The sequence below is a fragment of the Lysinibacillus sp. AR18-8 genome (assembly GCF_001705465.1).
GTDB lineage: Bacteria > Bacillota > Bacilli > Bacillales_A > Planococcaceae > Lysinibacillus > Lysinibacillus capsici.
Genome location: NZ_MDGU01000015.1, coordinates 115,343 through 173,013 on the forward strand (window position 1 = coordinate 115,343; position 57,671 = coordinate 173,013).

Below are 57,671 nucleotides of genomic sequence, written 5' to 3' on the forward strand. Positions count from 1 at the left end.
AATGGTCCTGTATTAATGATAAAGCCAGCTACTTTTTTCGTGTATGCCTGTTTGACAAGATGTTCCAAGGAGTCTTGCTGCGCATCTAAATTAATACCTGTTGTGACGACTAATTCATTGGGTCTACAAAACATGATTAAATCACTGCTTTCCACAACATTAATACCAGTAACTCTGCGATACGTACCACTATGTCCAGCGACTAATGTGAGCATTGGGAAATGAACTCCCTCTACAATTTTACGAATCGTCCCCATACGTTCCCCCCTTAATTATGAACATAACTTACCATATATGATGTGCAGTTGCACATATTTTTTTAGTTTACTATCCATATCTCACAAATTTTATCTATTTTAGAATGTTTATTAACTACTGTGAAAGAGAGGACTTGCATATGTATAAATGTAATAGTAGACGATTGCAAGAGTTAATTGAACAATTTAGTCAATTTGGGGCCACCGAAAATGGTGGCGTCACACGTTTGTCTCTTTCGAATGAGGATGTATTAGCAAGAAACTATTTTTGTGAGTGTTGCAAAGCGTTAGGAATGGATATTCAGGTGGACGATATGGGCAACATTTACGCCACTCTTCCTGGTAAAAAGAATGTGCCACCCATTGTCATGGGTTCCCATCTAGATTCAGTAGAAAAAGGTGGAAGATTTGATGGTGTGTTAGGTGTACTAACAGCGATCGAGGCCATTCGAACAATAAAGGAAAATGATATCGAAGTGGACATTCCTCTTACGATTATCAATTTCACGAATGAAGAAGGGGCACGTTTTGATCCAGCCATGATGAGTTCAGGCGTCATCACCTCAAAATTTGACAAAGAAAAAATGCTCCAATCTACGGATAAAAACGGCATTCGTTTTCAACAAGCTTTACAAGCAAGTGGCTATGAGGGAGAGCAAGCCAATCGTCTGAAGGAGGCACTTGCTTATATCGAATTGCATATTGAACAAGGGCCAGTATTAGAAGCAAAACAGCAGGAAATTGGTGTGGTTGAAGGTGTGCTAGGCATGGTCTGCTATGAAATTACAATTAGTGGGCAATCAAACCATGCAGGTACAACCCCAATGTCAATGCGTAAAGACCCAATGATTGTGGCATCAACCATCATTAAAGAGCTATATGAACAATTAGGAAAAATTGACGAACAACTTGTTTTTACTTTTGGTCGTATGAATGTTTCCCCGAATATTCATACCGTTATCCCAAATAAGGTGACATTTACAATTGATTCACGTCATCAAAAGCCAGAGGTCATGCAACAGGTTGAGGATATTCTCAACGCGCTTCCTGAGACAGCGGGCGGATGCCATATTCAGCCTGTCAAGTTATGGGGCAGAGATACCGTGTATTTTGATAGTGCGATTTGCAATGAAGTAGAAAGAGCTTGTCAAAGCTTTGGCTATTCATCTCATCGTATGTTTAGTGGCGCTGGACATGATGCACAGTATATGGCAAGTATGGTTCCTTCCGCGATGATTTTTGTTCCAAGCATTCAAGGCAAGAGTCATTGTGAAGAAGAGGAAACAGCCTTTGAAGATTGTGCAAAGGGCGCAGATATTTTATTGGAAACGGTGTTAACGCTACAAACGAAGTTTAGTATGGGCGAAACATATACACTGCATTAACTATCAAGCATTCTCTAATTTTGTGATGAAGGGTGAGAGGCATAGTGAAAAAAATTATTAAAGGTGGACGAGTAGCAACTGCTGCTGATGTATTTGAGGCAGATATTTTAATTGAGAACGGTAAAATTGTTCAAATTGGACAAAATTTAACGGATGCTGGCGCTGAAATAATTGATGCTACAGGCAAGTACGTATTGCCTGGTGGCATTGATCCCCATACGCATTTAGACATGCCATTCAATAACACGGTGACGGATGATGACTGGAAATCAGGCACCATTGCAGCGGCTTTTGGTGGGACAACTACTATTTTAGATTTCTGTTTAACAGCAGGAGAAGAAAAATTATCGACAGCCGTAGAGAAATGGCACGACAAGGCAAAAGGAAAGTCTGCTATTGACTATGGCTTCCACTTGATGATTGGTGATCTAACACCTGAAACCGAAGCTGAATTACCACAATTATTAGAGCAAGAGGGCATTACTTCTGTCAAGGTCTTCATGGCTTATGCAAAAGAATTCCAAGCGACAGATCGTACATTATTTAAAGCCTTTAAAATCGCTAAGGATCTTGGTGCGATAGTGATGGTCCATTGTGAAAATGGCTCTGTTATAGATGAGCTAGTAGAGGAGGCAAGACGTGCTGGACATAAGGAACCGATCTATCATGCACTAACTCGTCCAGCGGAATTGGAAGGAGAGGCAACAAAGCGTGCTATCGAATTAGCGCATATAGCTGGTGCGAAGCTCTATGTGGTGCATGTGACATGTAAAGAAGCGGTAGATGAAATTATTGCCGCTCGTGAAAAGGGCTATGATGTTTTTGGTGAAACTTGTCCACCATATTTAACACTTGATCAATCCGCATTAGCGCAACCAGGCTTTGAAGGAGCCAAATATGTTTGGTCACCGCCACTTCGTCCTAAATATCATCAAGAACATTTATGGAATGCCTTAAAGGCAAAACAGCTACAAACGATTGGCTCAGACCAATGCTCCTTTAGCTTTAAAGGTAAAAAGCAATTAGGCTTAAATGATTTCTCGAAAATTCCAAATGGCGGACCATTCATTGAAGACCGCTTCAGTATTTTATACTCTGAGGGCGTGGCAAAAGGCAGAATTTCCATCAATGAATTTGTTGATATGATCTCTACTAGTGCCGCAAAAATATTTGGCTTATTCCCGCAAAAAGGAACGATTGCAATTGGTTCAGATGCGGATATCGTCATTTTTGACCCAGAGGCACAGCGTCAAATTTCAGCTAAAACACATCATATGAATGTGGACTATAACCCATATGAAGGCTGGGAGGTAACAGGTGAGCCTGTTAGTGTACTCGTACGTGGGGAATATGTCATTAAAAATAAAGAATTTGTAGGTGTACTTGGCAGTGGACGATACATTAAACGTCCATTAAAAACAGTAACTGCGGAAGCTCTAAACATTTAGCTTCCTACAGGATAGGACCGATTGTTTTGACTGGAGAGCAAAACAATCGGTTTCGTAATTAGGGTACGGAAAAAATGAACACATGAGGGGGATGTGGAAATGGTTCCGATTCAAGAAAATGCAATGACCGTGCAGCTTAGACGTAATTTTGTGGAATTAAAAGGTAAGATGACAAAGAATGAGGCTATTGAGGAAGCCAATCGTTGTTTGTATTGCTATGACGCACCATGTATTAAAGCATGTCCAACAAGTATTCAAATACCAAATTTCATAAAAAAAATTGCATCTGGTAATATGAAGGGTTCTGCTACGACTATATTAGAAGCAAACCCAATTGGTGCAAGCTGTGCAAGAGTTTGTCCAACGGAAGAACTGTGTGAAGGGGCGTGTGTCTTAAATTCTTCAACAAAGCCAATTAAAATTGGTGAGTTACAACGTTATGCAACGGATTGGGCAATGGAAACCAATGCTCAGCTATTTAAGGCAGGTCCACATAATGGACAGAAAATAGCCATTGTAGGGGCAGGTCCTGCTGGTTTGTCGGCAGCTCGTGAGCTCAGTCGTTTAGGCTATCAAGTAACTATTTATGAGGCTGAAGCGAAGGCAGGGGGCTTAGGAAGCTATGGGATTGTAGCATTCCGATTACCAAATGATGTCGTAGATTGGGAAGTAGAGCAGATTGAACAGCTCGGTGTGGACATTCAAACGAATACAGCTGTAGGTGAGGATATTTCTGCTGATGAAATTTTGGCTCAGTATGACAGTGTGATTTTAGCTGTCGGTATGGGTGCTGTCCCAAATTTGGGCATTGATGGGGAAGAATTAGAAGGGGTACATGATGCCATTGAGTTTATTCGAAAAACAAAAATGGGACCGCTTACAAATGATATTGTAGGGAAACGAGTAGCCGTAATCGGTGCTGGAAACACGGCGATAGACGGTGCTACAAGTGCGGTGCGTTTAGGCGCAGATAATGTACAAATTCTCTATCGTAGAACAGAAAAAGAAATGACAGCATACAAATTTGAATATGAATTTGCCAAGCAGGATGGTGTGGAATTTAAATGGCTAACTGCACCTAAAAAAATTATTGGCAATAAAGCAGGAAAGGTGACAGGCATTGAATGTGTGAAAATGAAGCTTGGTGAGGCAGGTCCTGATGGTCGACAACGCCCTGAAGAAGTAAAGGGCTCCAATTTTATCATTGAAGTGGATGCTGTTATTAAAGCCATCGGGCAAACTCGTTTTGTATCGTTAATTGAAGCCTTTGGTTTAGCTCATACAAATGGTGTCGTAGACATTGATGAGACAACAATGCAAACGTCCAATGACAAAGTATTTGCATGTGGAGATGTTGTCTTTGGTAATGGACAGGGTGAAGCGATGGTAGTGACCGCTGTACAGCAAGGAAAAGATGCAGCATATAAGATTCATGAACGTTTAAGAAAACCAAGTGAGATTGCATAAAGTGAACCTTCAATCAGGGAGGCTCTTCCTCCACTGATTGTTAGATTCACCAATCGGGTTTATACAGGCTGTTAATCCCCCATCTGAATATTACATTAGCCTATGTTTTGAAATGGTGGTCATACAGCCTGTATCTGGCACTATGCTTTCAGTTGACAAAAGATTGTTAGTACGGATAGAGGGGGAACTTATATGGCAGACTTACGCATTAATTTAGCGGGCATCAAATCGCCGAATCCATTTTGGCTAGCATCTGCTCCACCAACGAATTCAGGCTATCAAGTCCAACGTGCATTTGAAGCGGGCTGGGGTGGCGCAGTTTGGAAAACATTAGGAGAACCGATTTTAAATGTGTCTTCCCGTTTTGCAGCAGTTAGCTATAATGGCCAACGTGTGGCAGGCTTTAACAATATTGAATTAATTACGGATCGACCATTAGAAGTGAATTTACAAGAAATTTATGAGACGAAAAAGAAATTTCCTAATCACGCAATTATTGCCTCGTTAATGGTGGAACCAAAGCAAGAAAAATGGCATGAAATTGTGAAACGAGTAGAAGATGTGGGGGTTGATGGTCTTGAGCTTAACTTTGGTTGTCCACATGGGATGGCAGAACGAGGCATGGGTTCTGCCTCTGGTCAAGTCCCTGAATTGGTGGAAAAACAAACGTACTGGGTAAAGGAAGCGGCGCGTACACCTGTTATTGTTAAACTAACGCCCAACATTACGGATATTACCGTGACGGCGGAAGCGGCAACACGAGGTGGAGCAGATGCTGTGAGTATGATTAATACGATTAACAGTTTAGCTGGTGTTGATTTAGATTCTTGGAATACAGTACCACATGTGGCTGGAAAAGGAGCTCATGGGGGCTATTGTGGTCCAGCAGTTAAACCAATTGCACTGAACATGGTTGCAGAATGTGCTCGTAATCCATTAGTCAATGTACCGATTTCGGGCATCGGGGGGATCTCCAATTGGCAAGATGCAGCGGAATTTATATTAATGGGTGCGACAGGCGTACAGGTATGTACAGCAGCAATGCATCATGGCTTTAGTATTGTGGAGGATATGATTGATGGGCTGAATAACTACTTAGATGATAAAGGTCTAGCTTCAGTCATGGATTTAGTTGGTCGCTCTGTACAAAGGTATTCAAACTGGGGTGATTTAGATTTAAATTATAAAATTGTCGCAGAAATTAATAATGATGTTTGTATTAATTGCAATAAGTGTCATATTGCTTGCGAGGATACATCCCATCAATGTATTGACCTTTATACGGAGGATGGTCGCCCAATGCTAAAGGTTCGTGAGGAAGACTGCGTAGGCTGTAATTTATGCTCAATTGTTTGTCCTGTCGATGGAGCCATTTCAATGGTTGAACGCCCATCTACAATTCCGCCAATGACATGGAATGAACGCCAATCACTTCTTAGCAGTCTATCAAAATAAAGGACCGTTGTTCATTTTTGAATAAAGATTAAAATCGAAATTCCACCTTCCTTCAGCATTTTGGGTGAAGGAAGGCACTTCAAGTAGGTTGTCACGGAAATTAGAAAAAAAGGAGAGAAACATTATGGAACGTGAAGGGAATTATTTAAAATCCCCAGATTTACTTCCAGTGACACATCAACAAAGAAATATTGGAACATTTGGTTTTGCGGTGATTTGGATAGGAATGGCAATTGTATTAGCGGCTTTTGCCATTGGTGGTTCGGCTATCATGAATTTATCCTTACCAATGGTGATTGTGGCAACATTGGTAGGTTCTTGTTTAATTGGCGTCTTTATGACGTTAATTGGTGACATAGGAATAGAGCATGGATTATCTTTCCCTGTTTATATGCGTGCACCATTTGGCACATTCGGTACTCATATACCTTCCCTTGTACGTGGTGTTACAGCTGCCTGTTGGTTTGGTTTGAATACGTATTTTGGTGCATTAGCGATAAACGGAATTTTAAATTTATTGTTTGGCTTTGATAATTGGTTTATCTGCTTCCTTGTGTTTGCAGCGCTTCAACTCTTTAATACATCTCTTGGTATTAAATCCATTGAACGTTTTGCTGATTTAGCAGCCCCTGTCATTATTTTAATTTCTTGTTGGATGTATTACACATTGGCAGATAATGCAACATCTCAGGGAAAAAATATTTGGACGTGGGTGGAAACCCCAACAACAGGCTTCGCTGCTTTTACCGCCTTTATGGTAGTGGTGATGGCAAATATGGGCTTTTGGGCAACCTTAGCAGCAGATATGCCATCCTTGTCCCGTTTCTTTAAAGCACCCAAAAATGAGCGTAATTGGTTCAAGCGTAATAAAACACAGCTTGTAGGCTCTTTAATTGTCATGCCCATTACAAACACATTCATTGTTACGATTGGTGCAGTTTGCTATATGGCAGTTGCCTCGGCAGACCCAATTAATGCCTTACAGCAAAGTGCAAGCGGCTTTATTCTTGGAATTCTATTGCTGATGATTGTATTAGCACAATGGTCGACAAATACCTCTGCCAACGTTGTACCAGCAGCTACTATTTTCTCTAATATCGGTGGACCGAAAGTGCCATTCTGGGTAGGGGTAGTTATTGCAGGAATTATTGGTATTCTTGCACAGCCCTGGAGTCTATTTGATGTCATGGTCAATGTCCTATTAATCATTGGCGGTATTTTAACAGCGATTGTAGGTATTTTATTTGCTGATTACTACCTGATTCGTAAACGGCGCGTACATGTAAAAGAGCTTTATGAATTAGATGGGCAATTTAAATATTATAAGGGCTTTAATATGGCTGGGTTAATCGCCTGGGTAATCGGTGGTGCAGTTGCCAATATATTTTCAACTTACTCTTCTTTAGTAGGGTTTGCTGTAGGCGCGATTGTATATTATGTATTAGCGAAGTATTGGTGGTTTAAAAAGTATCCACAAGCTGAGCTAGATGATCCAAGTGATGCCAAATATTTAGGTATTACAGTCGGACATAATTTAGACGAAATATTTGGCCAGTCAACAGCTCCAGCGGCGGTCCCAGATGAAGATGAACTGGTGGAGCAACCAGATCCTCTGTTAGAGATGAAGGGTGCCGAGTAAGTGAGACAACATCAAGACATTTTCAAAAGAAGGTGAGGTGATGGCATGTCTGAATTCCAACAAAGCACAGAGGAAATTCAAAAAGTAGATCATTATTTAGATAGTGGCTTTAAAATCAAATATGTCTACGAAAATTTAAGTGGGATGTTTGTAGAATTTGCTCGTCAAGAAGAAGTGACATTGCTACAAATTCTAACAGCAGATGCACGTAAATACTTCTCTGCAAAATTACAGGAACAAACTTTATTACAATAACGAAGTAAACTCTATTCCTTTCGACTTGAACGGAATAGAGTTTTTTGAATTTTCTGATTTAAATTATGTTGAAGTAACATCATATTTCGTACAAACATCAATTAAATCGTCGTTATTACCTATTTTTGTTATTCTATTAAAATAGCAATATTTTTTGTTTTTCCTAAAAATACATTTGTCTTTTTTAGAAAAATTGATTATTATTTTAAAGTAAAAACATCGTAGAAAGAACAACAGGAAAAGAGGCGTTATGGAGTGGCCAATAAGGAATTGAAAAGAGGATTAGAAGCACGTCATATTCAAATGATTGCACTTGGCGGTACGATTGGTGTTGGGCTATTTATGGGCTCAGCAAGTGCTATTCAATGGACAGGACCTTCTGTACTCCTTGCCTATGGTATTGCAGGTATTTTTATTTTTTTCATTATGAGGGCAATGGGTGAGATGCTTTATATGGAGCCAAGTACAGGCTCTTTTGCCACATTTGGCTATAAATATATTCATCCTTTAGCAGGGTATTTAACAGCGTGGAGTAACTGGTTCCAATGGGTTATTGTTGGGATGTCTGAAATTATAGCAGTAGGAACGTATATGCAATATTGGTATCCAGAATTACCAGCTTGGATACCTGGTCTAATTGCAATGGTGATTTTGGGTGTGGCGAACTTCATTTCTGTCAAATCGTTTGGAGAATTTGAATTCTGGTTTGCGATGATTAAAATTGTTACGATTATTTTAATGATTATTGCAGGGGTCGGACTCATCTTCTTTGGCTTTGGCAATGATGGAATAGCAATCGGATTATCTAATCTTTGGAGTAACGGTGGCTTCTTTACAGGTGGCTGGACAGGATTTTTCTTTGCCTTATCTTTAGTCGTTGCTGCCTATCAAGGGGTGGAGCTCATTGGGATTACAGCAGGAGAAGCAAAAAATCCTCAACAAACGATTACGAATGCCATCCAAAGCATTATTTGGCGTATTTTAATTTTCTATATCGGTGCAATCTTTGTCATTGTTACAGTGTATCCTTGGGATGAGCTTGGCACAATTGGTAGTCCTTTCGTTGCGACATTTGCTAAGGTAGGTATCACAGCTGCTGCAGGTATTATTAATTTCGTCGTCATCACAGCTGCAATGTCAGGGTGTAACAGTGGAATCTATAGTGCCGGACGTATGTTATATACACTTGCTATGAATGGACAAGCACCAAAATTTTTCGCAAAGCTTTCTAGTAATGGTGTGCCTTTATTTGGAACAGCGGGCGTATTAGTTGGCTTAGTCGTTGGTGTTATTTTAAGTTATATTGCCCCTGAAAACTTATTTGTTTATGTGTATAGTGCAAGTGTTTTACCAGGGATGATTCCATGGTTTATCATTTTAATAAGTCAAATTCGTTTTAGAAAAGTAAAGGGAGCGCAGCTAGCAAAGCATCCTTTTAAAATGCCGTTCGCACCGATTACAAACTATGTAACAATCATCTTTTTAATCATGGTACTAGTCGGCATGTGGTTCAATGATGATACACGCGTGTCATTAATAGTAGGCATTATTTTCTTGATTCTCGTAACCATTAGCTACTACGTATTTGGTATTGGTAAAAACCGATACAGCAAAGATTCTATAGAATAACCTTTAAGGATGTATCTCTAATTGGGATGCATCCTTTTTGTATGGCTATTTTTGCTAGCACAATTTTTACATAATTAAATGAAAAAAAGACAAACTACTAAAAAATGAATGATATGGACTGGTATTTATCGGAACAAAAGGGGTGGAGCAAAAATGAACGAGATACCCGAGCAGATTGTCGCTAAATTAAAGCAGGAGATTAACGAAGTCGATGACGTAAAACTGAAAATGATCGCTACAGAAGAAGGGGATGTGACGGTCATTTATTTCTCCTCACTCATCGAAAAAATGACCTTACAAACCATGGTGACGATTCCACTAGCTAATAATTTGAAACAAATTCATCAAATGGCTCAATATGTGGACCCGAAAGATGTGAAAGGTGTCGTTAAAAAATTGAATGCTGGGCAAACCCTTCTTTTTTTTCACGAAACCAACGCCCTATTAAGTGTCGATACGTATAGTGCGCCTACAAGGGCCATTACGGATACGGAAACAGAGTCGACTGTAATTGGTCCACAAGATGCATTTACAGAATCACTGGAAACGAATATATCGTTAGTGAGAAGACGGATTCAAAGCTCCATGCTAAAAAATGAAAACCGAATTGTTGGGTCAGAAGCCAATATTAAAATATCGATTATGTATATGGATAATATCGTGAGCCATGAAAATTTAGATGATTTAAGAAACCGTATTGACCAGGTAGATTATCCGTTATTTACGGATATATCCGTGTTGAAGCAATTAATTGAGGATAATCCATTATCGCCCTTTCCTCAATATTACATGACAGTCCGTCCAGATAGTATTTGCCGTTATCTTCTGGATGGTAGAATCGTCGTTTTTATGGATAATAGTCAACTAGCCATTGTCTGTCCCACTTCTTTTTTTGAAATGTTCGTGTCGATTGAGGATTACTACAACCGTTGGACAACAGCATCTTTATTAAGGATGCTGCGCTTTTTTGGTTTTTTCTTAACGATCATGATTACACCCATGTATATATCAGCCTTAACCTTTCATCCAGAAATTTTGCCATACGAATTATTACTAAATCTTCAAGAATCAAGAAGTAAGGTACCATTTCCACCACTGATTGAGGTATTATTTATCGAGCTTATTATTGAAGTGTTGCGAGAAGCGGGCTCTCGAATGCCTGCCAAAGTCGGACAAACAATTGGTATCGTAGGAGGTATTGTAATTGGTACAGCGGCCGTAGAAGCTGGATTACTCAGTAATATACTCATTGTATTAGTCGCTACCTCAGCACTACTTTCCTTCTTACCGCCCATTTTCTTAATGAGTAATACTAGCCGATTTATCCGTTATATTTTTATCTTATCAGCAGGTTTATTTGGCTTGTTTGGACAGATGCTCGCCTTTGCGTGGTTAATCCACCATTTATTAAGTCTCAAATCTTTAGGAACGCATTATATGACACCTGCTATTCCAAGAAAGCCAAGCGATTTATTGGATAGTGTCATCCGATTTCCAACTAAATATATAAGAAGTAAGACTGGTATTTCAAAAGTACAGAAAAAATAGTGTCAGAATGAGAATGAGGTGGTTAACTTTGAATACAACAAAAGGAAAGGTGTTAAATCGTTATCATGTCATCTTCTTAGCGCAAAGTATTATGATTGGTACCGGTATCCTTTCGCTCCCTCAGAAATTAAGTCCTATGGGCTACACACAATCATTTATGCCTCTTCTCTTTGGTGTGATTGCTAGCCTGACACTATTTGCGATGGTATGGCTTTGTTCGAAGTTTCCCAATGATGATTTATTTCGAATGAATGAAATATTATTGGGAAAATGGCTCGGAAAATTTATAAATCTACTCGTCATTATTCAATTTATTGTTTTTAGTGCAGGGATTATTAGTAATTATATGCACTTAATTCAAAGTACTGCATTGCAGGAACAAACCATCACCATGCCTGTTCTTTGCTTTTTACTGCTACTTATTTATATTGTAAGTGGGGGTATTAAATCTATTGCACGATTTTGTATAATGACATTTTTTATTACCATTGGATTATTCTATTTTACGCGCTGGGCCATTGAAAAAGGTGATCCAAGTCATTTTTTGCCTCTCTTTAATTTTACGCCTAAGGAATTTTATGAAGCGTTAAAGCAAGGATATTTTTCTATCCTTGGTTACGAATTAATTCTATTTTATTTTCCATATATCATCGATCAAAAAAAGGCATTTCGTCATTCCTTAATCGGTATTTGGATTAGTATATTTTTATGCTTTATCACAACAGCTATTAGCGTCATGTATTATTCAGAGTGGCAATTAAAAAATGTAGAGTTTTCAGTATTAAACCTATTTAAGGCAGGAGAATTTACCTTTATTGAGCGAATCGATATCATTGGCATTACGCTTTGGGTTTTTCTAATCTTATCCTCGATTACAGCCTATGTATGGTGTGCAAAAAGGGGTATGGATACCTTCCTTAAAAAGAAAAAGCAAAGTTATCAGTTGTATATCATCGCCTTGATTATTTTCTTTATTGTAAAAATGCCCTTTTCGCGTGAATTCCAAGAAAAATTATTTATGGCAAGTAACTATGTAGGCTATGTACTGGTAAGCTGGCCAGTGTTTTTAATCCTGATATATGTTATTCGAAAAAAGCAGGTGCAGGTATGAAAAATAAACATCTATGCATCATTTCTTTTTTGATTTTCGTTTTACTTACAGGCTGTTCTAAAAAAGAATTAAAAGTTCCTCTAGAAGATGTTGGGATGGTAGACTCGATGGCTTTTGACTATATCGATGAGAACCAGATGAGACTCACAGTAGCGATCCCCCAATATTCTCCAGACGCAGAAAAAGACACACAAACTTTTTCTATCACAACAGATTTAGTATCAAGCGGCATCGTGGAAATAGAAAAGCAATCCGATAAGAAAATAGTCTTCAATCAATTGCGAGTTGTCTTAGTAAATGAAGATTTTGCGCGGAAAGGGAATGTTCGAAAAATTGTTCAGCACTTATATCGCAATGCGGAAGTAGGTAATAAAGTATTAATAGCTGTTGTGAAGGATAATGCGGAAGCGATTTTAAAAGGGGATTATCCTGATAAGCCAAGTATTAATTTTTATTTGAACAATCTATTAGAGCCGAGTATCAATACTGCTTTTAATCCCAATACCAATATTCATGATTTTATGTACTCGATTACAAATCCTGTAGTGGATACAGTATTACCTTATGTTGAAAAACGAGGGGAGAAATTAGAGATTAAAGGCGTTGCCATATTTAAAGGGAATCAGATGCATGAATTAATTAAACCTGAGGAAGCACTAGTTATTCAAGCTTTAAGTGGACAGAAAAATCTTGCTCCTTTGCACCTTGATTTAAATGCGGGACATGGAGAAGAAAAGGTAATGATTGATTTAATCGAGAGCAGTGTGAAAAAAGAGAGTAATAAAAATATGGAATCACCCAAATTAACGATTTTCTTAAAAATAAAGGGTACTTTAAGCGAATATAAAGGAGAAAGAGAATCACATTTATTTACAGTTGAAAGTATTAGTGATTTGGAAAAAGATGTGAATAAACAGCTGGAACAGGATATTAGTGAATTTTTAGCGCGATTAAATAAAACAGAGGTAGACCCAGCTGGCTTAAGCGAAGAATTTAGAATGTATCATCATGGAAAATGGACATCGAAAAAAACAAGAGAGCTTATTAGAAAATTAGACGTGAAGGTCCATGTAGAAACGTCCATTATTAGTACAGGTACTTTAAAATAACAGCAAAGACCCATTCGATAAGAAGGGTCTTTGCTGTTATTGTGTTTTTCGCATAATAAAGCTTAAATGTCTTCCAGCTTGTTTATCTTGACGATAAGAAAAGCCATCGGGACTAAGGAATGTACAGGTTTCATCAATTTGTATTTGATTCACTGGAATACCCGCAAGCTCACATTGCTTTTTGACTGTCTGCTGATTATCAATGTGGTATTTTTTCGTTTCTGCATTGTAATACATAAATTCTTCGGCATAACCAAGACTGTGAAATTTTTCATATACATCTGCGTCTACCTCAAATTTCTGCTGACTCAGTGCCATACCGATTTGAACATGAAAGTCCTCAGGTCGACACTGTTCTTCATTCATAAGATGCTGAAACAGTTTGGGTGTTATTTCTTTGACTGTTCCTTGCCATCCCGAATGAATCACACCGACGAGTCCATTCACAGCATTATAAAAAATAACAGGCACGCAATCTGCTGTAAAACTACATAATAGTAAGTTAGGCTCAAGTGTATAAAGCGCGTCTATATTCTTCACCGCTGTATCCATTTGCGCAGCTCCTCGTCCTTGATCGGCTAATGTGACTTTATGAAAGTTCGCACTATGTGTTTGCTCTGTACAAATAAAATTTTGTAAATCACAGTTCAATGTCGCAGCTAAATGCTGACGATTGTTAATGATAGCTTGAACATCATGGCAACTATGCAAAGCCATATTATTGTGTTCAATCTCCATCTCATCTTTTAAGGTCGTTCCTGCGATAAATTGCTCATTATCTATATACATTTTTATTTTCATTTAATCACCTCGTTTTACTATATAGGATCGCTTGTGGAATGTATAGGTTGCCGTTTTTTACTATTTAGCACTCCTTTACCCGTCTATCAAACTTTTAGACATAAAGAATCGATTTCCTCATATAGTAGAAGGAATGCTAGAGAGGGGGAGAGCGTGAATGTTGAGTGAAAAAGACATATTATTAATTTGCCAAGTAGGAATGGGTCTTTTTTGGATTTTTACATATATACTTGTTATTTACAAAGGATGGCAAGATAAAACCTATGGCATGCCTATGGTCGCTATTTGTGCCAATATTTCATGGGAATTTATCTTTGCCTTTTTCTACCCACAAAATGACCTGCAACGCTATATTACGCTGATTTGGTTTGTATTGGATGTCTTTATTTTGATGCAATTTTTACGTTATGCTCCAAATGAATATCGAAAGATGCTATCAAAAAAGCTATTGTATTTCTCCTTTTTGATCACGTTAATCTTTAGCATGCTGATCATTTTAGGTATAGTCTATGAATTTCAAGATTTCGAAGGAAAGTACGTAGCATTCTTTCAAAATCTTATGATGTCAGGTCTATTTATTGCTTTACTCTTGCAAAGAGGGAATTTAGCTGGTCAATCCATGGGGATTGCAGTTTGTAAGATGGTGGGTACATTATTTGCAGCGGTTGGCTTTTATCTATACTTCCGCACACCTTTAATTACCATTATTTCTGTAGCAACGCTCTTTTATGATTGGCTCTATATTCTCTTAATTTATCGATTACAGCGTAAGCAATTAGCAAAATAGGATATTTTGTGCAGCAATTGATCACTGAATCTATTAGTAATGTATGCCAATTACAAACATATTGCAACTTGATGACAATTCCAATGGGAAAGAATAGCGAGAGAAAGGGCTTTAACCAAACATATGGCGAGCTTGTCATACAATTGTAAAAATCCTTCCAAATATTTTGTGATGATTATGGCTCAGAAACTATTTACGATAATGGTAGAGCAATTAGGAAGGGTGATTAACATGATTAAAAAAATAAAAAAAGCAGCACTAGCTTCAGTAGTAGCAACTTCATTATTAGTGCCAGTTGCGGCAATGGCCGCCGAATCCTATACAGTGACATCTGGCGATACGCTATGGAAAATAGCATTAAAAACAGAAACGGGTGTACAGGAATTAATTGATGCCAACCCACAACTCGCTAACCCAAATCAAATTTCTCCAGGTCAAAAAATTAACGTCCCTGTAAAAGAACAGGCAACAGTTGAACAAGAGGTTGTGAAACTTGTCAATGCAGAACGGGCAAAAGCAGGTCTTCCAGCATTGCAAGAAGATTGGGAGCTATCAAGGGTTGCTAAATATAAGTCGCAAGATATGCAGGATAGAAATTACTTTGACCACACAAGTCCAACATATGGTACACCTTTTACCATGATGAAAAACTTCGGTATTACGTATAAATCTGCTGGTGAAAATATCGCGAAGGGCCAACGCTCCGCACAGGAAGTTGTAACGGCCTGGATGAACAGTGAAGGACACCGTGCCAATATCCTTAATAAAAGCTACACACATATTGGTGTAGGCTATGTACAGGAAGGTAATTACTGGACACAAATGTTTATTCAAAAATAAAAAAAGAAAGAGTATCTATTGGCTTTTGTGATAGCTAGTAGATGCTCTTTTTCGCGTTAAATTCTAAAGTATACCGTATTGGAAGCGTATATTACTTCTTCTAGAATTAATCCCCCTAAATCATTAAAAGGTTAATTAAGTACAAGAATACACATCAAACTATCTTTAGATATGTCAGGCTAAGGATAATGTAGCGTGTTTTTGCTATCTTGACAAATAAAAATAACCAAAAAACAACACACTATGAGCAATAGACGAATAAGATGTCTCTGTAGTATGAAGATAGAGGTGGTGTTTATGGTTGAAAAAGAAGTGGTTAGCTACATGTTGCGTTATCTGTATGACGGGTCTCGTAGGTTGTGAAAAAACAGCAGTCTCTGATAACAAGCTAGAACAAGAAATTCAACAACGTGAGGAAATAAAGCAACCTGTTACATATGAACAAGAACAAATGATTGATCCTATTGTAGAGGTTGTTGATCCAACTACGAGTAAGGTACTTAAAACAATATCTCCAAAGGAATTTGGCTTCGATACGGACCCACAAGCCTATCAAAAGCATATCGAACAATTAGCAAGGGAATGGGCAAGAGGAACGGACACATCAAATGGCTATGATCAGCGTATGATGCTTGATCGATTGGATGAAAACGGGCAAGTGATCAAGGGGAAGCCGCAAATCATTTTAAAGGAAAGTGAGCTAGTGGAGCGTATTATCGAAGCTTCTGCGACTGGCGGTCAGGTAGAAATGCCGCTCTATATAACAGAAAGTGGCTATTATTTTGAGGATCTTCCTTTATTAGAGGAAGTGGTTGTTGCATCTTATACAACTTATTTCAATCGTGCTGATTTAGGAAGAAATAAAAATATTGAGCTCTCTGCTAGAGCCATTCATAATGTGATTGTAGGCAGTGGCGATTATTTTTCTTTTAATACAATTGTAGGTCCAAGAGATGAGGCAAATGGCTATCAACCCGCACCTGAAATTATTAATAAGAAGGTAGTCATGGGAATTGGTGGTGGAATCTGTCAAACTTCTTCAACCTTGTTTAATGCAGTAGACCAAATTCCCGTCAAATATGTTGAGCGTCATCATCATTCGTTAGATGTAGGATATGTCCCAAAAGGAAGAGATGCTACGGTTTCTTATGATACGTTAGATTTTAGGTTTCAAAACTCAAATGATGTACCATTTTTAATTAAGGCAAGTTATGGAGAGAATTCTCTAACAATTGAAATTCGAACGGCAGAAAAATATGTAGAATTATTGAAAAAATCATAATGTTGTAAGGAGACACCACTGGACGTTGGTGTCTTTTTTCGGATCGCATGCTATAGTTAAATTGATACAGTTCAGAAAATTTTAGGGGGAAAAAGACAATGCATCCTAAACTACAAGCAACGATTGATTCGATTGATTTATACCAAGCAACTTACCCAGAGGATGCTTGTGTCATCGTGGCAGATACGGAAAAAGTGCTTGCCTACAAACCAGGAAAAAAGGTTGACTTAAAAGTTGGGGTTGGTGACCCAGTACATAAATATCGAGGTACAGCAACAGAAATAGCGTTAAGTTCAGGGAAATTTGTGAAAGAGGAGCGTAGCGCAGAAGGTTTTGGTATGGCCTATATCGCCTCTGCCCAGCCTATTTTTGAAGGAGGACGTATTATTGGCGTAGTAAGTGCCATTATTTCCAACGAAAAAATGGATAGTATGCGTCTATTGGCAACTGAGCTTTCGAGTGCTGTAGAAGAAATGACAGCTACAAATGAAGGATTAACCACTGCCAGTAAGGATGTATCCAATCGTTTGGAAGAGCTATCTAATTTCGCGGAATCGATGACAGGCGATATTGAACAAATTAATGTGATTGTCCATTTAGTAAAAGATTTAGCTATGAAATCGAGAATTCTTGGTCTAAACGCATCGATAGAAGCAGCACGTTCAGGTGAGCATGGGCGTGGCTTTGCGGTGGTCGCTTCTGAAATACAAAAAATGTCCCAGAGTAGTACAGAAAGTGCTGATAGCATAACTGTGCAACTAGAAAATATTAAACAATCCATCGATCAGGTCAATGCATCAACAAATCAAATTGCTGCGTTTACACAGCAGTTTGCTGCGAGTATGCATGAATTAACAGATGCCTACAAAGGGGTTAATAGTACAGCAGAAAAGCTAATGCAAATTAGTGACATCAAAGGATAGGCATATAAAAAGGATAATAGACAAGTGCTATTATCCTTTTTCATGATTAAATGATCTCTAAAATTTCCTGTGGTGTTGAGACACTGTATTCAGGTTCGTCATTTTGCACGACTTCTTTGGCATCATAGCCCCATTCCACCCAAATAATTGGTATACCGGCTTTCTTACAAGCAACAATATCCCTTTGCTCGTCTCCAATGTATACGACGTTAGACGAGTCGACATTTGCTTCCTTTAAAAACTTTTTCATTACTTTGTCCTTACCAAAAATGCGGTTGGAGCAAAGTACATCTGCTACACAATGAATACCGTTCATTTTAAGAAATTCTAAAATATTCTCTTTAGAGTTTGAGGAAATAATCAGGATTTTATAGCCTCTTTTATCAATCTCTATTAATAGTTCCTTCATTCCTTCAAAAAGATGAACATCATTTAATGATTGACGATACAATTTATAAAATTGCGGTAAAATCATAGGCAACTTATACATTGGAAAGTCGAATAATTTACTGCGTTCTGAAATTGATAATTTTTTTAATGTATCAATTTCCTTTAATTCAATGCCTTTAAATTTATATTTTTGGGCTAAAGTATTCCATGCTGAGGCAAACACAGCAGTAGAATCTGCAAGCGTCCCATCAAAATCAAAGATAATATGCTTCATTGCAAACTTTCTCCTTTTTCATCTCGTTGTATTGACGTTCTATGCTAAAAAATGTTACATGGAATGGGCATCTAGTATTCTTGAAATAACAACCATTTTGAGCGTACGTAAACATCTTATGGTAAATATTATCAGAAAATACGGCGATTGCAATGAAAATGGTACAACAAAAGGAGGTGTCTCAAAAGTCCATTGAGACACCTCGACATTATTGTGTTTTTTTCAAAAAGAAGGAGAGTATGACATTGATTATTGCCAGAACAAAACTGATAGAAAAGACAAAGGCCGAACCTGAAGCTGCTGCTTCTTGCGTATTAGTTGTTATGTCACTTAGGAGGTGCTGTTGTTTTGCTGAGAACAACGACACCATCACAGCAATACCAATTGCACCAGAAACTTGCTGAGAGGTTTGTGTAATCGCAATGCCATCTGGAAAGTATTGTCTTGGTAAGGCATTCAGCGTATTTGTTTGAACAGAGGCTAATACCATTCCAACACCAAGCATCATGATAATATGCGTTACGACTAATAGCCAAGTAGCTGTTTCTGTACCAGATAAAGCATAAAGTCCATACCCGATTACAACAAGTATAGTGCCAGGCGTAATGACTGCACGAGGGCCATATTTATCGAAGAATTTACCGATTGTAGGGGCTAATATACAGTTTAATAGACTACCAGGAAGCAACATTAAACCTGTCCCAAAAGCCGATACGAAAAGGACCATTTGCATATACATAGGAAGCACTACCAGCATAGACAACATATTGAAGAAGGTAATCATATTCATAAGAAGACCTAACACGAACATGGGGTATTGAAACGCTGTCAAATTTAACATCGGATGTTGCATTTTCAATTGACGTATTACAAATAAACATAAGGCGATTACACCTAGCAAAATGGTGCCTAGTACAGTAATATTTGACCAGCCTAAATCTCCGCCAGCACTGACACCATAAACGATGCCACCAAAGCTAATGGTAGATAAGAGAATGGACCAAAGATCAATAGCCAGCTGCTTTATTTCATTTACATTAGGAATAAAGATAAAGCCAAAAATAATGGAGAATAATAGGAAGGGGATGGTAACCCAGAATATCCAGTGCCAGGACAAACTATCTAAAATCATCCCAGCCAAGGTTGGACCGAAAGCGGGTCCAGCTAAAATAACGAGACCCATTACGCCCATAGCACTACCACGATTATTAGCTGGGAAAATTGTGAAAATCACATTTTGCGTTAAAGGTAATATAATCGCAAGTCCTGCTGCTTGAATAATACGTGCTAAAAGTAGGACAGCAAAAACGGGTGCGACTGCGGCAAGTATAGTACCGATTATCGAAAAGAGTAAAGACGCCATAAACATTTGGCGAGTAGTAAACTTTTGCATTAAAATGCCTGTTACAGGTACTAAAATGCCTAATGTGAGAAAGTATCCTGTTGCAAGCCATTGGATGGTTGTAGCGTCCACATCGAAGAGCAGGCTTAGCTCTCCAAGTGCAATATTTAATGCTGTCTCACTAAACAATCCTACAAAGCCAGCTACTAAGAGAGCAGCCATAATCGGACTTGTTTTTATTTCTTTATTCACAGTAAAAGCTCCTTTAATAAATGTTAGACGATCATAGGAGATTAAAATACAGAATATTTAGAAATTAATAGACGAATTTCTAGCAATCTTTTATTTTCTGCACAATAAAATGACCATGACGATGTTATCGTGATGTGGATTATCAGCGATCGTTTTTCCTATTAGCCAGTACACCTCCACGATACTGGCTTTTCTGATTTTTACTATAGCAAAAAAATTTTCTCGAATGTAAGTATTAATTCTAGCTTCATCTATACGATTTCACAATTTGGACAAACATTTTTGACATAGCATTCATTTTTTGAATGAATTAGAGGAGAAACGACGAGCACCTATCACAAATGCATGATAGGTACTGGTAATTTTTATAAAAGTTTTTCTGTTTTTTCGCGTGTTCGAATTAAATAAAAGGCATTGATGCAGGCGGCAATCGGAATAATCAATGCAATGCCGATTCCTGCACAAAAAATGGTTGTCATTTCGGCACTAAAAACCTTGGAGTTAATAATTTCCCCAATCGAATAGGAGAGGTCCTTGAACCAGATTAATAAGCTTAAATAGCCACCAAAGAAAGCAAAAAATAACGTATTAGTATCGGTTCCTAATATATCTCTTCCTATGCTTAAGCCAACTGTAAATAATTTTTTTCTACTCATCGAAGGATTGCGATAAAAAATCTCATGCATAGAGGTAGCGATGGAAATGGCTGCATCCATATTGGCACCTATCGTACTCATAATGATGACTGATGCACCAATCTGCACAAAATTAACACCAATGTAGAGAGAAAAGATGCTGATTTCTTCAGTTGATTCTTCGCCAAACCCTTGGATCATCGACTTTTCCGTTACAAAGGTAATAAAGAGTAGTAACATACCTATCGTCACCATCGTCGAGATAAAGGCTGTAATGGTTTTACTGTTTGTTTTATTGATATAGAAAAGACTAATACAGCTAATGACCGTACAGGCAATAAACGTCAAGATGATGGGGCTATTTTTAGGGTTTGTCATTAAAAAAATGGTGACAAAGAGCACACCAAAGTTTAGGAATAAAGAAAGAAATGAGCGTATCCCCTGTCTACCGCCGACAAGTACCATTAACACGAATAATATAACTGCTAATAAGACGACAACATTCATCCTTGAACCCTCTTTCGATTAATGAAAAATATAGCGGTATACTGACTGATAGGAATCGTAAGGACAACACCAATACCCCCTGCTAAGGCACGGGCTAATTCTAAAGAAAGATTTAAGGACAATGTAAGCCCTAATGTGGAAGAATTTTTTAAATAGAGAATAATCATAGGTATGGAGCCGCAAAGGTAGGCAAAGAATAAGATACTTGTAATGGTACCCATAATATCTTTACCGATTTCATGTCCCGAAGATTTCAGAGCCTTGACAGAGATTGTAGGATCTTGCTCGTATAAAGCAAAAATTGAGGAAGCCATTGTAATAGAAACATCCATTACTGCCCCAAGTGAGCCAATAAATAAACCTGCCATAAAGACAGTACGATAGGGACGTGTTAAAAATTGCATTTCTTCATAACGAAGACCATTTTCACCTGTCAACCACATTACAATAGAGCTTATGATAAGCGCTATAACAGTGCCTAAAAGTGTGGACACGATGGCTACATATGTTTTTGTATGCAATCCACTAATAAGTAGTAGCGAAATAATCGTAAATAGCAGGGCGCAAATGCCGCTGACTAATAACAGGCTTACGCCCCCATGCTTCACATAAAGATCTAATGCGAATGATAAAATCACAGCATTGACACTCAAACTAATGATAGAAAATAAGCCTTGTCTTTTACCTACAATAAGTAGGGCAAAAATAAAAATCCATGCAATCATTACCATGGTTTGATCTCGTTTTAAATCGAGAATGGTTCCTGTTAAAACAGATTGTGTTTTGCGATCATCTAGCGTGACAAAGATTTCATTGCCTACATGGTATTCTTGATCAAAAGCACCAGACGAAGAATAGTCATTCGTCAAATGAATGGATTGCCCCTTATGCTGACCATTTTTGATAATGGCCATAATCTCCTGTGTAAACAAAAAATCCTCATTTTCATACATATCTGTCATGGGTTCTGATGCTGTTACATCCACTTGCGTTATTTCCGCTATCGGTCGATCATAAAATTGTTCGTTATGATGTACGAAAACGATCGAAACCCCACAACAGAGTGCTAATAGGGCATAGAAAATAGCTTGTTTAAAAGGTATATTTTTAAAAAATGTCAAGTAAATGACCTCCAAACTGCTAGACTGAATAGTCACTTGTAAAGGAACGTTTTTTTGATTAAGAAGTTCCATAAACAGGTTAAATGTCATCATTTTAATAATATCTTTTACATTTTTCAAGTCGAGTCAGAACTGTTTAAAATTTATGCTTCGAAAAAAATTTAAAAAGAAGGATGGATAATATAATAAAATAGTGTTATCGTAAGATTAGCTAAATAAAAATATTCTTCGGGGTAGGGTGAAATTCCCGATCGGCGGTGATGAAGCAATTCAAAGTCCGTGAGCGCAAGCTGATTTGGTGCAAATCCAAAACCGACAGTTACAGTCTGGATGGGAGAAGGGTAAAAATGCGAACTTTTTAAATTGATACTAATTTAGAAGGTTTATTTGACTATGCATTTATTACAAAACTTCCCAATCATCTTGTGGGAAGTTTTTTTATTTAGCTACAATCGAATAGAAGATGTTCTTCGGGGTAGGGTGAAATTCCCAATCGGCGGTGATGAAGCAATTCAAAGTCCGTGAGCGCAAGCTGATTTGGTGCAAATCCAAAACCGACAGTGATAGTCTGGATGGGAGAAGAACGAATGAGATGACGGTCTATGAAAAAATTGTTTTCAACTAGGCTTATTTGTTGATGTCTTATACTCCCAAAACCCCTTTGATGTAAAGGGGTTTTTATTTTTTATTGCTAACGAGAGAAGGGAGAAGGATAAGGCACAAAAACAGGTGGATCAACTTTAAAAGTAAAGGATAGAAGTGCTAATAAAGTAGAGTAGGTGATGGAATGTTTACAGGACTTGTAGAGGATATTGGTATCATAAAAGCCGTGCAAAGCGATCGGGACAGTATGGAAATTACGGTTCAATCAGCTAAGATAACGGAGGATGTCAAGCTTGGTGACAGTATAGCGGTCAATGGAGTTTGTTTAACAGTGACAAATTTCACACAACAGCAGCTTACGATGGATGTTATGCCTGAAACAGTCAAAGCAACAAATCTACAGCAGCTGGCAATAGGCGATTCTGTTAATTTGGAGCGTGCCATGCCTGCTAATGGACGATTTGGTGGCCATTTTGTTGCTGGTCATGTTGATGGAGTCGGCAAAATTTTGCGAAAACGTCCAGTAGCAAACGCCGTTTATATTGATATCGAAATGTCAGAGGAGCTAACCAACTTTTGTATTCCAAAGGGTTCCATAACAATTGATGGCACAAGCTTAACCCTTTTTCATGTTGAAGCCAATAGTGTCACAATTTCACTTATTCCTCATACTTACAAAGAAACCGTTTTAGGTATGAAGAGGGTTGGAGCAATCGTTAATATCGAAACCGATTTAGTTGGAAAATACATTATAGGGCAATTAAAAAAGGGGCAAACAACGCCAGCTATTACAAGAGATTATTTAGCACAACATGGTTTTTAAATCACAGAATAGGAGTTGATCATCGTGCTACATTCAATTGAAGAAGCCATAGAGGATTTAAGGCAGGGCAATATGATTGTGGTGGTTGATGATGAGGATCGAGAAAATGAAGGAGATCTTCTGGCACTCGCTGAATTCATCACACCAGCAACAATCAACTTTATGGCAACCAATGGTAGAGGTTTAATTTGTACGCCGATTTCGCAGCAGCTTGCACAAAAGCTAGATTTATATCCAATGGTTCAGCACAATACAGATAACCATCAAACCGCATTTACGGTAAGTATCGATCATGTAGAAACAACGACAGGGATTAGCGCCTTTGAGCGTGCGCTAACGATACAAAGAATGATAGAAAAGCAAGCTAAGCCAACTGATTTTCGTCGACCAGGCCATATTTTTCCGTTGATTGCGAAAGAGCAAGGAGTGCTGGAACGGAGAGGGCACACGGAGGCCACTATTGATCTAGCGAAGCTTTGTCATAGCGTACCTGCAGGTGTTATTTGCGAAATTATGGGTGATGATGGGCACATGCTTCGGTTTGAAGAACTAACAAATTACGCTGCACATCATGGCTTAAAAATGATCTCGATAGAAGCATTGGTTGCTTATCGTAAACAATTATCCACTAATAAAACTAAAATTTCTATGTAAAAAGGAGAAGGAACAATGGGTCAAACATTTGAAGCACAATTAATTGGAACGGATTTGAAAATTGCAGTAGTAGTGGGTCGTTTTAATGAGTTCATTACTAGCAAATTATTGGATGGGGCAATGGATGGTTTAACTCGTCATGGGGTTGATTCTGCATCTATTGATGTTGCATGGGTGCCAGGAGCTTTTGAAGTTCCTTTTATAGCGAAACAACTGGCAGAAACGAAGAAATATGATGCTATTATTGGTTTAGGTACTGTTATTCGTGGCTCTACAACACACTATGACTATGTTTGTAATGAATCGGCAAAAGGCATTGCCAATGTGTCATTGTCAACGAATGTACCTGTTATTTTTGGAATTGTTACTACCGAAAATATTGAACAGGCAATTGAACGTGCAGGAACGAAATCTGGTAATAAAGGCTATGATGCTGCAATGTCTGCAATTGAGATGGCAAATCTAAAGAAAATGATTGGATCAGGACAATTTGAATAGTCGTCACAACATTTGTTTCTTTGAATATTTTGAACAACCATGGGAAAAATATGCTTAAGTGTATTTATTGAAGGTGATTGTTTTCATAAATGTACTAATCTTGAGCTGGCTCAGTAGGAGATGAGAAGTATTTCATCAATGGAACAAATTAATTTGAAAATGTTGAAATCACTATTTCAACGCTCTGCTGATGTGATTTTCCAACAATATAATTTTCAGCAATATACAGTACATTTGATAACTTGTGATGCAATGGTCAATGAGCAAATACTTCAAACTGTGGTTGTTCAACGTGTTCAATCTTTGTTAAGCAATGTCACTGAGGACATGCTAGAGAAAGAAATTGAACAGCATTTACACATTCCCTATTTACAAAAGATTTTATCGAAAGAGGATGCGGTAACTAGGGTCTATAAAGGCCATGTTTTACTGTATTTTGAAGAAAATCAATTACTTTATTCTAGTGATATTTCAAAAAGACCCAATCGAGAGCCTGGGGAAACAACATTAGAACTAGTAGTAAAGGGACCTAGAGATGACTTTATTGAAGATGTTTTTACTAATATTGCTTTATTAAGAAAACGATTACCGACTAATTCTTTTAGTGTAGAGACATTAGAAATTGGTAAGCGTTCTAAAACAACCGTAGCCATACTATATATGGAAGACATTGTGAATTTAAATATGCTAGAACAAATTCGACTTCAATTACAAAAAATTGATACGGATATTGTTATCAATGGCGACTTATTAATGGAAAAAATTGAAAAGACAGCGACAATTCTTCCAAGACATGATTATACAGGAAGACCTGATTTTGCTATGCAGGCGTTAATTAGAGGAAGAATACTCTTAATGATTGATGGTGTGTCCTATGCCATAATTACACCTACAAATATTATGTTGCTCTTTAAATCGGCAGAGGATAATGAGTACCCACTCATTGTTAGCTCGATGGAACGATTACTCAGAATTGTCGGTATATTAATAAGTATGCTACTGCCAGGTTTTTGGCTTGCATTGACGACTTATCATCAAGAGCAGCTTCCGTTTCTTCTACTTGCTACGGTTGTAGAATCGAGGTCAGGATTGCCCTTTCCAACCATTCTAGAAATTTTAATGATGCTATTTATGTTTGAATTGTTTCGAGAGGCTAACTTGCGCCTTCCTAGTGCAATCAGTGGCTCAGTTAGTGTGGTAGGGGGACTAATTATTGGGGATGCAGCGATTAAAGCAGGTGTTACAAGCCCCTCAATGATTGTTGTGATTGCCATTTCCAGTATCGCTGCATTTACATTGGTCAATCAATCCTTTGTGACGGCTATGAGTATTTTTCGATTAATCATTATTATGGCTTCGGCGTTTTTTGGTTTATTTGGTTTTTTTATATCCGTGTTTTTCATCCTTTTATACACTGCGAATATGAGAGTCTTGGGAGTGCCATACGTAAACTTTAGTGCCGATTTTGAAAAGGGCAATATACGTAAGTCCCTATTGCGACTATCTCCAAAGGGCTATAGTAAACGACCTACCTTTCTTAAGCCGCAAGATCAAACACGGACTTCAAGTAAAAAATAAGCATATTGTGATGAGATCAGGTATTGTTGATACCTGATCTTTTTTTGATACCTTTGCTTTAGTGGTTTTTTCAATTTTCCATTTAAATAGGAAATGAGACATAAAAAGTTATTACTTATCTTTTTAGTTTACTTTCTTGTCAAGGATTATTAAACTATTTGTTACAGTGTGTAATTTTGGGTATGAATAAAATAAAAATTGATTTTGTGTTTTAATTTATGTAGGATATACAAGCAATGTTTGCTTTACAAACAAAAAATAGAGTTAATTATAATATAATAATATTCTAGAATATTTATAGATGAGGAAGTACCGTTTTTTATGAAAAATAGAAAAATAAAACTAATATTAATTCTATCAACGATTTTATTATGTTTGTTTACAAGTTTAAACATCTTTACATCCTATGTAAAAATAAAAAAGACCGTTGAAGAGTCGATTGCCAATCAAAGCTTAGAGGCAGCCCATTCTATTGCTGCATCCATAGATACTTATGCCTATCAGCAATTTTTAAATAATCCACAGGAAAATGATTATTATTGGAAAGTAAGAAATTATTTAAACGATGCAAGGATAAAATTAGGTGCACTATTTGTTTACACCTTAAAGGTGGATAATCCTGAAGTATCTATAGCCATGATTACAGGGATGCCAAAAGAAATGAAAGAGGGCTTCGGTATTGGCGTGGTTTGTACTGTCCCTGCAAAGCATGTTGAAAAGGCCTATAATGGTGAAACCTATGTTACAGAGGTAATTCATGATTCTGAACATGGGTCTTATTTATCTGTTGGTGCACCCATCAAAGATGATAATGGAACAATTATCGGGTATTTAGGCATTGACATTAGTGCAGATACGCTAAATGGTATTAAGGGTAAAGTCATTGAAGACAACCTATTTAATTTTATTTTTAATGGTGTACTTATTTTAATTGTCATCGGTTCTTTTTTATTTTTACAAAGATGGTATCAAAAAGAGGTAGCGAAGGAAGTTGGCGCTACAGAGGACACATATCTAGCAGAAATCAAAACATTGATTACTTCGGTGTCGTCCCTACGTCATGATTTTACGAACCATATCCAAGTGTTACATGGTTTATTACAATTAGAAAAAACAGATCAGGCAAGACAATATTTATCCTCACTATCAAAAGAAGTTCAGGCGATCAAGTCATTAAAATTAAATATTGATCATCCAGGTTTGTCCATCTTATTGCAAACGAAGAAATTAACGGCTCAAAATCATCATATTGATATGGATTTTACGCTTTCTCAAAATGACTTTAATAAGATTAAAACGACAGATTTAATCAAGATTCTATCCAATTTAATTGATAATGCGATTGATGCTGCTGTTGAATTACCTGAGGAACAACGTAAGATTAAGATTTGCTGTACAGCAGATGAATCTCAGTATGAATTTAAAATTACCAATACTGGGCCAAATATTGCGAATCCCGATCACATATTCAAACAAGGATTTTCAACGAAAAAACATGAGAATGGTAGACTAAGAGGGCAAGGCTTATTTATTGTCAAAGAAATTGTCACTAAATATAATGGTCATATTTCAATTGATTCATCAAAACATTTAGAAACGACTGCTATTGTCAGAATTCCAATAAAATAACAGAAAAAAGCTTCCTACAAAAAGTTGTGGGGAGCTTTTTTCTATGTACAGTACATACATTACAAAGTAGAAAGTGATATGATGAAGGAGATGAAGAAAATGGAAAAGGGTCTCCTAGCGTTATTGAGAAAAGGTGGGCTAACTTTATATGCAAGACACGGAACAGCAACTATTGGTGTAGATCAAGCATATGGTACATTTCAAAGTTGTCAAAATCAACGGAATTTATCCGATCAAGGTCGTAGGGAGGCAATTTATTATGGTCAAATGCTACGCTATTGGCAAATTCCCATCCTTTCCACCATCACTACCAGTCCTTTTTGTAGGACCATTGAAACAGCACGTTTGGCATTTCCCAACAGCAATCTCCAAATTGACCCCTTCTTGTTTGAAATCTTTATGTTAGGTGGCAATCTTCCTACAGTAGTGCAAAGCAGTATATTAACGATTTCTACATCGATGCTGGAAATCATTCCACCTGAGGGCATAAACAACATAATCATTGGGCATAGCTTTCCAAGAAATGTGGGGCTGGGCATCATTTCGAATATGGGGACGGTTGTCATAAAACCTAAAGGTCAAGGACATGGTTATGAGATTGTGAGAAAACTAACCTTAGAAAATCTAGCAGCATTAGATTCCATTTGAAAAGAGGGATTGTATGAAGATTAAAACAGTTGCACAATGTACATTAGATGAAGTATTGAAAGCATGGAACAAAGGCTTTGAAGGTTATTTTATTGAAATTAATATGACAGCAGAAATGTTTTTACAGCGACTAGTGGGGGAAGGCTTATCTTCTGAGCATTCTATTGTCGTTTTTGATCAAGAGGAACCGATTGCCATTGTGATGAATGGCTTTCGTACCATCGATGGCCAAAAAACAGCTTGGAATGGTGGGACTGGTATTTCTCCAGCATATCGTGGTAAGGGTGTCTCGCGCATATTAATGGAGGAAACCCTAGCTATCTATAAGCGAGAAAATGTAGAATTGGGTACGTTAGAAGCCATTAAGGAAAATCAGGTAGCCATTGCCTTGTATGAAAAATATGGCTATGTGGTTGCCAATCAATTACTATTTTTAAGCGGCGAGTATGAAGCCAAGGTAACATCTACAGTAGCCCTTCATATAGCGACCATTCGCCCAGAGCAGCTAGCACATCTATCTTTCTATCGGGAAAATGTTCCTTGGCAGTGTAACTGGCAGAGCGTGAAGCATGGGGAAGCAAAGGTGTTTTATAATGATAACCATGAACCACTTGGCTATATGCTATACAAAACATTGTGGAATGAATATGGTGAGGTGGAGCGTATTCTACTTTATCAAATGGTGATACTAGAGGAAAGTAATGTAGAGTTAATAACACAGTTTTTAGCAAGTATTACAACACATAAAGTCCATTTGACGACAGTGAATTTCTTAGCGAGCAATCCAGCAACGAGCTATTTGTTAAAGCATGGATTAAAGGTGACAACAGAGCAGGTACAGATGACAAAGCAACTATAAGCTTGGTTGTCGTTCAGTATACGAAGTGATAAAAAAGTGGAAATAGAGCAATGAAGTATATAATGCAATCGGACCATGTTTTAAACAGAGAAAAGTAATCTATTATTATAAAACAAGAAGGTACTCCTTATGGTGATGTATACACCATAGGAGTACCTGCTATAAAAGTAATGGACCTATTGATTAGTTTGAGGGTCTTGGGACGCCCCATTATTATTGTTATTTTCAGGATATTTCTGGAGTTGCACCGAATTAATTGATGTGTTCGATAGCGAATAAGTTCCTTTCGCCAAAGTCAGAACCTTAGCAACATATTCTGTAGATGAATCAAGTTGATTACCAAATGCATCTACTGGTTTGCTTAGCGCTTGGCTAACGTTGGAGAGAGGATTCGGTTGAATTCTGGTGCTATTTGGATTGCTAATAGCATCCCCCAATTTGAAACTTTCTGCTTTATCCTTCGGCAACATAAACACTCTATACTCCGTTACGCTTTGACCATTTTTGACATCAAAGCTAATGTTTATATTGTTATATTTATATCCGTCGCCCTGAAGACTGAGTGTTACTTTCTCCACTGATCCAGGGGCTGAAAGGTCTTCCAAAGCAATGTAGGAAGATGGGTAGGATAAGCTATACATTTCCTTAGAATTTCCACCACCTACAGACAAGATATATACGCGATATTCTTGGCCATTCGTTATAAGTCTTCCGTCTGTATCTCTACTATCAGCACCCAATTTCACACTATACAGGCCTTTACTCCAACCTGTATAATTAGTAGCTCTAATAGCTGTATTCAGATCAAAGTCATTTGCCTTTGATGCGGGCACAACTAGAATACGGTAACTATCTATATTTGATTCATCAGAAGGTTTTGTAAACGAAATCTGTAGATCTCGACCATCTCCATAATCACCAACATCGCTAACATTAATATTGCTTACTGCCTGAACGACTTTGCTTTTACTAATTGTAATCACAGGTGAAGGAGAGGATAAAGCGTAGGCATTTAAAGAGTTACCATTTGCAACAGTCAGTACATAGACGCGATAGCTAGTTCCTTCTGTAATAAAATTACCTCGTACATCCCTAATCCCATCCAATGTTCTATTTGCTGCTAAATTTCCACCTTTGCTTTCTGTGATGTAATAAGAGCTACTATTGGCTTGTGAAAGATTAAAGCTACTGTAATATGCAGTTGGTACCATTAAAATCCGATAATGATTAACATTCGATTCATCTGTAGGCTTCGTGAATGTTACTTGCACATCACGGCCATCCCCTTTATCATCGATATCTGCAACATTCAAATTAGTTACAGCTTGCACAGTGAAGTTCTTAGTTAGTGTAACTGTAGACGTTGCGTCAGTTAGCGCATTGTTTCCTAATGTATTTCCATTGGCAACAGTCAGTACATAGATACGGTAGTTCGTACCTTCTTTAATAGTATTTCCGCGCACATCCCGAGTATTTTCAGATAACGCTTGCTCATATGTGGATTTCCCAGATTTATTAACAGTTGTGTAATTGCTGCTGGATACGCTATTAGCATCCGTCAGACTAAAATTATTGTAATTTGCTGTTGGTACCACCATAATTCGATAGTGATTAATAGGTGCCTCATCAACAGCTTTATTGAATGACACAAAGAGGTCACGACCGTTACCATAATCGCTCACATCGCTGGCAATGATATTCGACACTGCACCCACATTGTTGCTAAGCAGCGAAATCATATTGGAGGCTGAAGAAAGCACATTATTTGCAGAGTTATTAGTTACTGCCATAATAAATACACGATAGCTAACGCCATTTTGAATGGCATAACCGTCAGTATCTTTTGCCCCTGCAGAGAGCACCTGAGTAATATTGCTGCCTGTTTTGTTCACTTGTGTGTAATAAGTGCTAGGTAAACTGTTGGCTTTTGTCAATGTAAAGTTCGTATAGTTGTTAGCTCTTACAACAAAAATTCGGTAAGAGTTAACATTAGATTCGTCAGACACTTTGTTGAAGCTAACTCTCAAATCGCGTCCATCGCCAAAATCATTAACATCATCTACTTGTGTAATAGTTGGAGTAGATACAGTAAGCGTTACTGCTAATGAAGCAGGCGAGAGTTTATTCATGCCAGAATTCGTATTACTTACAGACATAACGAACGCTGTGTAGGATTCGTTATTCTTTATAAAGTCACCTGAAGTATCTCGTGTTGAGGAAGACAGAGTTGCTATCAACGTACTGCCGTTGCTTCCTGATTTGTCCACTGTTGTATAATAATTGCTGGATAAATTATTCGCAGTGGTAAGACTAAAATTGTTAGCATCCTTGGTCTTTACTATAAACACACGGTAATTGGAAGTATTGCTATCATTTTGTGGACGAGTAAAGCTAACTGAGACATCACGTCCATCGCCAAAATCGTTAATATCGCTAATCTTCACATTTGTTACTGCGGTAACAGTAGACATGTTTGTTAGAGTAATCTTCGGAGAAGAAGTTGATAATACGCTAGAATAAGAACCTTTACCAATGGCAAGTATATAAACCACATAAGACTGATCATTTTTTATGTAGTCTCCGTCCACATCTCGCGAGTTTTGCGATAAAGTTACGGCACGATTCGCATTTGAAGTCGATACCACCGAATAATTAGAAGAGGAGACTTTAAGAGCTGATGACAAATTAAAACTTTTAGAAGCCTTCACAACCATAACCCGATAATGATCTACATATGATTCTGTAGACGATTTAGAGAAGCTAACCTCAAGATCACGCCCATCTCCCTGATCATTCACATCTCGAACTGACACATTGCTCGCTGGAGCAATACTGATATTACTTGGAGTGTCAGATTTAATAGATACTTGCTGTTTTTCTGAGTTCCAATCAACATCCTGCCCAAGTGCTTCACTGACGAAGCGTACTGGTACCATTGTTCTACCTTTTAATACCTGTGCTGGTACATCAAGCGTTACTGTCTGGTTATTAATAGTAGCTGTCTTCGATTTAATCTTGAGAACTACCGTTGTATCACCTTTTATCCCTGTGACTGTTTGAGTCTTTTGGTCCCAGTTTACGCTTGCATTCAATGCTTCAAAGATCGCTCTAAGTGGTAGCATAACACGTCCTTGAATCATCGCTGGTGGCTGATCGGTTTTTAATTGCACCCCATCCACATTAATTGTGATGGCTTTTGCCGCTTGTGCGGTTGCCGGCTGCAATACTAACGGTACAATAAGTATCACAGCAAAAAGTAAAGTCCATATTTTTTTCATAAATTCCACCCTTCTTCATGCCATTTGAATGACTTAGCATGACATCTAATTTAACGTATGAGCATCCTAAAAGTTTCACCCTTTTACCTTTTGAAGAAAATTTAACCATCATGCAGTTTTGATACTTATTCTGGCTTACTTTCCTTACAAGATGATTGAAAAGAGTAAGGGAATTTTGAGTGGATAACCTCACACTATTCGACGTAGGAGAATTGAATAAAGCAGGTTAAATTGAAGTGTTACAATTTACGGGAAGTGCAATTTTCTTAAAATAACTGCAAGACTGTATGTATATTACCAACTAAATTTTTTATGACATATTTTTTGTACACTTTCACCAAACTAATGGAAAGGCAGAGGAAGGTGAAGAGATGCAACAACCATTTGATGTGGGTGATATTGTTTATATTTTTTACCGCAATCCACATATTCAAGATGTAACGAATATACAGGAAGCGGCAGTCGTTTATCATCCAGAAAAACCAGAGGAGCTAGCTCTATTTTTATTTGAAACCTATTATCCAATCACGAATGACATGGTGATTTTTGCAAGCGAGATGGCGGCTGAACAGGCCTATCACCAGTATTTTCATTAAGGGAGGACTCATATGATAAAGCCATTTACCCCTCAGCTTGTTTATTTTGAGCCAGATGCCCTCCAGTATCCATTAGGTCAGGAGCTAAAAGAGAAGTTTGAGCAGATGGGAATTGAAATTCGCTATACAACTTCCCATAATCAAGTGAGAAACCTTCCTGGAGACAATGATTTTCAAAAGTATCGGGTAGCAAAATCGACCTTAGTAGTGGGTATTCGAAAAACATTAAAGTTTGATACATCTAAGCCCTCAGCGGAATATGCCATCCCATTTGCGACTGGCTGTATGGGACATTGTCATTATTGCTATTTACAAACAACTATGGGCAGCAAACCTTATATTCGGACGTATGTCAATGTCGATGAAATCCTAGAACAGGCCGATCACTATATGGCTGAACGAGCACCTGACATCACTCGCTTTGAGGCATCCTGTACTTCTGATATTGTAGGAATTGATCATCTTACGCATACCTTAAAGCGAGCCATTGAGCATTTTGGACAAAGTGAGCTAGGTCAGTTACGATTTGTAACGAAATTCCATCATGTGGATCATTTATTAGATGCTAAGCATAATGGTCGTACAAGGTTTCGTTTTAGTGTCAATGCTGATTATGTGATTAAGCACTTTGAGCCAGGTACATCACCATTGGAAAAGCGCATTGAGGCAGCGGGGAAAGTGGCAAGAGCTGGATACCCACTCGGATTTATTGTTGCGCCAATCTATCTTCATGATGGCTGGCAGGAGGGCTATTATCATATGTTTGAGCGATTGGACGCTGAATTGCCAAAGGATGTGCGCGATGACATCACCTTTGAATTTATTCAACATCGCTTTACAAAGCCTGCAAAACGAGTGATTGAAAAAAATTATCCAATGACAAAGCTAGAGCTCGACGAGACGGTAAGACGATATAAATGGGGCAAATATGGCATTGGTAAATATATTTATCAAAAAGAGGAAGAGGAAGACATTAAGGAACATTTGTATCGCTATATGCAGAAATTTTTTCCTCAAGCAAAATTAGAATATTTTACATGATAATTAGAGAGAGAACGGCTTGTTTTCTCTCTAAATTAATTGTGCGATATATGGTTCAATATATCGACGATCTTTTAAATCGTTTGGTAAATGGTAAAGAGAGAAATATTGCATTGTCTCTGATTCATTGTAATCAATCACTAAATTACCAAGCACATTTCTTGTATAGAAGACTGCTGTAACGGCGTATAATTCGTCCCCATTCGAAACTTTAAGGTAACAATCCGGACCAGAAAAAACACCTAATAACTGTAAATCTGTGATGGCTAGTCCTGTCTCTTCTTGTACCTCTCTTTTGGCAGTATCCTCTAAGCTCTCGCCTAATTCCATTAAGCCTCCAGGGAGCCCCCAACCGCCATCATATCTTTTTTGTAGTAATATTTCGTTTTCAGTATTAAGAATGAGAACCACCGATCCAGGTAAAATAATTGGTTGGTGTCCTACATACTGTCTTAAAAATTTATAGTATTCCATAATGACACCCCTTTCTCTAAATAGTTTTAATTGGTAAATTCTTCTTAATTATGGTCTTTGTATAATCTGAAAGTCAATGGTAACGCTAACAGAGATTGTTGTGAAGAAGGAGAGAATACTTGAATGGATTCATTTCAACTAAATTGTTGGTCAGAACATGGAGAACTGAAAGTAGTGATGCTTTGTGCACCTTCACTCGTAGATGTAACGGATTTAACAATAGCAGAGCAGGTTGGTTGGAGTGATACGGTCAACCATCAGAAGGCGATGGATAATTTCATGGCATTAAAGACAACATTCGAAAACGCAGGGGTACATGTACTTGATTATGCAAGAGAACTAGCCCACGATCAGCAGCTATTAAGTGAGCAGCTCCTCAATCGTTATTTTGTGCGTGACCTAGCCTGTGTCATTGGGAATCGGCTTTTACTTGGAAATGCTGGAACCTCACTTAGAAAACCAGAGTACCCTCTTGCACATTCACTATTAGAAAAATGGTTTCCACAACAATGGAAAGCTAATTTGCAGCCGCTTCATTCCTTCGAATGTGGAGATTTGTTAATTTTAAATAAAGATGCTGTACTTATTAATCTTGGAATGAGAACTTCGATAGAAGCTATCGAAAGCTTAAAGGAAGGCATTTTTCAAGAGGGGTTTTCTGAAATTGCCATAATTGATTTACCGAAAAGCAATGATACGCTGCATTTAGATATGAATTGTAATGTTGTAAATGCGAATCTGGTTGTTGCTAAAAGCTTTGTACGCCATTTTCCTATTCAGGTGTTAACAGCTCAAAGCAGTCGTTTTGATATGGTAGAGTCATTTTTAAAGCGTCATGGTTTGGATGTTTACTGGCTGAACTCGTATAAGACCATTCCAGACATCAACTTTATTAACCTGAATCCAGAAACACTGTTGATAAGCAAGCAGGCAACACAACAACAATTATTGGCGCATCCACTGCTGAAGAATAAAAACTTGCTTGAAGTTGATGTCACTGAGCTTGAAAAAGGCGGTGGTGGCATTCGATGTATGACATTGCCATTGGTAAGAACGTAACGAAGGGTTGAGAACAAATGACTTCAAAATCAGCTAAAGGAAGTATGGCCTGGTGGCTGCTTTCGCTTCTTGGTATCGGTTGTACTTTGGGCACTGGCTTTTTTCTTGGGACAAGTATGGCCATTCATAAAAGTGGGCCTGCGGTATTAATACCTTTTTTATTAGCGGCCATTTGTACGTATATCGTGTATGATGCACTTGTTAAAATGTCTGTGGAAAATCCAGATAAAGGCTCTTTTCGTACCTATGCCAAGCAAGCCTTTGGACGCTGGGCAGGATTTAGCAATGGCTGGGTGTACTTGATTTCTGAGCTATTAATCATGGGAAGCCAGCTGATGGCGCTCGGCATTTTTACGAAATTTTGGTTTCCGGTGCTGCCCCTGTGGATTGCTGCATCGATTTATGCTGCTATTGGTTTAGTCGTTATTCTCACAGGCATGAAGGGCTTTGAAAATTTCCAAAATATCTTCGGTGCCTTAAAGGCAGCTGCCATCATTATGTTCATTATTGTAGCAGTGGTTATCATCATGAGAGGTACACCATCTACTACAATGGCTTCACTTCAAGCTAATTATGAAGCATTTTTTTCACAAGGACTAAAAGGTATTTGGCTCGGATTACTTTATGCCTTTTATGCCTACGGAGGAATTGAAGTGATGGGTTTAATGGTCATCGATTTGAAAAATCCAAAAGAGGCGCCAAAAGCGGGGAGAATTATGCTGATCGTGATTACCGTTATTTTTATCATGGCCATCGCCCTTGCATTAGTACTCGTTTCGTGGAAAGACTTTTCGATTGATGAAAGTCCTTTTATTACAGCGCTTCAAGGACACCATATCCCTTTTGTGGCAGATATCTTTAATGGTGTGCTAATCATTGCTGGTTTTTCAACAATGGTGGCCTCGCTTTACGCGGTGATCACCATTCTCACTACACTTGCAGAGGATCATGATGCACCGGCAGTCCTTGCAAAGAAAGGAAAAATGAAAGTTCCTTTTCCAGCCTTTTTATTTTTAACGAGTGGGCTAGTAATTACGATTGTAATTGGTTTTTTGATGCCAGAAAAAATCTTTGAATATTTAATTACAGCGGCGGGTTTAATGTTGATCTATAATTGGCTTTTTATTTTAGTGACCTACTGGAAGCTCATGGAGTTAACTAAGTGGGGGCATGTAAAGAATGCTATGGGGATGTTGCTCATTGCTGTGACGGTATCTGGAACTTTAGGTGAAAAAACAAGCAGACTCGGTTTTTATGTGAGCCTGCTCTTTATAGTCTTAATCAGTGTGGCGACCTGGATTGTTGTGAAAAGGCAAAAAAACATTACGTAATGAACCGTTTTCCTGAGACATCCTTAAAAAAGGACATTTGGATGGACTATGGTTATCATCACTTAAGAAGTACTGCTTCCATTCATAACTATCTTCTTGCCCATACCATTTCAAATCTGGATGTCCTGGGACTGTGTCGTAGTCTGCAATCCGCTGACGAATGAGCTTTTTGATTTTTCGCCCAAAGGCTGTGGTGTCGTTTATATCATCGAATATCCAACGGGGTTGAATGGCCATTAATAAAGTGGAAAAATGACGACTCTTTCGCAATTTATGGGCTGGTGTTGCACAAGAGATAAAATAGGGTTCACCATGAAAGCAAAACTCCCATTCATGGTGAGTAGGCTCCATTGGTATTCCTTCAGGCCAATTCATCTCATCCAAATTGGTTAAATTATTTAATATGGACCAAAATAACTGCTGATAATCTGCTACCTCAAAGCTATCTTGCATATCGTGAGGGGTATGAAAGAACACAGTAAGAGTTGTATACTTTCCGAAAGTTCGTGATGCTTTCGTATAGTCCTTTAAGCATTGTGCTAACATTTTAATCGATTGCTCTTCCCGTGGATCCCCGACAAAACTATAGCGCAAATGGTTTGATAAAAAGCCCATTCTTGCTGGTATACACGGAAACGTATTTGCTTCATCCGCAATCGTGGCAGCAAAATCTGTATAGGCTGACCGTTGCCATAATGGAAGTGTATCAAACTGTTCTTCAATCCACTCCCGATCAAACACTACTTCCACTTGAGACTCCTCCTTCTACTCACCTTTATACTATTAAAGAAAAGACAAAGTGGTTACGAATCTGTGGTGCGTGACACTAAAGATTTTTAATGATTCAAGTCAAATTATGGCTAACCTTTTTGCGTGTAAGATGAATAATTCCTTAAAGAAGAATGAGCAGTTTTGGTTTAGAAGTGATCACTCTGAGCAAGGAGATGAGCAATTTGAAGTAAAAGAGAGCGCTTCGAACCAAGAAAAGAACGGCTTTGCATGAAAAGAGAGTGCTTCAAGCCAAGAAAAGAGCGGCTTTGAATCAGAAGCGAGCACTTTAAACCAAAGAAAGAGCGGTAGCGATTGAAAAGTGATCACTTAGAGCAAAGGAAAGAGCGGTTTTGAACAATAAATGATCACTTCGAGCAAAGAAAAGATCGGTTTTGAAAAAAATGATCACTTCAAACCAAAGCAAGAGCAATTTCAGTCAAAAAAGATCTCGCCTCCTGCTTCTCCAATAGTAGCGATCACCACACCCGAAAAGCAGCATGGTCTTAGCCGTTTTGCTGTAAAACCTTTTCCTCTAAAATGGTGAGAGCATGTTGGATGTCCTTTAGATCATCCTGTGTTGCGTGTTGAATAAGCTGTAAAAAGCGTTCTTCGATACAGGCAAATGCCTCCTCCATCATTTTTTCACCCTCTTTGGATAAACGGACATACTGCTTTCTGCGGTCGGCTGTGTCGTTAAATTTTTCAATTAGCTGCCGTTCCTGCAATTTCCGAAGTTCACGGCTTGTGTTGGGTAGGGACATATGCTGACATTCACTGATTTCTGTTGGTGTGACAGGTTGGCTTACTTTAATATATTCAAGAATTTTATATTGTAGCGGTGTAATATTCGCAGTGTTAACATTTTGTGTGAGATCATGTGTCACTTGATGGATTGTGGCTGTAAATGCTACAAACTGATGAAATAAAGCGCTTTTATTCAATGGGATCACCTCTTACTGTCAAGATAACAAATAACTTGTCCTAAAACAATTATCATTTGACAACTAAAATGAAATGAATTATTATTTTGTTATCAAATGATAAGTAACGAGGAGGCGCACAATGAAAACGTTAATTGTTTATACATATCCCAACCATAAAAGTTTAAATTATGCTTTTTTACAAGAAGTGATAAAGGGGTGTCGAGAGAATCCTACCATCGAGGAGATTCAGATACTAGATTTATATGAAGAAGAGTTCGATCCACGCTTAATTTTCCATGAACATAAACGACGTCGTGATATGTATCGGGATCCGAAAATGGAAAAATACCGCCAACAGCTCTCTTGGGCAGATCAAATTGTATTTGTTTATCCGATCTGGTGGGGGAGACCGCCAGCCATGCTGTTAGGATATATCGACCAATTATTTGCAGCAAATTTTGCTTATCGAGATACAAAGGGTTTATTTCCAGAGGGTCTTTTAAAAGGGAAGTCTGTAGTCTGTGTGTCCACGATGAAGGGGCCAACCAATTATCCATTTTTATGGTTAAACAATGCACATAAAATTTTAATGAAAAGGGCGTTGTTTAAATTTGTTGGAATGAAAAAAGTGAAGTTTTTTGAGTTTGGTAATATGGAAAGTAAAAAGGGGAAGCAACAGCAAAAACTAAATAAAGTATATCGATACTTTAGTAAAGTAGCATACTAGAAAAAACAACTCATGCAGACGGGGTTAGTCGTTTGCATGAGTTGCCGTACTGTCGATGGGGACAGTAATCAAAAATCTTGTATATTCTGCTATTTGGCTTTCTACAGCAATGGTTCCATGATGCATCTCAATTATTTTTTTGACAATGGCTAGCCCTAATCCGCTACCGCCATTTCCAGCAGTTCGCGATTGATCGGCCTTATAAAACCTTTCGAAAATATGCTTTTGTTGTTCTTCGGTTAAGCCTATGCCAGTATCTTGAACCCGAACGGTTATCGTGTCGAACTGCTTTTTCATAGATAATGAGATGGTTCCATTGGTAGGTGTAAACTTAATACTGTTTGTCAGTAAATTCATCCAGACTTGATTCATCAAATCCTCATCTGCAGTGATGCTTAGGTTATCAAGATCGAGATCAAAGTCAATCTGTTTGGCTAACCAATTCGGTTCTAGTGCCAGCACAACATTGCGTAATTGTTTATCGAGTCGATAAGTTATAGGTTCAAATGGATGGTGCTGCGATTCTAAGGAAGTTAGCTTGAGCAAATTGTCGCTAATTTTTGATAAACGATTACTTTCTAATTCAATTATAGCTAAATAATGCTGACGTTTTTCTTCAGGTAGGTTAATATTTTTCAAAGCCTTGGCAAAGCCATTAATAGATGTTAAAGGTGATTGAATTTCATGGGAGACATTGGAAATGAACTCCTGACGCATTCTTTCCAGTTCACCTAACTCAACAGCCATATGATTAATACCATGAATCAATTGCCCAAATTGATCCTCCTCATCTGCTCTCAAATCCAGCTGAACATCAAAATCACCTTTTGCCATGCGGCTTAATGCATCTACAATCGTATCCCAATAGTTACGTTGTCGATTTAGTCCGATTAAAAAGATAATGGCAGCTGAACAGGCAAAGAGTGCAAACACCCCAATCACTGTTGCTAGTTGTAGCCAAAATCCATGAGGCTCAGTTCCTAACCGTCCATACAGCCATGAAGTTACATGATAGGAAATAAAAGCGAAAACGGTGTTTGCAATCAGAAACAGGCAAAAGACCAGCGCTAATCTTAACAAGAATCTTCGTTTTCTCATGTGTCTAGTTCCAGGCGGTAACCAAGACCACGAATGGTGCGAATGACAAAGCCACTCGTCTCCTGTGGAAAGCGTTCTCGTATTCTTTTGATATGGACATCAACTGTTCGTTCATCTCCCTCATAGTCGTAGCCCCAGATTTCTTCGATCAACTGTTCACGGGAAAAGGTTTTGCCAACATAGCTTGCAAGTGTAAATAATAGCTCGAACTCCTTCAAACGAAGGAGAATCGTCTCGCCGTTCATTTCCACTTCATGTGTATGGCGATTTAATTTGACATTTCCAGCTTCTACAACTTGAGAAAGGGAGATACGATATCTTTTTAAAATAGACTTAACACGTACGATTAGTTCGGCAGGCTCGAATGGCTTCACAAGATAATCATCTGTCCCTAAATGAAAGCCCTTGATTTTTTGAGAGGTTTCTCCTTTAGCTGTTAGCATAAGGATTGGTAGATCTGTATTGAATGAACGTATTTCCTCACATAATGCCCAGCCATCCATGTTGGGCATCATAATATCCATCACGACCATATCGACTTTCTCAGTGTCTAATTTAGACAGTGCATCGACACCATCGATAGCCTCTATTACTTCTAAGCCCTCGTTTTGCAGAAACACTTTTACCAATTCGCGAATATGTGCATCATCATCCACGACTAATAGTTTTGTCATCTCAACAAACCCCTTTATTCTACGTCTTTAATGCGTAATTGCTGCATGGCAAACTCACGATACATAGCATGTGTTTCAAAGAGTGTTTCGTGTGTACCACAGCCTGTAATATGCCCTTTCTCAATAAACAATATTTGATCGGCATCTACCACTGTCGATAAACGGTGCGCAATGACTAGTGTTGTGCGTCCTTGCATTAAGTTGTCTAATGCTTTTTGTACATAAATTTCTGAATTACTATCTAAGCTTGATGTTGCCTCATCCAGCATTAATATTTGCGGATTACGTAAGAGCGCTCTTGCGATAGAGATACGCTGACGTTGTCCTCCTGAAAGCTTGATGCCTCGTTCTCCAACTTCAGTATCGAACTTATCTGGAAGCTCGTTAATAAATTGATCTGCATAGGCCATTTTAGCCACTTTTTCTAGCTCATCATCTTGCACTTCACGGTCTATACCATAGCAAATGTTTTCTCGAATCGTACCTGAGAGCAGGGCACTTTCCTGCGCTACATAGCCGATTTGACTGCGCCAAGAGTGGAGTGAAAAAGTTTCGATTGGTGTATCTCCTAGTGTGATACTGCCGTTCGTTGGCTGATAATATCGTTCTAGCAGTGAAAATGTAGTTGTTTTACCGCCACCACTTGGTCCAACGATGGCTGTTACTTTGCCTGGCTCAATTGTGAAGTTAATATCGGATAAAATGGGCTCCTCACCATAAGAAAAATCAACATTTTTAAGATAAATGGGTTGATCTACTTTTTCTACTGTTAAGCCTTCTTCAATACGTTCTTCCTCGTATTCAAGCAATGCACTAATTCGTTCTGTAGCACCCATGGCTTTTTGGAGCTGGGTAAAGAACATCGTTAATTGCGTCATTGGCATAATGATTTGGATTAAATATAAAATAAATGCCACCATATCGCCAGCCGTCAGCTCTCCAGAGGAAACACGGACACCACCATAGCCAATAATAGCTACAAGCACAGACATCAGAACGAATGAAATCAGCGGGGAAATCAGTGCATGAATTTTTGCTTCTTTTAAGCCAAATGTAAAGAGATTCGTAATGCCCTTTTTTCCACGCTCATATTCAATTTGCTCAGCATTTGAAGCCTTGACTAGGCGCGTTTCAGGTAAAACTTGATTTAATACAGACGTAAATTTTGCTGTTTCATCTTGCATTCCTTTTGAAATCACAAACATGCGTCGCCCTAACAACATTAAGATCACCATAGCCAGTGGTACGGCAATCAGCATGACTAATGTCATTTTCCAATCTAAAAATAGAAGAATGATAATAGAACCTATTATGGAGATAACGCCAGATAAACAGTTTGCTAAATGCTCTGTTATAAGCTCTTTCACAACCGCCGTGTCATTCGTAACACGGCTCAATGTTTCACCAGTATCATGTTCATCATAATAGGGGATTGGTAAATGCAACAGCTTTCTCCATAGCTGGTCACGTAATTTTGCCACAACATGATGTCCAACTCGATTTAAATAATAGATGGATAATCCACTGGCAATAGCCTGTGCGATAAAGGCAATACCTAGTACAATAATTTGCCAATAATTAAGCGATTCTAACGAAAAGCCATCCACTAATTGTTTTGTAAATAATGGAACAATAAACCCTACACCTGTCGTTGCTAAACTCATCACTAAAGCGATGACAAGTAGCCATATCGGTGGTTCGGCACGTTTTACTAACTGTATAAAACGGCGCCAATCTTTTTGTTTAGACATATCATTTGATGTTTCTTGCAAAGAAATAAGCCTCCTTCATTGTCTGAAAACAATGTATTTCGTTTCTATGGCTTTACTATAGCATGCGTTTATGAACTGAATATGAAATGAATGGTCATCAAAAAAGGTGATGCGATCACCACCTTTTGATACTAGTCTGCAAATTCATCGTGGTATAAAGACTTACCAAGCAAGCGATAGATTCTTAAGGCTAGCTGGATTTGTAACAGCTCCTCATAGCTTTTTAAATCGGTTTTTAAAATTTCTTTAATCTTTTCAATCCGATAAATTAACGTATTGCGATGGATAAACATTTCCTTGGCTGTTTCACTTATATTCATATGATTGATAAAGTAATTTTCTAATGTAAGTAGATAGCTTGTCCCATGTAATAAATCATGCTCAAAGACAGAACCCAAGCTTTCTAAGAAAAAGTCCTTTAGCTGCACTTCATTAATATTCGAATCTAAAAAATGATAAATGGAGTGATCCGCATAATGAGCCACTGCTCCACGCTCTTCGAAGCGGTGCATAAGACGGAGAGCTTCATGTGCCTCTGCAAAGCTTTTATGGACAAAACGTATATGTTTATATTCTTTGCCAATTCCCATTAAGAAAGAGCTTTGCGTATGTTGCTGTACTAATAATTGGAGAATGTTTTCTGCGTATTGCTTTGTTTCATTGATCGTGAAATCTTGTTTGCTGTCTTGCTGTCCAACTAATATAATGATTTGATTGTTGCGATAAAGGCATGTAATTTCCCCATTAATTGTGCTAGAGTGCTCATAAATTAAATTCATACATTTTTTTGCAATATTATCGGTTTCGTATTTTCTAGAAATTAAATCATGCTGGTTTTGCAAATTTTCATGGCTAATAGAGATGACGATGCAATAATATTTATGGTTGATCTTTAAGCCGTGGAGATCGCATAGTGTTTGTAGCGTTTCAAGCGAAGTGATTTTTCCAGTCAATAAATCATCAAAAAACTCTTGTTTAATCTTTAGACGTACACCCTCAATTTCCTTCTGTTTTATCCTTTCTAGTGCCACAATCGTGGAGGCTTGCTCTAAAACGATGAAATCAAACTCATTCAGATCCCGTACAGTTTGCCAAATGACAATATAGCCATAAATATAGTTGGCTACTGCAACAGGAAGAATTCTACATTTTACGGCTAGATCTTCTAATTGATAGATTCGTGTAATGGATTTTTGCATTTCATTGAGATCATTCGGAATGGTATTTATAAAATCCTTTGAAAATGTTGGACGATTCTTCTTTAAATTAATGCCATAGGCAAGGGGCACAGGATTCGTATCAAGATCTGTATAATGCAGTAAATTCCAGTCATTATCTAAAAAAATAATCGGGTTATTAATTGTTTCAGCTAACTTAGAGGAAATAGATTCGATGCCTCCTCCTTCAAGCGCCACCTTAAATAGCGTATTGTGCATGTCCAAAGATTTTCTATTTAATAGATCATAACGGCCAGATGCCTTTTCATTGATAATCGAGATGACCTTGGAAAGGGTGTAATTATAAGGTAACTCTAATAACGGCAATCCATGCTGATTGGCAATATCGATCATGTTTTGAGGCGTCTTTTGTAAATAGCGTCTCATTTTAATAACCAGGCCTGCACAATTGATTTTAGAGATTTCTTGGATAATTTTATTTTGTAAGGCTTCGTCATCTTGGAAGATGTAACCAGTCGTTAACAGTAATTCATTCGGTGTCAGCCAATCAAATGCATCGGGATTTTCGATAATATTCACAAGTGCAATTTCATTGTGAATTCCTTGCTCTCCAGCAACAATTTTAATTCCTTCAAGTGCCTTTATCTCTAATATATCTTTAATTGTTAGCAAATGATTTCACTCCTTCGCCATAATCTTATCACAAAACATTGTACATATTGCCTAAATGATCTTCATTCTTTTTGGTTTTGCTAAACAATGATATCTACGGCATAAGAGAATAAAATAAAGCTTGTAAGACGGAAATGTGAAAGTAGTAACATTCTCGCGGTTTATTTCTTTTTAGTTGAAATGAACAATAGGTCAGAGAAATGGAGGAATGAAATTGGTAGATATGAATGTGGTCTCAGAATTTTTAACTGCAGCTGAAGCAGGTGATAATAACGCTCTGAAAGGTTATTTACAACAAGGTGTGGATATTAATTCTCAAAATAAGCGCAAACGTACAGCAATTTTACTTGCTGCGATGAATGATCAATTAGAAACAGTAAAATTTTTAATTCAGGAAGGGGCAGATATTGACCTTCAAGATCAAATTTGTTTAAACCCATTTTTGTATGGATGTATAAATGGAAAGTTAGAGCTTGTGAAAATAATGCTACAAGCAAACACAGATTTAGAGCGTTTAACACGCTTTGGCGGTGTAGGGATTCATCCAGCAAGTGAGAAGGGCTTTGTTGAGGTAGTTCGTGAACTTGTAACGACTACGGATATCAATGTCAACCATACAAATATTTGTGGATGGACACCATTGATTGAAGCCATTCTCCTCAATGATGGGGGAGAAAAGCAACAAGAAATAGTTCGTCTATTAGTTGAACATGGAGCAGATACACAATTAGTGGATCAATATGGTGTGACACCATTAACAATGGCTAAAGAAAAAGGATTTACTGAAATTGAAAAAATTCTACTAGAAGCAGGAGCGAAATAGTAGTACTCCTACGACATAAAGAGGGTGTACATATGATACATGCCAAATCGGGTGATGATTATTTCCTGCAGCAAATAGTGGCGACGTTTAAGGGAACGGTTCACAGCGTGTTTAAACATGCCTTAAATATACGGAGTGATGGTAATGATGAAATTTTTACACTTGCTACGAAGGCAATGGATCGGGCACCCAATACACTTGTCATTGATCTTGATACATTGGATCACCTGGGCATTCAGCAACATGACAGGGTATCGGTTCGCCATAATCAACTATTAATAGAAGAAAAATTAATAATAGCGATCCCTACCGCCTCTCGTTGGCAATGTCAGCTACCTATTTATCCAGCAAATTGTACAAGCTTAAAAATGAATATGATCCGTGTAAAACAATCCATTGATTTACATGGGAAAGGCGGCGGCATAAAACGTAATGATTCTCCCGTCAGTGAATTTGAAGCGGAGACATCGAGATTATTACAGCAGCGCACAACTTTACTTTATGAGGAAATATTGAATCAACGTTTGGATCGTTTTCAGGCATATGCAGCTGATTTAGTAGGCTTGGGGCCAGGGCTAACACCATCAGGGGATGATTTTTTAGTAGGCTTATTTGCTATCATTCACTTACAAAATAGCCCGTGTTCTATGTATAAACCTTTGTGTGAAAGCGTCATCAAAGTGATTCAGCCTTTGACCAATGAGATTAGCTTTACAACATTGAAGAAGGCAGCATATGGACAAGTAAGGGAGTCCATCTGTTCATTCATACACGCCATTTTATATGGCACAGAAGTGGAATCCATTGAGGCTCTGGGAAAGGTGCTTGCTATTGGCTCCTCCTCAGGAACAGATATTGCCTTAGGACTGATAAGTGGCTTAGAAGCCAATATAAAATTAGGAGGATAATGATGAGTATTAAAGTCGTAATTAAGCGCAACACATATTTTGATTCAGTGTCATTGATGTCTCTATCTACAAAAGCGAATCAAATTGAAGGCGTCGAGCAAGCAATTATTGGTATGGGTACGGAGATGAACAAAGGAGTCATTCGTAACGTTGGTTTGATGACGCCAGAAGTGGAGGAAGCAACAGCAGGGGACTTAATGATTATTGTTAAAACTGCTAATGCGGATCAAACAGAAAGCGCTTACCTAGCAGTGGAAGAATTACTAACAAATAAAGATAAAGCACAAGCAAAAAGTGATATTAAATATGCAACGATTGATTCAGCTGCACAAGGAATTCCTGATGCAAACTTTGCGGTCATTTCTGTCAATGGGGCATTTGCCGTTCGCGAAGCACGCAAAGCACTTGAAAATGATCTACACGTGATGCTTTTCAGTGATAATGTGAGCGTTGAAGACGAAGTAGAATTAAAAACTTTAGCACATGAAAAAGGCTTATTAATGATGGGACCAGACTGTGGTACCGCTATTATTGGTAATACAGGACTTTGCTTTGCAAACGCTGTAAGAAAAGGCAATATCGGTATCGTAGCGGCATCTGGTACAGGTAGCCAAGAAGTAAGTGTTCGCATTCATGACTTCGGTGGTGGTATCACACAACTGATTGGTACTGGCGGAAGAGATTTAAGTAAAGAAGTGGGCGGTATGATGATGCTTGATGGAATCAAAGCACTAGATGCCGATGAAGCCACTAAAGTGATTGTACTTGTATCGAAGCCACCTGAAGCAAGTGTTGAGAAAAAAGTACTCGCACAAATTAAAGAATGCAGCAAACCGGTAGTGGTTTATTTTATAGGTGGTAATGAAGAGGCTGTAGTGGCAGCTGGTGGACAATTTGCTAAAACATCGAAAGAAGCAGCCTTAAAGGCAGTCTTACTAGCAGGTATTGATGAAGCAGGTATTAACAAACGTGCGCTTAACATTCCATTAGTTGAAGAGGTTCGTGCAAAATTAGCGCCAGAGCAAAAATACATTCGTGGGTTATTCTGTGGCGGTACGCTTTGTGATGAATCTATGTATCTAGCTATGGAAAAATTAGATAATATTTACAGTAACATCCAAAAGAATCCTGATTTCTTATTGAAAGATATCAATGTGAGTCAGGAACATACATTCATTGACTTCGGTGATGATGATTTTACAAATGGTAAACCACATCCAATGATCGATCCGTCTTCTCGCATTGAGCGCTTCTTACAAGAAGCAAAAGATCCGACAGTTGGTGTCATTGTGATGGACTTCGTATTAGGCTTTGGCTCTCATGAAGACCCAGTGGGTGTTATGCTTCCAGCCATCATTGAAGCTAAACAATTTGCTGAAAAAGAAGGTAGACATTTAGAGATCATTGGGTATGTCCTTGGAACAGACTTAGATACGCCAAACATAGATGAGCAAGTGGAAAAATTAGTCGATGCAGGTGTTACACATGCAAGCAGTAGTACAAATGCAGGATTACTTGCTAGAGAAATGGTGTTGAAAGGAGAAAATCATGAGTAAGATTAATGAACTTTTCACAAGTAAAATTAACGTAATTAACGTAGGTATTGAACTTTTTAAGGATGATATATTAGCACAAAATGCAAGTGCTACACACCTAGAGTGGTCACCACCGGGTGGAGGTAAGCCAGAAATTATTGCAGCACTAAACAAAATCGATAAAGCAGAACTTGCTGAAAAAATCGAAGCAGCAAATCGTCTTGCAGTGGAAAAAATTGTGAACTCTCAACCAGTGCTGATTGGTTTCGATCAAGCCATCAATGTTGTACCTGGCATGACGAAAAAAACAATTTTACACGCAGGACCACCCATTACTTGGGAAGATATGAATGGCCCAATGAAGGGCGCTGTGATGGGTGCTCTTGTATTCGAAGGATTAGCAAAAGATTTAGAAGCAGCAGCAGAGGTAGCGGCGTCTGGAGATATTACATTCTCACCTTGCCATGAGCATAATGCAGTTGGTTCAATGGCTGGGGTAACATCTGCTTCGATGTTTATGCACATCGTTGAAAATAAAACGTATGGCAATATCGCCTATACAAATTTAAGTGAGCAAATGGCAAAAATCTTGCGTATGGGTGCCAACGATGACAGCGTTGTCGAGCGATTAATATGGATGCGTGATGTGTTAGGACCAATTTTACGTGATGCAATGAAATTAAATAAAGACGGCATCGATCTACGATTAATGCTTGCACAAGCGCTCCACATGGGTGACGAATGTCATAACCGTAATAATGCAGGTACAAGCTTATTAATTCAAGCATTGACACCATATATCTTAGAAACAGATTATCCTGTTGAACAGAAGCGAGCAGTATTTGATTTCGTGGCAAGTAGTGATTATTTTTCAGGTCCTACATGGATGGCATGCTGTAAATGTGCATTAGATGCTGCACATGGAATCGAATATAGTACTGTCGTGACAACAATGGCACGTAACGGTGTAGAATTTGGTGTTCGTATTAGTGGCATGCCAGGTAATACATGGTTTACTGGCCCAGCACAAAAAGTAATCGGACCGATGTTTGCTGGCTACAAACCAGAGGATTCAGGTCTTGATATAGGGGATAGTGCTATTACAGAAACTTACGGTATTGGTGGTTTCGCAATGGCTACTGCACCAGCAATCGTTGCTTTAGTAGGTGGAACAGTGGATGAAGCAATTGGTTATTCTCGTAAAATGAAAGAAATTACGACGACAGAAAACCAAAATATTACCATTCCATTATTAAACTTCATGGGAATTCCTACTGGTATTGATATTCGCAAAGTCATCCAATCAGGTATTCTTCCAATTATTAATACAGCTATCGCACATAAAGAGGCTGGAATCGGTATGATTGGTGCTGGTATCACAAATCCTCCAATGGAAGCTTTTGAAAAAGCATTAATTACAATTAGTGAGAAGTGGGCTTAAGCCCACTTCCTATAAGTAGGAGGAGCTTTCTATGGAACACGCAAAAATTGAACAGTCCAATCAAGATTATAGAGCACTTGGCTATTCGGAAGAACTTTTACCAAAAGGTCCTCAGGAAAGAGACTGGGGAATCTTTAACTACATTACCGTGTGGATGGGCGCAGTTCACAATATTATGTCTTATATGACGGTTGCAGGGTTTTTTGTCTTAGGATTATCAGTTAATCAAGTTTTCTTAGCCATTATGCTTTCAGCAGTAATCGTCTCAGCAGGCTATTGCTTAAATGGATATTCCGCCTCTAAATATGGCATTCCGTTTGCCATATTACTAAGAGATTCATTTGGAGTAAAAGGCTCTATTATTCCGGCGTTATGTCGAGGGTTGATTGCTGGGGTTGTATTCTTTGGTACGACGACCGTTGTGGGCGCTCAATCCCTTAATGTATTATTTGCAAGATTCATTCCGAACTATATGTCTATTGGTGGAGACTTCACTATTTTTGGCTTAGATGTTCCGACTATGATTTCTTATATTATTTTATGGGTAATTACAGTTTTACTTTTTTTAGGTGGCATGGATATGCTAACAGTCTTCGGTAAATACTCATCACCGATTGTTTATATTTTCATTATTGGCGCAGCGATTTGGGCAATTAATATTGCTGGAGGAATTGGACCAATTTTAGAATATAAGCCTTCTACAACGATGGAAAGTCCATTGGTCTTTATTGCATGTGTTAGCGCATTGGTGTCTAACTGGGCTGGTCCAATTGTAAATATTGCAGATTTTACGCATAGAGCTAAATCGCCAAAAGCAATGATCTATGGCTTATCCATCGGTATGATCGGCTCGTATCTATTATTTGCGATTACTTGTATTAGTTTAATAGCAGGGACAGAAATTGCTTTTGGGCAACCAATTTTTAATATTGTAGATGCTATTGATAAAATTCAAAATCCCTTTTCAGTAATTGTATTAATTTTAGCTTTAAATGTAGGCGCAACAGCTTTTGTAGTTTTTGGTAATTTATTACCATCTGGATTGCAAATGACAACTTTATTCCCTAAAGTATTTACGGTCAAAACAGCAGGTATTTTAACAGCGATTATTGGCACAGTCATTTTGCCTTGGAAACTAGTATCGAGTACAGAAACGTTATTTTTCTTTTATAGTTTTATAGGCTCTATGTTTGGACCGATTGCAGGTATTATGTTGTCTAGCTTCTTTATCGAGCGTAAAAGACGTTTAGATTTATCTATGATTTATGTGGAAGAAGGTCATAATGGAGCTTATAAATCTGGCTATAACATCGTAGCATGTATCGTTCTATTAATAAGCTTCCTCTTACCAATGTCAGGTGCTTTCCTGAAAAGTGTGCCGTTTTTAGTACAGCTAAATAACTTTGCTTTCTTTAGCGGACTGATCGTGTCATTCATTTTATATACGCTGTTATATAAATTTAATCAGCAAAATGTTCAAAATAGTGTAGAAAAAGAAGTAGGGGTGTAGTAGTGAATAAATTAGTAATTGTAGCAATCGGCGGTAACTCGTTGGTAAAAGATAGTGGAAGTGAATCTATTCAAAGTCAGCAAGAGGCAGTTGCTCAAACTGTCGAGCATATCGCGGATATGATTCAGGAAGGTTATAAAGTGGTTGTCACACACGGCAATGGTCCACAAGTTGGTTTCACTTTACAAAGAAGTGAAATTGCTAATGAAGTATCAGGCATGCCAGCAATTCCGTTAGTAAACTGTGTGGCTGACACACAAGGTGGAATTGGCTATTTAATTCAACAAGCATTAATTAACGAACTGACTAAACGTCAAATTAATAAAAAGGTAGTCAGTGTGATTACACAAGTTGAAATCAATGAACATGATCCCAACTTTATTAACCCTACAAAGCCAGTTGGTTCATTCTTTACAAAGGAGCAAGCGGAGGCGATGCTAGTAGAGCATCCAGATTGGAAAATGGTAGAGGATTCTGGCCGTGGCTACCGTCGCGTTGTGCCTTCACCAAAACCAATCGATATCGTGGAAAAAGAGGCGATTAAATCATTAATTGATAATGATTATGTCGTGATCGCTGTAGGCGGTGGTGGAATTCCAGTTGTGAAAAAAGAAAACAATGTCTATGAGGGTGTAGATGCAGTCATTGACAAAGACTTTGCAACAAGTCTATTAGCGGCACAAGTAAATGCGGATTCATTAATTATTACAACGGGTGTTCCGCGTGTGTTTATTAACTTTGGAAAACCTGAACAACAAGCACTTGAAGAAATTACTGTTGAGGAAACAAAGCAGCATGTTCAAGATAATCAGTTCCCGCCAGGAAGTATGCTACCAAAAATCGAAGCCAGCTTAAGCTTCTTAGAAAATGGTGGTCATCGAGTAATTATTACAAACCCTGAAAGTCTGAAAGAAGCGATCAATAATCAGGCTGGTACTCATATTATTAACTAGGAGGAATCACGGTATGGATTATATTCAACTAGCTGTTGACAAAACAAAAGAAGGCATCGATCAAAATATTGGTGGACCATTTGGTGCAACCATTGTAAGAGGTGATGAAATCATCGCTGTTGTTGGCAATACAATGATGCGTGATACAGACATCACTGCACATGCAGAAATAGTAGCCATTCGTGAAGCCTCTAAAAAGCTTGGCACAATGGATTTATCCGATTGTGTCATCTACGCTACTTGCGAACCATGTCCAATGTGTGTGGGCGCTATTATTTGGTCGGGTATTAAAGAAGTTCATTATTGTAATACAGCAGAAGATGCTCATGTACATGGCTTCTCTGATATGCATCTACGTGATTACTTAACGGGTAAAGATAAAAGTGTCCTGAACATGCAAAAAATTGAAACGACTGAAGAATGTGATGCATTGTTCCATCATTTCAATGACAAAATGGCTAATAGTAAATAGATTAGAGCAGTCATATACTGCTTAAGTCTTTCCAGTGAATTAGAGTAGGGATCTCGTTATGGAGAATCCCTTTTCTAATTTTCAACCAAAAAGGTGTAAAATAGATACTATGACAAGCGTACATTTGGTCTGATTTTCATCTTCGTAATTCTTCAAAAGGAGCTGTTTACATGATCTATAAAGAACGTTATCAACAATTACTAGATAAAATGAATCAATATAATTCAGGCGAAAAAGGGATTACGAGAGTTGCCTATACGAATGAAGAACAGGCTTGTTTACATGCCTTTATTCGTTTATGTAAAGATGAAAATCTTCAAATTCATATTGACCATTGTGGAAATCTTATTGCTCGAAGAGAAGGCAGTGTGCCAGGATTGCAGCCTGTTGTCATGGGATCTCATTTAGATACTGTCTATCAAGGCGGTAAATATGATGGCGTTGTAGGGGTAACCGCTGCCCTTGAGGTCATCAAGCGATTAAACGAGCGATCTATTGTGACAGAGCATCCAATTGAAATTATCGCCTTTGCCTGTGAGGAGTCTTCAAGATTTGGTGTGTCAACAGTAGGCAGTAAAGCAATGGCAGGATTAATTGATAAAGAAAAATATCGCCATTTAGTCGATCGAGATGGTATTACGATGGAGCAGGCTTTTGCTCATTGTGGACTTGATTTTAGTAGTGTTGATCAAGCGACAAGAGTAGAGGAAGGATTCCATGCCTTTTTCGAATTGCATATTGAACAGGGACCACTGCTAATTAACTATGAAAAGAAAATTGGTATTGTCACAGGGGTAGCAGCACCAGTTCGCTTATTAATGAAGTTAAATGGAAAAGCGTCCCATTCAGGCACGACTCCAATGAATATGAGAAAGGACGCTCTTTTAGGAGCATCCGAATTGGCATTAGAATTAGAAAAAGCGGCGATAGCAGAGCAGGAGTTTGGCACTGTGGCAACTGTTGGAATACTAGAGGTTGTGGCAGGCTCGATGAACGTAGTTCCAGGTGAAGTGGAGTTAACTGTAGATATCCGATCATCCTCTGTGGAATCGAGAGAACGTGTGCTTCAGCATTTTTATACGGTTATTGCAAACGTTCAACAAAAGAGGCAGCTTGCGATTGAATACAATGTCATTAGCTCAGAGGATCCTGTCCAGCTTTCTCCAAAGCTAATGCAAGATTTAGAAACAATTTGTGTAGAGAAGAAACTATCCTATCAATATATGCAAAGTGGAGCAGGTCACGATTCTATGAATATGACAAGGCTCGGACCAGTTGGCCTTATTTTTATTCCTTCAGTGGATGGTTTAAGTCACCATCCAGATGAACATACGGAGCTTGAAGATATATTAATAGGAATCGATGTTTTAGAGGCAGTTGTGCTAAGATATGCTTCAGTCAGCTAATTAGCAAGCATCAGTTGAAGACGCTACATGTATGGCCAGTGTCATCCCGTGAAGGCAATACAACAAAGGCACAAAATCGATTCCATCATTAAAAGACGACCTTCCTTGTTAGAAAGTCGTCTTTTTCATGTGAATATGATGCATTTGTGGTTGCTTTTGGTTTCCGATTTTTAGTTGAATCAGAATCATCACAAGGACGATGATGATCATGCCAATAATAGCAGTTGTAAAATTGCCTGTGAAATCTCGAACAAGACCGACAAAGAAGGGGCCAAATGCAGCAAATACAAAGCCAACTGATTGTGTCATAGCAGCTAAGAAGCTAGCCTCGTGAATATCTTTGGCCTCATCAATTGGTAATGTTAGCCCTAATGAGAAAAGCCCACCTGCACCAAGGCCAATCAGAATACTGCTCAGCCAAGGATTATAAGAAAACAGTAGCATCAATAAACCAATTAATTCTAATGATGAACTACCTACTAGCCATACGGCTCGATGCTGAAAACGGTTATTTAATATAGGCACTAAAAATGTAGCTGGCATTTGGGCAATTGTTAATAGTGTCAGCATCATTCCAGCGTCGTGTTTGCTATAGCCTAAATTTTCTGCGATGGGAGGTAACCAAGCCATGATGGTATAAAACATAAAGGCCATTAACCCAAAAAAGCCTGTTAAAAGCCAAGCCTTTTGATTCATTAACATTTGCTTCACACTGTTGCTCTTACTAGGTGAATTTGTGACTGATGCAGTAACTGCTTTTTGTTCAATTGGCTTCCACCAAAAGAATAAAGCGATTAAAGCAAGAATAGCCCAGGAGGCAGAAGAAGCTTGCCATGAATGAAAAAAATTGCTTAGTGGAATAGAAAGCCCAGAGCCAAGTGCAGCTCCTACTACAAGTGCTAGCGAGTAAATCCCCACTACACGGGAAGGGTTCGCAAATTTCTCCTTAATATAGCCCGATAACAGTGGTCCTACGATGGCAATGCCAATGCCTGATAACAAGGCTGTTACTAGCATGACCCAGGCAGTATTAGCAAAATATCTGGTAGCTGTTGCTAGTCCAATAAGAATAAGAGCGTAAGCGATAGTTCGCTCGATGCTCCAGCGATTAGCTAGTTTGATTGCGAAAGGTGCAAATAAGCCCATACATAGCACAGCTAAAGAAGTTAGCAAACTAGCAGTAGCTGCGCTCATATGTAAAGTCTGGCGAATAGTTCCTAATAAGGGGGACACCGAAGTAATGACAGGCCGTAAATTAAAAGAAGCTAAAATAATGGCAATAATTGGTACGATTTTGTGTTTTATATTCATTGTCTTTCCTCTCCGTCCTATCAAATAAATAGTAAGCCTAAATTGAAGTCTATCTGAATTAGAATGATTGAACAATACTATTATTACTATTACAATGATAGTTAGAAACTATGATAGGGCGTGGTCTATGTGGAAATACGGCATCTGCATTATTTTATGGCAGTCTATGAGGAGCTACATTTTACAAAAGCTGCTGAGAAACTTGGCATCTCTCAGCCAACGTTAAGCCAGCAAATACGTGTGCTGGAGGATGAGCTAGGAATGCCATTGTTCGATCGTATTGGCAAAAAAATTGTTGTGACTGAGGCAGGCTCTCTTTTGTTTAGCTATACAACAGAGGTATTTAATACATTACAAAATGTCAAAGATTCGATTAAAGATTTACAGGGGCTACAAGGGGGACAAATAAGTATTGGCATCATGCCATCTGATCTTGATTATCGGATTACACAGCTTGTTATTGATTTCCACCAAAAATTTCCAAAGGTAAAATTAAAGATACTTGCTTCCATCGATATTATGCGGCAGGTTCTCGAAAATGAAGTGGATATCGGTATTGGGACGAATGTAGAATCAGATGATCGATTGGTCATTATTCCTTTATGTAGAGAGGAATATGTACTGACCGTTTCAAAGGAGCATCCATTGGCACAGCAAACAGTGATCCCAATTGCTGAATTAGAAGGACTTCCTATGGTGATGTATCCAGAAGGTTTTCTTGGTAGAGAGATAGTAGAAGAGGCTGTAAAAAAGCATGGTTTTCACATTCATTCTATTCTTGAAACAAGCTCTGTCACGTCCATTATGAATCTCGTTCGAGCCAATATTGGTGTAACGGTGCAACCCTATCCTTTGCTCCAACAAATGAATGATCCTAGTTTGTGTAGTATACGAATTTCAAATGGTGCTCCAAGCCGAAGCCTATCCATTATTTTCCGTGTAGATCGCTATGTTAGTCAGGCAACTACTGCTATGATTGAGCAAATTAAACATTACTTTAAAAGTAAATAGGGTTAACAAAAAGGAAGATATAAAAATATGTTCCTTTTTTTGGGGAGTTCACATATACTATTTATAAACCGACAGTCAGTCTAATTTGTAGGGCAAGTCCTAGAAGCTTGTGCCTACAATTTTTTAACATATTAAATGACCGACAGTCGGTCTAAAAATAATAAGGGGTGTTTTTTATATGGAAATGCTAGTCAAAGAAAAAGGCTTTTCGAAAGATTTTATCATTATGGTAGCTGGGCAGATTATTTCTATTTTAGGCTCTGCGCTTTTAAGATTTGCTCTTTCACTTTTTGTTTTAGATATAACAGGACGGGCAGATCTTTTTGCTGTGCTTTTCGCTATTTCAAGCCTTCCTGTTTTACTTACACCATTTGGTGGCGCTATAGCAGATCGTTTTAATCGGCGAAATTTAATGGTCCTATTTGATTTTATCAGTAGTGGCATTGTATTGATTTTTTTTATTGTATTACTAACAGACAATCATTCTGTGCTATGGATTGGGTTGGTTATGGTGCTTCTTTCATTCATTAGTGCCATGTACACGCCAGCTGTAATGGCTAGTATTCCGCTATTAGTTAGCGAACAAAAGCTTGAGCAGGCTAATGGGATCGTCAATGGGGTCCAGGCATTAGCAGGAGTGACAGCACCTGTGCTAGGGGGGATACTATATGGAATGCTTGGCCTCAAACTTCTCGTCATAGTAAGTGGTTTATTATTTTTCTTTACGGCTATTGTAGAAATGTTTATGACAATCCCATTTGTGAAACGTAGCTATGATGGTCATTTGATGCCGACCTTAATCAAAGACATGAAAGAAGGTTTTACTTATGTGGTGAAGCAAACTTTTATTTTAAAATGTACGCTACTTGCTGCTTTATTGAATTTACTATTGACTCCACTTTTTATCGTTGGTGTGCCTATTATTCTTCGTGTCACGATGAAAAGTAGTGATACATTG

52 protein-coding genes and 2 riboswitches (2 of these 54 running past the window's edge) are annotated in these 57,671 nt (G+C 38.2%); of the genes, 37 read left to right on the forward strand and 15 right to left on the reverse strand.

Going from position 1 to position 57,671, the window contains the following annotated elements:
• On the reverse strand, nt 1-257 hold the beginning of the coding sequence (locus tag BFM98_RS13405) for a PucR family transcriptional regulator (RefSeq protein WP_066037636.1). 913 nt of this gene lie to the left of the window's left edge; 257 of the gene's 1,170 nt are visible here — the first part of the coding sequence; the start codon lies at nt 255-257; the stop codon falls past the left edge of the window.
• Between the two features lie 140 nt (nt 258-397).
• On the opposite strand from BFM98_RS13405, the gene BFM98_RS13410 reads away from it, so the two are divergent.
• The 10 genes from BFM98_RS13410 to BFM98_RS13455 all read left to right on the forward strand — a co-directional run bounded on the left by BFM98_RS13410 (nt 398) and on the right by BFM98_RS13455 (nt 13,303).
• Nucleotides 398-1,642: a Zn-dependent hydrolase gene (locus BFM98_RS13410; RefSeq protein ID WP_066037637.1), complete on the forward strand. Its 1,245-nt coding sequence runs from the start codon at nt 398-400 to the stop codon at nt 1,640-1,642.
• 44 nt (nt 1,643-1,686) lie between these two features.
• Nucleotides 1,687-3,090 carry a dihydropyrimidinase gene (gene hydA / locus BFM98_RS13415; RefSeq protein WP_066037638.1) on the forward strand — a complete coding sequence of 468 codons (1,404 nt, stop codon included), beginning with the start codon at nt 1,687-1,689 and terminating at the stop codon, nt 3,088-3,090.
• A gap of 99 nt (nt 3,091-3,189) precedes the next feature.
• Nucleotides 3,190-4,557 (forward strand): NAD(P)-dependent oxidoreductase, encoded by a 1,368-nt coding sequence (locus BFM98_RS13420; RefSeq protein WP_066037639.1) that lies wholly within the window; start codon nt 3,190-3,192, stop codon nt 4,555-4,557.
• A 192-nt stretch (nt 4,558-4,749) separates the two neighbouring features.
• The gene (preA, locus tag BFM98_RS13425) at nt 4,750-6,012 is read left to right on the forward strand and encodes an NAD-dependent dihydropyrimidine dehydrogenase subunit PreA (RefSeq protein ID WP_048389894.1); all 1,263 of its coding nucleotides are present in this window, start codon (nt 4,750-4,752) and stop codon (nt 6,010-6,012) included.
• 124 nt (nt 6,013-6,136) lie between these two features.
• Complete coding sequence (locus BFM98_RS13430; RefSeq protein WP_066037640.1) at nt 6,137-7,651, forward strand: NCS1 family transporter; 1,515 nt, start codon at nt 6,137-6,139, stop codon at nt 7,649-7,651.
• A gap of 45 nt (nt 7,652-7,696) precedes the next feature.
• Nucleotides 7,697-7,906, forward strand: coding sequence for a hypothetical protein (locus BFM98_RS13435; protein ID WP_016995612.1), 210 nt, complete (start codon nt 7,697-7,699; stop codon nt 7,904-7,906).
• A gap of 255 nt (nt 7,907-8,161) precedes the next feature.
• Nucleotides 8,162-9,535, forward strand: a complete 1,374-nt coding sequence (locus tag BFM98_RS13440; protein ID WP_066037641.1) for an amino acid permease — start codon at nt 8,162-8,164, stop codon at nt 9,533-9,535.
• A gap of 153 nt (nt 9,536-9,688) precedes the next feature.
• Nucleotides 9,689-11,083, forward strand: a complete 1,395-nt coding sequence (locus BFM98_RS13445; RefSeq protein WP_053075663.1) for a spore germination protein — start codon at nt 9,689-9,691, stop codon at nt 11,081-11,083.
• A 28-nt stretch (nt 11,084-11,111) separates the two neighbouring features.
• The gene (locus BFM98_RS13450; RefSeq protein ID WP_054550732.1) at nt 11,112-12,194 is read left to right on the forward strand and encodes a GerAB/ArcD/ProY family transporter; all 1,083 of its coding nucleotides are present in this window, start codon (nt 11,112-11,114) and stop codon (nt 12,192-12,194) included.
• On the forward strand, nt 12,191-13,303 hold the full coding sequence (locus BFM98_RS13455) for a Ger(x)C family spore germination protein (RefSeq protein ID WP_066037643.1): 1,113 nt from the start codon (nt 12,191-12,193) through the stop codon (nt 13,301-13,303). Before BFM98_RS13450 ends, BFM98_RS13455 begins: the two co-directional genes overlap by 4 nt.
• Nucleotides 13,304-13,339: 36 nt before the next feature.
• On the opposite strand, the gene pgeF is transcribed toward BFM98_RS13455, so the two are convergent.
• On the reverse strand, nt 13,340-14,104 hold the full coding sequence (pgeF, locus tag BFM98_RS13460) for a peptidoglycan editing factor PgeF (protein WP_066037644.1): 765 nt from the start codon (nt 14,102-14,104) through the stop codon (nt 13,340-13,342).
• 157 nt (nt 14,105-14,261) lie between these two features.
• Between pgeF and BFM98_RS13465 the strand changes: the two genes are divergently transcribed.
• From BFM98_RS13465 to BFM98_RS13480, 4 genes are all read left to right on the forward strand, one after another.
• Nucleotides 14,262-14,891 (forward strand): transmembrane-type terpene cyclase, encoded by a 630-nt coding sequence (locus BFM98_RS13465; RefSeq protein ID WP_066037645.1) that lies wholly within the window; start codon nt 14,262-14,264, stop codon nt 14,889-14,891.
• Nucleotides 14,892-15,122: 231 nt separating this feature from the next.
• Nucleotides 15,123-15,731, forward strand: a complete 609-nt coding sequence (locus BFM98_RS13470) for a CAP domain-containing protein (protein ID WP_066037646.1) — start codon at nt 15,123-15,125, stop codon at nt 15,729-15,731.
• Between the two features lie 301 nt (nt 15,732-16,032).
• Nucleotides 16,033-17,013 carry a VanW family protein gene (locus BFM98_RS13475; protein ID WP_066037647.1) on the forward strand — a complete coding sequence of 327 codons (981 nt, stop codon included), beginning with the start codon at nt 16,033-16,035 and terminating at the stop codon, nt 17,011-17,013.
• A gap of 98 nt (nt 17,014-17,111) precedes the next feature.
• Nucleotides 17,112-17,936 carry a methyl-accepting chemotaxis protein gene (locus BFM98_RS13480; RefSeq protein WP_066037648.1) on the forward strand — a complete coding sequence of 275 codons (825 nt, stop codon included), beginning with the start codon at nt 17,112-17,114 and terminating at the stop codon, nt 17,934-17,936.
• Between the two features lie 46 nt (nt 17,937-17,982).
• On the opposite strand, the gene BFM98_RS13485 is transcribed toward BFM98_RS13480, so the two are convergent.
• The 4 genes from BFM98_RS13485 to BFM98_RS13500 form a co-directional block, all read right to left on the reverse strand.
• On the reverse strand, nt 17,983-18,600 hold the full coding sequence (locus tag BFM98_RS13485) for an HAD-IA family hydrolase (RefSeq protein ID WP_048389915.1): 618 nt from the start codon (nt 18,598-18,600) through the stop codon (nt 17,983-17,985).
• Nucleotides 18,601-18,808: 208 nt separating this feature from the next.
• A complete protein-coding gene (locus BFM98_RS13490; protein WP_083225374.1) occupies nt 18,809-20,194 on the reverse strand; it encodes a DHA2 family efflux MFS transporter permease subunit in 1,386 nt (461 codons plus the stop codon).
• Between the two features lie 365 nt (nt 20,195-20,559).
• On the reverse strand, nt 20,560-21,336 hold the full coding sequence (locus BFM98_RS13495; protein ID WP_066037649.1) for a YibE/F family protein: 777 nt from the start codon (nt 21,334-21,336) through the stop codon (nt 20,560-20,562).
• The gene (locus BFM98_RS13500; protein ID WP_066037650.1) at nt 21,333-22,457 is read right to left on the reverse strand and encodes a YibE/F family protein; all 1,125 of its coding nucleotides are present in this window, start codon (nt 22,455-22,457) and stop codon (nt 21,333-21,335) included. The genes BFM98_RS13495 and BFM98_RS13500 overlap by 4 nt, the downstream gene beginning before the upstream one ends.
• 220 nt (nt 22,458-22,677) lie before the next feature.
• A riboswitch (FMN riboswitch) is annotated at nt 22,678-22,803 on the forward strand.
• Nucleotides 22,804-22,919: 116 nt separating this feature from the next.
• Nucleotides 22,920-23,045, forward strand: a riboswitch (FMN riboswitch).
• Between the two features lie 199 nt (nt 23,046-23,244).
• On the opposite strand from BFM98_RS13500, the gene ribE reads away from it, so the two are divergent.
• The 7 genes from ribE to BFM98_RS13535 all read left to right on the forward strand — a co-directional run bounded on the left by ribE (nt 23,245) and on the right by BFM98_RS13535 (nt 29,749).
• Complete coding sequence (gene ribE / locus BFM98_RS13505; protein WP_066037651.1) at nt 23,245-23,883, forward strand: riboflavin synthase; 639 nt, start codon at nt 23,245-23,247, stop codon at nt 23,881-23,883.
• A 24-nt stretch (nt 23,884-23,907) separates the two neighbouring features.
• Nucleotides 23,908-24,537: a 3,4-dihydroxy-2-butanone-4-phosphate synthase gene (ribB, locus tag BFM98_RS13510; protein ID WP_048390479.1), complete on the forward strand. Its 630-nt coding sequence runs from the start codon at nt 23,908-23,910 to the stop codon at nt 24,535-24,537.
• A gap of 15 nt (nt 24,538-24,552) precedes the next feature.
• On the forward strand, nt 24,553-25,035 hold the full coding sequence (ribH, locus tag BFM98_RS13515) for a 6,7-dimethyl-8-ribityllumazine synthase (RefSeq protein WP_048389922.1): 483 nt from the start codon (nt 24,553-24,555) through the stop codon (nt 25,033-25,035).
• A gap of 138 nt (nt 25,036-25,173) precedes the next feature.
• Nucleotides 25,174-26,613 carry a spore germination protein gene (locus BFM98_RS13520; protein ID WP_066037652.1) on the forward strand — a complete coding sequence of 480 codons (1,440 nt, stop codon included), beginning with the start codon at nt 25,174-25,176 and terminating at the stop codon, nt 26,611-26,613.
• Nucleotides 26,614-26,934: 321 nt separating this feature from the next.
• A complete protein-coding gene (locus BFM98_RS13525; RefSeq protein WP_066037653.1) occupies nt 26,935-28,242 on the forward strand; it encodes an ATP-binding protein in 1,308 nt (435 codons plus the stop codon).
• Nucleotides 28,243-28,341: 99 nt separating this feature from the next.
• Nucleotides 28,342-28,890, forward strand: a complete 549-nt coding sequence (locus tag BFM98_RS13530; RefSeq protein ID WP_066037654.1) for a histidine phosphatase family protein — start codon at nt 28,342-28,344, stop codon at nt 28,888-28,890.
• 13 nt (nt 28,891-28,903) lie between these two features.
• On the forward strand, nt 28,904-29,749 hold the full coding sequence (locus BFM98_RS13535) for a GNAT family N-acetyltransferase (RefSeq protein ID WP_066037655.1): 846 nt from the start codon (nt 28,904-28,906) through the stop codon (nt 29,747-29,749).
• A gap of 176 nt (nt 29,750-29,925) precedes the next feature.
• Here BFM98_RS13535 and BFM98_RS13540 read toward each other — a convergent pair whose 3' ends face one another.
• Complete coding sequence (locus BFM98_RS13540) at nt 29,926-33,027, reverse strand: copper amine oxidase N-terminal domain-containing protein (RefSeq protein WP_066037656.1); 3,102 nt, start codon at nt 33,025-33,027, stop codon at nt 29,926-29,928.
• 371 nt (nt 33,028-33,398) lie between these two features.
• Here BFM98_RS13540 and BFM98_RS13545 point away from each other — a divergent pair, with 371 nt between their 5' ends.
• Nucleotides 33,399-33,623, forward strand: coding sequence for a transcriptional regulator SplA domain-containing protein (locus BFM98_RS13545; RefSeq protein ID WP_004232790.1), 225 nt, complete (start codon nt 33,399-33,401; stop codon nt 33,621-33,623).
• 12 nt (nt 33,624-33,635) lie between these two features.
• On the forward strand, nt 33,636-34,664 hold the full coding sequence (gene splB, locus BFM98_RS13550; RefSeq protein ID WP_048389930.1) for a spore photoproduct lyase: 1,029 nt from the start codon (nt 33,636-33,638) through the stop codon (nt 34,662-34,664).
• A 30-nt stretch (nt 34,665-34,694) separates the two neighbouring features.
• Here splB and BFM98_RS13555 read toward each other — a convergent pair whose 3' ends face one another.
• Entirely contained in the window at nt 34,695-35,138 is a 444-nt protein-coding gene (locus BFM98_RS13555) for an NUDIX hydrolase (protein ID WP_048389932.1), read from the reverse strand.
• A 123-nt stretch (nt 35,139-35,261) separates the two neighbouring features.
• Between BFM98_RS13555 and BFM98_RS13560 the strand changes: the two genes are divergently transcribed.
• Both BFM98_RS13560 and BFM98_RS13565 read left to right on the forward strand, forming a co-directional pair.
• The gene (locus tag BFM98_RS13560; protein WP_048389934.1) at nt 35,262-36,197 is read left to right on the forward strand and encodes an arginine deiminase family protein; all 936 of its coding nucleotides are present in this window, start codon (nt 35,262-35,264) and stop codon (nt 36,195-36,197) included.
• Nucleotides 36,198-36,214: 17 nt separating this feature from the next.
• The gene (locus BFM98_RS13565; RefSeq protein ID WP_066037657.1) at nt 36,215-37,528 is read left to right on the forward strand and encodes an amino acid permease; all 1,314 of its coding nucleotides are present in this window, start codon (nt 36,215-36,217) and stop codon (nt 37,526-37,528) included.
• Here BFM98_RS13565 and BFM98_RS13570 read toward each other — a convergent pair.
• Entirely contained in the window at nt 37,475-38,278 is an 804-nt protein-coding gene (locus BFM98_RS13570; RefSeq protein ID WP_016994316.1) for a YqcI/YcgG family protein, read from the reverse strand. The genes BFM98_RS13565 and BFM98_RS13570 overlap by 54 nt on opposite strands.
• 130 nt (nt 38,279-38,408) lie before the next feature.
• On the opposite strand from BFM98_RS13570, the gene BFM98_RS24430 reads away from it, so the two are divergent.
• Nucleotides 38,409-38,531 (forward strand): hypothetical protein, encoded by a 123-nt coding sequence (locus BFM98_RS24430; RefSeq protein WP_256389911.1) that lies wholly within the window; start codon nt 38,409-38,411, stop codon nt 38,529-38,531.
• Nucleotides 38,532-38,802: 271 nt separating this feature from the next.
• On the opposite strand, the gene BFM98_RS13580 is transcribed toward BFM98_RS24430, so the two are convergent.
• Nucleotides 38,803-39,240, reverse strand: coding sequence for a MarR family winged helix-turn-helix transcriptional regulator (locus BFM98_RS13580; RefSeq protein WP_016994314.1), 438 nt, complete (start codon nt 39,238-39,240; stop codon nt 38,803-38,805).
• A gap of 121 nt (nt 39,241-39,361) precedes the next feature.
• On the opposite strand from BFM98_RS13580, the gene BFM98_RS13585 reads away from it, so the two are divergent.
• Entirely contained in the window at nt 39,362-39,949 is a 588-nt protein-coding gene (locus BFM98_RS13585) for an NAD(P)H-dependent oxidoreductase (protein ID WP_054550751.1), read from the forward strand.
• A 24-nt stretch (nt 39,950-39,973) separates the two neighbouring features.
• Here BFM98_RS13585 and BFM98_RS13590 read toward each other — a convergent pair whose 3' ends face one another.
• The 4 genes from BFM98_RS13590 to BFM98_RS13605 form a co-directional block, all read right to left on the reverse strand.
• Nucleotides 39,974-41,047 (reverse strand): sensor histidine kinase, encoded by a 1,074-nt coding sequence (locus tag BFM98_RS13590; protein WP_175400756.1) that lies wholly within the window; start codon nt 41,045-41,047, stop codon nt 39,974-39,976.
• On the reverse strand, nt 41,044-41,721 hold the full coding sequence (locus BFM98_RS13595) for a response regulator transcription factor (RefSeq protein ID WP_054550752.1): 678 nt from the start codon (nt 41,719-41,721) through the stop codon (nt 41,044-41,046). The genes BFM98_RS13590 and BFM98_RS13595 overlap by 4 nt, the downstream gene beginning before the upstream one ends.
• Before the next feature lie 14 nt (nt 41,722-41,735).
• Nucleotides 41,736-43,493 carry an ABC transporter ATP-binding protein gene (locus BFM98_RS13600; RefSeq protein ID WP_066037658.1) on the reverse strand — a complete coding sequence of 586 codons (1,758 nt, stop codon included), beginning with the start codon at nt 43,491-43,493 and terminating at the stop codon, nt 41,736-41,738.
• 131 nt (nt 43,494-43,624) lie between these two features.
• On the reverse strand, nt 43,625-45,343 hold the full coding sequence (locus BFM98_RS13605; RefSeq protein ID WP_054550754.1) for a PucR family transcriptional regulator: 1,719 nt from the start codon (nt 45,341-45,343) through the stop codon (nt 43,625-43,627).
• A 214-nt stretch (nt 45,344-45,557) separates the two neighbouring features.
• Between BFM98_RS13605 and BFM98_RS13610 the strand changes: the two genes are divergently transcribed.
• From BFM98_RS13610 to BFM98_RS13645, 8 genes are all read left to right on the forward strand, one after another.
• Nucleotides 45,558-46,166, forward strand: coding sequence for an ankyrin repeat domain-containing protein (locus tag BFM98_RS13610; protein WP_081011059.1), 609 nt, complete (start codon nt 45,558-45,560; stop codon nt 46,164-46,166).
• A gap of 32 nt (nt 46,167-46,198) precedes the next feature.
• Nucleotides 46,199-47,074: an oxamate carbamoyltransferase subunit AllH family protein gene (locus BFM98_RS13615; protein ID WP_066037659.1), complete on the forward strand. Its 876-nt coding sequence runs from the start codon at nt 46,199-46,201 to the stop codon at nt 47,072-47,074.
• Between the two features lie 2 nt (nt 47,075-47,076).
• Entirely contained in the window at nt 47,077-48,630 is a 1,554-nt protein-coding gene (gene fdrA / locus BFM98_RS13620; RefSeq protein WP_066037660.1) for an acyl-CoA synthetase FdrA, read from the forward strand.
• A complete protein-coding gene (locus tag BFM98_RS13625) occupies nt 48,623-50,050 on the forward strand; it encodes a YlbE family protein (RefSeq protein WP_066037661.1) in 1,428 nt (475 codons plus the stop codon). Before fdrA ends, BFM98_RS13625 begins: the two co-directional genes overlap by 8 nt.
• Before the next feature lie 31 nt (nt 50,051-50,081).
• The gene (locus BFM98_RS13630; RefSeq protein ID WP_054550758.1) at nt 50,082-51,560 is read left to right on the forward strand and encodes a cytosine permease; all 1,479 of its coding nucleotides are present in this window, start codon (nt 50,082-50,084) and stop codon (nt 51,558-51,560) included.
• A gap of 2 nt (nt 51,561-51,562) precedes the next feature.
• Nucleotides 51,563-52,513: a carbamate kinase gene (arcC, locus tag BFM98_RS13635; RefSeq protein WP_048389956.1), complete on the forward strand. Its 951-nt coding sequence runs from the start codon at nt 51,563-51,565 to the stop codon at nt 52,511-52,513.
• A gap of 13 nt (nt 52,514-52,526) precedes the next feature.
• Nucleotides 52,527-52,985, forward strand: coding sequence for a nucleoside deaminase (locus BFM98_RS13640; protein WP_054550759.1), 459 nt, complete (start codon nt 52,527-52,529; stop codon nt 52,983-52,985).
• A gap of 170 nt (nt 52,986-53,155) precedes the next feature.
• On the forward strand, nt 53,156-54,391 hold the full coding sequence (locus BFM98_RS13645; RefSeq protein ID WP_048389960.1) for a Zn-dependent hydrolase: 1,236 nt from the start codon (nt 53,156-53,158) through the stop codon (nt 54,389-54,391).
• A gap of 108 nt (nt 54,392-54,499) precedes the next feature.
• Here BFM98_RS13645 and BFM98_RS13650 read toward each other — a convergent pair whose 3' ends face one another.
• A complete protein-coding gene (locus BFM98_RS13650; protein WP_066037662.1) occupies nt 54,500-55,702 on the reverse strand; it encodes an MFS transporter in 1,203 nt (400 codons plus the stop codon).
• Between the two features lie 129 nt (nt 55,703-55,831).
• Here BFM98_RS13650 and BFM98_RS13655 point away from each other — a divergent pair, with 129 nt between their 5' ends.
• Both BFM98_RS13655 and BFM98_RS13660 read left to right on the forward strand, forming a co-directional pair.
• Nucleotides 55,832-56,713 carry a LysR family transcriptional regulator gene (locus BFM98_RS13655; protein WP_048389964.1) on the forward strand — a complete coding sequence of 294 codons (882 nt, stop codon included), beginning with the start codon at nt 55,832-55,834 and terminating at the stop codon, nt 56,711-56,713.
• 178 nt (nt 56,714-56,891) lie between these two features.
• A protein-coding gene (locus BFM98_RS13660) for an MFS transporter (protein ID WP_054550762.1) crosses the window boundary here: on the forward strand, nt 56,892-57,671 show its 5' portion. Its footprint extends 471 nt past the window's final position; the window shows 780 of its 1,251 coding nt (coding positions 1-780); its start codon is at nt 56,892-56,894; its stop codon lies off the right edge, out of view.

Bases quoted from the DNA above. Each gene is read 5' to 3' on its own strand.
- BFM98_RS13565 (WP_066037657.1), top strand. From the start codon at position 36,215: ATGACTTCAAAATCAGCTAAAGGAAGTATGGCCTGGTGGCTGCTTTCG.
- BFM98_RS13520 (WP_066037652.1), top strand. From the start codon at position 25,174: ATGGAACAAATTAATTTGAAAATGTTGAAATCACTATTTCAACGCTCT.
- BFM98_RS13540 (WP_066037656.1), bottom strand. From the start codon at position 33,027: ATGAAAAAAATATGGACTTTACTTTTTGCTGTGATACTTATTGTACCG.
- ribH (WP_048389922.1), top strand. From the start codon at position 24,553: ATGGGTCAAACATTTGAAGCACAATTAATTGGAACGGATTTGAAAATT.
- BFM98_RS13525 (WP_066037653.1), top strand. From the start codon at position 26,935: ATGAAAAATAGAAAAATAAAACTAATATTAATTCTATCAACGATTTTA.
- BFM98_RS13430 (WP_066037640.1), top strand. From the start codon at position 6,137: ATGGAACGTGAAGGGAATTATTTAAAATCCCCAGATTTACTTCCAGTG.
- BFM98_RS13455 (WP_066037643.1), top strand. From the start codon at position 12,191: ATGAAAAATAAACATCTATGCATCATTTCTTTTTTGATTTTCGTTTTA.
- BFM98_RS13470 (WP_066037646.1), top strand. From the start codon at position 15,123: ATGATTAAAAAAATAAAAAAAGCAGCACTAGCTTCAGTAGTAGCAACT.
- BFM98_RS13420 (WP_066037639.1), top strand. From the start codon at position 3,190: ATGGTTCCGATTCAAGAAAATGCAATGACCGTGCAGCTTAGACGTAAT.
- splB (WP_048389930.1), top strand. From the start codon at position 33,636: ATGATAAAGCCATTTACCCCTCAGCTTGTTTATTTTGAGCCAGATGCC.
- BFM98_RS13555 (WP_048389932.1), bottom strand. From the start codon at position 35,138: ATGGAATACTATAAATTTTTAAGACAGTATGTAGGACACCAACCAATT.
- BFM98_RS13590 (WP_175400756.1), bottom strand. From the start codon at position 41,047: ATGAGAAAACGAAGATTCTTGTTAAGATTAGCGCTGGTCTTTTGCCTG.
- ribE (WP_066037651.1), top strand. From the start codon at position 23,245: ATGTTTACAGGACTTGTAGAGGATATTGGTATCATAAAAGCCGTGCAA.
- BFM98_RS24430 (WP_256389911.1), top strand. From the start codon at position 38,409: ATGAATAATTCCTTAAAGAAGAATGAGCAGTTTTGGTTTAGAAGTGAT.
- BFM98_RS13615 (WP_066037659.1), top strand. From the start codon at position 46,199: ATGATACATGCCAAATCGGGTGATGATTATTTCCTGCAGCAAATAGTG.
- BFM98_RS13435 (WP_016995612.1), top strand. From the start codon at position 7,697: ATGTCTGAATTCCAACAAAGCACAGAGGAAATTCAAAAAGTAGATCAT.
- BFM98_RS13545 (WP_004232790.1), top strand. From the start codon at position 33,399: ATGCAACAACCATTTGATGTGGGTGATATTGTTTATATTTTTTACCGC.
- BFM98_RS13560 (WP_048389934.1), top strand. From the start codon at position 35,262: ATGGATTCATTTCAACTAAATTGTTGGTCAGAACATGGAGAACTGAAA.
- preA (WP_048389894.1), top strand. From the start codon at position 4,750: ATGGCAGACTTACGCATTAATTTAGCGGGCATCAAATCGCCGAATCCA.
- BFM98_RS13480 (WP_066037648.1), top strand. From the start codon at position 17,112: ATGCATCCTAAACTACAAGCAACGATTGATTCGATTGATTTATACCAA.
- BFM98_RS13625 (WP_066037661.1), top strand. From the start codon at position 48,623: ATGAGTAAGATTAATGAACTTTTCACAAGTAAAATTAACGTAATTAAC.
- BFM98_RS13535 (WP_066037655.1), top strand. From the start codon at position 28,904: ATGAAGATTAAAACAGTTGCACAATGTACATTAGATGAAGTATTGAAA.
- BFM98_RS13595 (WP_054550752.1), bottom strand. From the start codon at position 41,721: ATGACAAAACTATTAGTCGTGGATGATGATGCACATATTCGCGAATTG.
- BFM98_RS13465 (WP_066037645.1), top strand. From the start codon at position 14,262: ATGTTGAGTGAAAAAGACATATTATTAATTTGCCAAGTAGGAATGGGT.
- BFM98_RS13485 (WP_048389915.1), bottom strand. From the start codon at position 18,600: ATGAAGCATATTATCTTTGATTTTGATGGGACGCTTGCAGATTCTACT.
- BFM98_RS13495 (WP_066037649.1), bottom strand. From the start codon at position 21,336: ATGAATGTTGTCGTCTTATTAGCAGTTATATTATTCGTGTTAATGGTA.
- BFM98_RS13410 (WP_066037637.1), top strand. From the start codon at position 398: ATGTATAAATGTAATAGTAGACGATTGCAAGAGTTAATTGAACAATTT.
- BFM98_RS13530 (WP_066037654.1), top strand. From the start codon at position 28,342: ATGGAAAAGGGTCTCCTAGCGTTATTGAGAAAAGGTGGGCTAACTTTA.
- pgeF (WP_066037644.1), bottom strand. From the start codon at position 14,104: ATGAAAATAAAAATGTATATAGATAATGAGCAATTTATCGCAGGAACG.
- BFM98_RS13445 (WP_053075663.1), top strand. From the start codon at position 9,689: ATGAACGAGATACCCGAGCAGATTGTCGCTAAATTAAAGCAGGAGATT.
- BFM98_RS13645 (WP_048389960.1), top strand. From the start codon at position 53,156: ATGATCTATAAAGAACGTTATCAACAATTACTAGATAAAATGAATCAA.
- fdrA (WP_066037660.1), top strand. From the start codon at position 47,077: ATGAGTATTAAAGTCGTAATTAAGCGCAACACATATTTTGATTCAGTG.
- BFM98_RS13640 (WP_054550759.1), top strand. From the start codon at position 52,527: ATGGATTATATTCAACTAGCTGTTGACAAAACAAAAGAAGGCATCGAT.
- BFM98_RS13650 (WP_066037662.1), bottom strand. From the start codon at position 55,702: ATGAATATAAAACACAAAATCGTACCAATTATTGCCATTATTTTAGCT.
- BFM98_RS13585 (WP_054550751.1), top strand. From the start codon at position 39,362: ATGAAAACGTTAATTGTTTATACATATCCCAACCATAAAAGTTTAAAT.
- BFM98_RS13630 (WP_054550758.1), top strand. From the start codon at position 50,082: ATGGAACACGCAAAAATTGAACAGTCCAATCAAGATTATAGAGCACTT.